36 protein-coding genes are annotated in these 52979 nt (G+C 72.6%); 23 read left to right on the plus strand and 13 right to left on the minus strand.

What is annotated here, in order from left to right:
• Positions 1-465: 465 nt before the first annotated feature.
• The 7 genes from AB0H64_RS40620 (at position 466) to AB0H64_RS40650 (ending at position 10268) form a co-directional block, all read left to right on the plus strand.
• On the plus strand, positions 466-1521 hold the full coding sequence (locus AB0H64_RS40620) for a histidine kinase (protein ID WP_357636037.1): 1056 nt from the start codon (positions 466-468) through the stop codon (positions 1519-1521).
• Positions 1522-1529: 8 nt separating this feature from the next.
• Positions 1530-2216 carry a response regulator transcription factor gene (locus AB0H64_RS40625; protein WP_357636039.1) on the plus strand — a complete coding sequence of 229 codons (687 nt, stop codon included), beginning with the start codon at positions 1530-1532 and terminating at the stop codon, positions 2214-2216.
• Between the two features lie 35 nt (positions 2217-2251).
• A complete protein-coding gene (locus AB0H64_RS40630; protein WP_357636041.1) occupies positions 2252-3715 on the plus strand; it encodes a nitrilase-related carbon-nitrogen hydrolase in 1464 nt (487 codons plus the stop codon).
• Positions 3716-3779: 64 nt separating this feature from the next.
• The gene (locus AB0H64_RS40635) at positions 3780-7133 is read left to right on the plus strand and encodes a beta-N-acetylglucosaminidase domain-containing protein (protein ID WP_357636043.1); all 3354 of its coding nucleotides are present in this window, start codon (positions 3780-3782) and stop codon (positions 7131-7133) included.
• 213 nt (positions 7134-7346) lie between these two features.
• Positions 7347-8225 carry a thiamine pyrophosphate-dependent dehydrogenase E1 component subunit alpha gene (locus tag AB0H64_RS40640; RefSeq protein ID WP_357636046.1) on the plus strand — a complete coding sequence of 293 codons (879 nt, stop codon included), beginning with the start codon at positions 7347-7349 and terminating at the stop codon, positions 8223-8225.
• Positions 8222-9202 carry a transketolase C-terminal domain-containing protein gene (locus AB0H64_RS40645; RefSeq protein WP_357636049.1) on the plus strand — a complete coding sequence of 327 codons (981 nt, stop codon included), beginning with the start codon at positions 8222-8224 and terminating at the stop codon, positions 9200-9202. The genes AB0H64_RS40640 and AB0H64_RS40645 overlap by 4 nt, the downstream gene beginning before the upstream one ends.
• Entirely contained in the window at positions 9195-10268 is a 1074-nt protein-coding gene (locus tag AB0H64_RS40650) for a 2-oxo acid dehydrogenase subunit E2 (RefSeq protein WP_357636052.1), read from the plus strand. The genes AB0H64_RS40645 and AB0H64_RS40650 overlap by 8 nt, the downstream gene beginning before the upstream one ends.
• Here AB0H64_RS40650 and AB0H64_RS40655 read toward each other — a convergent pair.
• Genes AB0H64_RS40655 through AB0H64_RS40670 form a run of 4 tightly spaced genes read right to left on the minus strand, consistent with a single transcriptional unit; the run spans position 10242 to position 24839 of the window.
• Positions 10242-15632, minus strand: coding sequence for an amino acid adenylation domain-containing protein (locus AB0H64_RS40655; RefSeq protein ID WP_357636055.1), 5391 nt, complete (start codon positions 15630-15632; stop codon positions 10242-10244). The two genes, AB0H64_RS40650 and AB0H64_RS40655, sit on opposite strands and share 27 nt — an antisense overlap.
• The gene (locus tag AB0H64_RS40660) at positions 15629-21838 is read right to left on the minus strand and encodes an amino acid adenylation domain-containing protein (protein WP_357636057.1); all 6210 of its coding nucleotides are present in this window, start codon (positions 21836-21838) and stop codon (positions 15629-15631) included. The genes AB0H64_RS40655 and AB0H64_RS40660 overlap by 4 nt, the downstream gene beginning before the upstream one ends.
• Entirely contained in the window at positions 21835-23427 is a 1593-nt protein-coding gene (locus AB0H64_RS40665; protein ID WP_357636060.1) for a condensation domain-containing protein, read from the minus strand. Before AB0H64_RS40665 ends, AB0H64_RS40660 begins: the two co-directional genes overlap by 4 nt.
• A 2-nt stretch (positions 23428-23429) precedes the next feature.
• On the minus strand, positions 23430-24839 hold the full coding sequence (locus tag AB0H64_RS40670; protein WP_357636063.1) for an AMP-binding protein: 1410 nt from the start codon (positions 24837-24839) through the stop codon (positions 23430-23432).
• Positions 24840-24983: 144 nt separating this feature from the next.
• Here AB0H64_RS40670 and AB0H64_RS40675 point away from each other — a divergent pair, with 144 nt between their 5' ends.
• The 3 genes from AB0H64_RS40675 to AB0H64_RS40685 are packed head-to-tail and all read left to right on the plus strand — an operon-like array spanning position 24984 to position 28355.
• Positions 24984-25223 carry an acyl carrier protein gene (locus AB0H64_RS40675; protein WP_357636066.1) on the plus strand — a complete coding sequence of 80 codons (240 nt, stop codon included), beginning with the start codon at positions 24984-24986 and terminating at the stop codon, positions 25221-25223.
• The gene (locus tag AB0H64_RS40680) at positions 25216-26460 is read left to right on the plus strand and encodes a condensation domain-containing protein (RefSeq protein WP_357636069.1); all 1245 of its coding nucleotides are present in this window, start codon (positions 25216-25218) and stop codon (positions 26458-26460) included. The genes AB0H64_RS40675 and AB0H64_RS40680 overlap by 8 nt, the downstream gene beginning before the upstream one ends.
• Complete coding sequence (locus AB0H64_RS40685) at positions 26457-28355, plus strand: N,N-dimethylformamidase beta subunit family domain-containing protein (RefSeq protein WP_357636072.1); 1899 nt, start codon at positions 26457-26459, stop codon at positions 28353-28355. The genes AB0H64_RS40680 and AB0H64_RS40685 overlap by 4 nt, the downstream gene beginning before the upstream one ends.
• On the opposite strand, the gene AB0H64_RS40690 is transcribed toward AB0H64_RS40685, so the two are convergent.
• From AB0H64_RS40690 to AB0H64_RS40710, 5 genes are all read right to left on the minus strand, one after another.
• Positions 28334-29965, minus strand: a complete 1632-nt coding sequence (locus tag AB0H64_RS40690) for a hypothetical protein (protein WP_357636076.1) — start codon at positions 29963-29965, stop codon at positions 28334-28336. The genes AB0H64_RS40685 and AB0H64_RS40690 overlap by 22 nt on opposite strands.
• The gene (locus AB0H64_RS40695) at positions 29962-30903 is read right to left on the minus strand and encodes a methionyl-tRNA formyltransferase (RefSeq protein ID WP_357636079.1); all 942 of its coding nucleotides are present in this window, start codon (positions 30901-30903) and stop codon (positions 29962-29964) included. Before AB0H64_RS40695 ends, AB0H64_RS40690 begins: the two co-directional genes overlap by 4 nt.
• An 11-nt stretch (positions 30904-30914) precedes the next feature.
• Positions 30915-31580 carry a PIG-L family deacetylase gene (locus AB0H64_RS40700; RefSeq protein WP_357636081.1) on the minus strand — a complete coding sequence of 222 codons (666 nt, stop codon included), beginning with the start codon at positions 31578-31580 and terminating at the stop codon, positions 30915-30917.
• A 10-nt stretch (positions 31581-31590) separates the two neighbouring features.
• The gene (locus AB0H64_RS40705; RefSeq protein WP_357636084.1) at positions 31591-32595 is read right to left on the minus strand and encodes an NAD-dependent epimerase/dehydratase family protein; all 1005 of its coding nucleotides are present in this window, start codon (positions 32593-32595) and stop codon (positions 31591-31593) included.
• Positions 32596-32786: 191 nt separating this feature from the next.
• Entirely contained in the window at positions 32787-35831 is a 3045-nt protein-coding gene (locus AB0H64_RS40710; RefSeq protein WP_357636087.1) for a hypothetical protein, read from the minus strand.
• Positions 35832-35966: 135 nt separating this feature from the next.
• On the opposite strand from AB0H64_RS40710, the gene AB0H64_RS40715 reads away from it, so the two are divergent.
• The 3 genes from AB0H64_RS40715 to AB0H64_RS40725 all read left to right on the plus strand — a co-directional run bounded on the left by AB0H64_RS40715 (position 35967) and on the right by AB0H64_RS40725 (position 38734).
• Complete coding sequence (locus tag AB0H64_RS40715; RefSeq protein ID WP_357636088.1) at positions 35967-36353, plus strand: spore-associated protein A; 387 nt, start codon at positions 35967-35969, stop codon at positions 36351-36353.
• A gap of 67 nt (positions 36354-36420) precedes the next feature.
• On the plus strand, positions 36421-37707 hold the full coding sequence (locus tag AB0H64_RS40720; protein ID WP_357636090.1) for a UDP-glucose/GDP-mannose dehydrogenase family protein: 1287 nt from the start codon (positions 36421-36423) through the stop codon (positions 37705-37707).
• A 76-nt stretch (positions 37708-37783) separates the two neighbouring features.
• The gene (locus tag AB0H64_RS40725) at positions 37784-38734 is read left to right on the plus strand and encodes a DUF5829 family protein (protein WP_357636092.1); all 951 of its coding nucleotides are present in this window, start codon (positions 37784-37786) and stop codon (positions 38732-38734) included.
• 72 nt (positions 38735-38806) lie between these two features.
• Here AB0H64_RS40725 and AB0H64_RS40730 read toward each other — a convergent pair whose 3' ends face one another.
• Both AB0H64_RS40730 and AB0H64_RS40735 read right to left on the minus strand, forming a co-directional pair.
• Complete coding sequence (locus AB0H64_RS40730) at positions 38807-39541, minus strand: dienelactone hydrolase family protein (RefSeq protein ID WP_357636094.1); 735 nt, start codon at positions 39539-39541, stop codon at positions 38807-38809.
• Positions 39542-39610: 69 nt separating this feature from the next.
• On the minus strand, positions 39611-43564 hold the full coding sequence (locus AB0H64_RS40735) for a S8 family serine peptidase (RefSeq protein WP_357636097.1): 3954 nt from the start codon (positions 43562-43564) through the stop codon (positions 39611-39613).
• 177 nt (positions 43565-43741) lie between these two features.
• Between AB0H64_RS40735 and AB0H64_RS40740 the strand changes: the two genes are divergently transcribed.
• Genes AB0H64_RS40740 through AB0H64_RS40750 form a run of 3 tightly spaced genes read left to right on the plus strand, consistent with a single transcriptional unit; the run spans position 43742 to position 45429 of the window.
• Positions 43742-44713, plus strand: a complete 972-nt coding sequence (locus AB0H64_RS40740; protein ID WP_357636100.1) for a helix-turn-helix transcriptional regulator — start codon at positions 43742-43744, stop codon at positions 44711-44713.
• Between the two features lie 33 nt (positions 44714-44746).
• The gene (locus AB0H64_RS40745) at positions 44747-44989 is read left to right on the plus strand and encodes a hypothetical protein (protein WP_357636103.1); all 243 of its coding nucleotides are present in this window, start codon (positions 44747-44749) and stop codon (positions 44987-44989) included.
• Positions 44986-45429, plus strand: a complete 444-nt coding sequence (locus AB0H64_RS40750; RefSeq protein WP_357636106.1) for an SRPBCC family protein — start codon at positions 44986-44988, stop codon at positions 45427-45429. The genes AB0H64_RS40745 and AB0H64_RS40750 overlap by 4 nt, the downstream gene beginning before the upstream one ends.
• A 67-nt stretch (positions 45430-45496) precedes the next feature.
• Here AB0H64_RS40750 and AB0H64_RS40755 read toward each other — a convergent pair whose 3' ends face one another.
• Both AB0H64_RS40755 and AB0H64_RS40760 read right to left on the minus strand, forming a co-directional pair.
• Positions 45497-45856, minus strand: coding sequence for a hypothetical protein (locus AB0H64_RS40755; RefSeq protein ID WP_357636109.1), 360 nt, complete (start codon positions 45854-45856; stop codon positions 45497-45499).
• Positions 45856-46290: a hypothetical protein gene (locus AB0H64_RS40760; protein ID WP_357636111.1), complete on the minus strand. Its 435-nt coding sequence runs from the start codon at positions 46288-46290 to the stop codon at positions 45856-45858. Before AB0H64_RS40760 ends, AB0H64_RS40755 begins: the two co-directional genes overlap by 1 nt.
• Positions 46291-46376: 86 nt before the next feature.
• Here AB0H64_RS40760 and AB0H64_RS40765 point away from each other — a divergent pair, with 86 nt between their 5' ends.
• The 7 genes from AB0H64_RS40765 (at position 46377) to AB0H64_RS40795 (ending at position 52896) form a co-directional block, all read left to right on the plus strand.
• A complete protein-coding gene (locus AB0H64_RS40765) occupies positions 46377-47162 on the plus strand; it encodes a helix-turn-helix domain-containing protein (protein WP_357636114.1) in 786 nt (261 codons plus the stop codon).
• Positions 47163-47209: 47 nt separating this feature from the next.
• On the plus strand, positions 47210-48040 hold the full coding sequence (locus AB0H64_RS40770) for an alpha/beta hydrolase (RefSeq protein WP_357636116.1): 831 nt from the start codon (positions 47210-47212) through the stop codon (positions 48038-48040).
• A gap of 268 nt (positions 48041-48308) precedes the next feature.
• A complete protein-coding gene (locus AB0H64_RS40775; protein ID WP_357636118.1) occupies positions 48309-49325 on the plus strand; it encodes an ABC transporter substrate-binding protein in 1017 nt (338 codons plus the stop codon).
• Positions 49322-50155 carry an ABC transporter ATP-binding protein gene (locus AB0H64_RS40780; RefSeq protein ID WP_357636121.1) on the plus strand — a complete coding sequence of 278 codons (834 nt, stop codon included), beginning with the start codon at positions 49322-49324 and terminating at the stop codon, positions 50153-50155. Before AB0H64_RS40775 ends, AB0H64_RS40780 begins: the two co-directional genes overlap by 4 nt.
• Positions 50148-51053: an ABC transporter permease gene (locus AB0H64_RS40785; protein ID WP_357636124.1), complete on the plus strand. Its 906-nt coding sequence runs from the start codon at positions 50148-50150 to the stop codon at positions 51051-51053. Before AB0H64_RS40780 ends, AB0H64_RS40785 begins: the two co-directional genes overlap by 8 nt.
• Entirely contained in the window at positions 51050-52393 is a 1344-nt protein-coding gene (locus AB0H64_RS40790) for an LLM class flavin-dependent oxidoreductase (RefSeq protein WP_357636127.1), read from the plus strand. Before AB0H64_RS40785 ends, AB0H64_RS40790 begins: the two co-directional genes overlap by 4 nt.
• Complete coding sequence (locus tag AB0H64_RS40795) at positions 52390-52896, plus strand: flavin reductase family protein (protein WP_357636130.1); 507 nt, start codon at positions 52390-52392, stop codon at positions 52894-52896. Before AB0H64_RS40790 ends, AB0H64_RS40795 begins: the two co-directional genes overlap by 4 nt.
• Positions 52897-52979 lie beyond the last annotated feature (83 nt).

The raw sequence follows: 52979 nt of genomic DNA on the forward strand, positions 1-52979 counted from the left end.
CGCGGCGAGCAACATCAAGAGGGCCGGGCTGGTCCTCCGCGACGCCCGCGCGGCGTAGCGAGAAGCCACCCCGTTTACGGGGTGGAGGAGTCACTGACCGATCCCCGGGTTCCGGGTGCCGGGTGTCGCCTGTGAGCTCACGCCTGGGCCCGTGCCTTTCACCCGCACGGATTGCGCGGTGAAGGTGATGGACAGTCTGGTGATGCTGACCCGGGACGACACGGGCCTGGCCAGGGTGAGTTCGCACCTGCCGTCGAAGCAGGCGCGCAGATTCGGACCCGTCGCGGCCGCCGCGCCGGCCACGGGCGTGTGGCCGGCCGGCCCCAGGCCACCGGTGATGCTTGAGCAGAGCATGAGTAAGGCAGCGATCGTGTGGGAATCAGCCGGCCCGCCAGGGTGGGCTCATTCGCCCGATCACTCCTGAGAGCGATGCCCGGCGTCCCGGAATTCGGGGATAGTGGGCGGATGCCGCTGCTGTCGTCGCGCGCGACCGAAGTCGTGATCACCGGTGCGGTGACGGTGGCCACCGTGGGCCCCCTCCTGGTGCCCGAGGCGCGCGCCTGGTGGATCGTGGCGCTGGGCCTGCTGGCCTCGGCGCCGGTGTGGTGGCGGCGCCGAGCGCCGATGGCCACGGCGCTGCTGGTGGGCGCGGCGATGACCGTCATGGTCATGTGGGAGAAGCCGTTCCTGCCGTTCGGGCCGCTCGTGGCCGTGTACACCGTCGCCGAGCTGAGCCCGTTCCGGGTGCGGATGGCCGCCATCCCGATCATCGCCGCCACGGTGGGGGTCTCGCTGGCCCTGCCCGCCGAGGACGACGAGACCATCCGGCTGATCGGGACCGCGTTCGTGGCCGCCTACGCGCTGGGCACCAGCGCCCGCGCCCGCCACTCCCGCATGGCCGAGCTGGCCGAACGGGCCCGCAGGCTGGAGCAGGAGCACATCGCGGCAGTGGCCGGCGAGCGCACCCGCATCGCCCGCGACATCCACGACATCGTGACGCACTCCGTCGGGCTCATGGTCGTGCAGGCCGAGGCGGGGCCGCTGGATCCGGGGCGGGCCGAGGCGGCCTTCGACGCGATCGCCGAGACCGGCAGGGGGGCCCTCGTCGAGCTGCGCGGGCTGCTGACCGCGCTGCGCTCAGCGGACGGCGACCTCGTGGAACCCCGCCTCGACGGCCTGCCGGGACTGCTGGAGCGCACCGGTCTTGAGACCACGCTGACCGTCGAGGGCGATCCGCGACGCGTCACCGGTGGGGTCGAGGCGGCCGCCTACCGCATCGTCCAGGAGGCCCTGACCAACGTGCTCAAGCACGCGGGAACTCCCGCCGCCCATGTGCGGGTGCGGTGGAGCGAGCAGCGGCTGGACATCGAGGTCGCCGACGGGGGCGGCGGGCCGAACGGGCACTCCGGCGGATACGGCCTGGCCGGGATGCGGGAACGCGCCGCCGCGTGCGGCGGCACGCTGCACGCGGGGAGAGGCGACGACGGCGGATTCGTGGTCAGGGCGGCCTTTCCTGTTTGATGGTGATCATGCTGCGTGTGCTCGTCGTCGACGACCAGGATCTCTTCCGGGCGGGCTTCGGCCTGATCCTCGGCTCGCAACCGGACATGGAGGTCGTCGGCGAGGCGGCCGACGGCGAGTCCGCGGTGGCCGCCGCCGTGGAACTGCGGCCCGACGTGGTGGTGATGGACGTACGCATGCCGGGCATGAACGGCATCGAGGCCACCCGGCTGATCTGCGCGGCCACCACGGCCAAGGTCCTGGTGCTGACCATGTTCGACCTGGACGAGTACGTCTACGACGCCGTGCGCGCCGGAGCCAGCGGCTTCCTGCTCAAGGACATCCGCAGGGACGAGCTGGCGGCAGCCGTACGCACCATCGCGGCAGGCGACTCGCTGCTGTCGCCCGCCGCCACCAGACGACTGCTGGAGGACCTGGTCAGACGGCCCAGTCACGATGTCGCGCCGCGCCTGGCGGCCAGGCTGGGCGAGCTGACCCACCGCGAACGCGAGACGCTGCGGCTGGTGGCCCGCGGGCTGTCCAACGCCGAGATCGCCGCCGAGCTGGTCGTCACGGAGCACACGGTCAAGACGCATGTGAGCCGCATGCTGACCAAGCTGGCCCTCCGTGACCGCGTGCAGGCGGTCGCCTTCGCCTACGAGTCCGGCCTCGTCGTCGCCGGTGGGAGTGACTCAGGAGATCACGCCCACGAGTGACGCGCCCGCCGGGGCGTTGTCCAGATCATCGAGGCATGAACAAACTGGCTCCTGTCGCCGCCGCTCCGCTGTCAGCGCTCCTCCTGCATCTGGGGACGGGGCTCCATCCGGTGCCCTGGCTGACCTGGGTGGCGTTCCTGCCGGTCCTGCTCGTGGCGAGCAGGGTGGGCGCCGGTACGGCCTTCGCCTCCGCGTCACTGGCCTGGCTGGGCGGTCAGACGCAGATGTGGTCCTACTACTCCGACACCATCGAGACTCCTTTGGTCGTGACGGCATCCGTCATCATCGGCACGTCGATCGCGTTCGGCCTCATCACCGTGCTCTTCCGCGCCCTCCTGGCCAGAGGGCGCCCGGTCCTCGCGACGCTGGCCGTCCCGGCGGCATGGGTGGCGCTGGAGTACGCGATCTCGCTGTCGGCGCCGCACGGCGCCTGGTGGAGTCTCGCCTACACCCAGACGGACCTGCTGCCCGTGCTGCAGACCGCCGCCCTCACCGGGGTCTGGGGCATCACCTTCCTGCTCCTGCTGCTGCCTGCCACCATCGCCGCCATGCTCGCGCCCGGCGCGCCCGGCAGGCTGCGGGTCGCCGTCACGGCGGGCGCGATCCTGGGCCTGGCGCTCGGCCACGGAGCCTGGCGTTCCATGGCCCCTGTCGACGGCTCCGGCCGGCAGGTCGCGCTCGTCTCCACGGACGACCCGCTCGACCCGGTCGAGCTGAGCTCTCCGCAGGGACGGGAGCTCTCGCGCAGGTACACCTCTGCTGTCGAAGCCGCCGCAGCCGGGGGCGCTCGCGTCGTGATCCTCCCGGAGAAGACCTTCCGCACCGACTCTCCGCTGCCACTGGGCGGGTCCGGTGCGGACGTCGTCGTCGGCGCCGTCCTCGACAAGGGCGACGTGCGGGTCAACGCGGCCCTGGCCTACCCGGTGGAGTACGACAAGCAGCACATGATTCCCGGCCTGGAGTCGGAGTTGACTCCTGGTGAGAGCCTGGCCTTCCTCCCCGGCTCCACATGGGGCCTGATCATCTGCAAGGACCTGGACTTCCCCGAGCTGGTCCGCGACTACCGCGGCAGGGGAGCCACCGCCCTGCTCGCCCCCGCGTGGGACTTCGGCGACGACGCCTGGCTGCACAGCCGGATGGCGATCACCCGCGGCGTCGAGAGCGGCCTGTCGGTCGCCCGGGTCGCCCGCGGGGGACTGCTGGTCGTCAGCGACCCGCGAGGACGGGTCCTGGCCGAGGCACGCAGCGCCAAGGAGATGACCACGGTCACCGCCACACTGCCCGACCGCGCGCGGACCACCCTCTACGGGCGGCTGGGCGACTGGGCGGCCTGGGCCTCGGCCGGGCTGCTGCTCCTGGCACTGGCCGGGCTCAGTCGTGGCGCTCGCCCCTTGCCGCCCTCACGCCGGCTCCTCCACCGTGGGGCCCGCCTTCGCGGTGCTGGTCTGGACCAGTCCGCACACGAAGTGGCGACTGGTATTGACCAGCGGATCGGCTAACTGATCCAATATGGGCGTTTCGGCACGCTATTTGGATTTGGCACCGGTTCGTCCAGGAGGACGTGTGGCCCTCAACCGCCTGTTAGCCGGCGCGATCGCGACGACGCTCTCGCTCCCCGTCATCATCCTGACCAGCTCACCAGCACAGGCGACGTCCGCCACGATCAGCCCGCCGGCTCAGCAGATGGAGAGCCGCGACGACGGCTTCTCCTTGCCCCCGGTGGTCGGACTGGTCCGTACCGGTCAGAGCGATCCGTCCGCGGAAGCCGTGGTTCGTCGCACCCTGGCGGAGGCCGGCGTCAAGCGGGTGCGCGCCACCGATGGCGCCGATCCCGGCATCCCCGTCACCGTATGGCTCGGGGACGGCGCCGCCGCCCTCGACCGCCTGGGCGTCGAGGACGCCGCAGGGCTGCCCGCCGAAGGGTACGTGCTGGCCGCCGGCCGCGACGCGAACGGCCGCAAGCATGTCGTGCTCGACGGCGTCGACGCCGACGGCACCTACTACGCGGCGCTGACCCTCCGGCAACTGGTCCGTGGTCATCACCGCAACGGCCGAGTGCCCGGCGTCGAGGTGCGCGACTGGCCCGGCATGCGTTACCGAGGCTCCGTCGAGGGCTTCTACGGCACGCCCTGGAGCCACGAGGAGCGCCTGGCGCATCTCGACTACCTCGCCGCGCACAAGATGAACACCTACGAGTACGCGCCCAAGGACGACCCCTATCACCGTGAGCGGTGGCGCGAGCCGTACCCGCCGGAGAAGCTGGCCCAGCTCGGCGAGCTCATCACGCGCGCACGAGCAGGCCACGTCGACTTCACCTTCGCCGTCTCCCCGGGACTGTCCGTCTGCTACAGCTCCCAGAGCGACCTGGCGGCGCTGCTGGCCAAGTTCGACGCCCTCCACGCGCTCGGCGGGCGTTCGTTCACCATCGCCCTGGACGACATCGACTCCGGGCGGTGGAACTGCGACGGCGACCGCGCGAAGTACGGCGCGCCCGGAGGAGCGGCGGCGGGCAGGGCACAGAGTGAGCTGGTCAACGCCGCGCAGGCGTGGGCCGCGGCCAAGGGCGACGTCGCGCCCGTGCAGATGGTGCCGACGGAGTACTACAACGCCACCGAGACGGCCTACAAGAAGGCCATCAGGGAGGTCATGAGCCAGGACGTCATCGTCCACTGGACCGGCACCGCCGTCGTACCCGAGAAGATCACCAAGGCGCAGGCGGCCCAGGCGCGGAAGGTCTTCGGGCACCAGATCCTGGTCTGGGACAACTACCCGGTCAACGACTACGCCGGCGGGCGGCTGCTGCTGGCTCCCTACGACGGCCGCGAGCCCGGTCTGTCGGAACACCTGGCCGGCGTCATCTCCAACCCGATGAACCAGGCCGCCGTCAGCCGGATCGCGTTGTACTCCTTCGCCGACTTCGGCTGGCACGACACCGCGTTCAACGCCGAAGAGTCCTGGCTGCGCGCACTGACCGAGGCGGCCGACGGCGACGAGAGCCTGGTGCGCGCCCTCCGCGACTTCGCCGATCTGAACACCTTCGACGGCCGCCTGCACCGCAGGCAGTCGCCTCAGCTGGCCGCCGAGGTGGCCGCGTTCTGGCCCGCGTGGCGCGAGGGGCGGCCGACGACGCTGCGCCGTTACGCCGAGCGCCTGGGCGCCGCCGCCGAACTGATCGACAACAGGCTGCCCGACCGCGCCTTCGTCACCGAGGCCGCGTCCTGGTTGCGGGCGGCCGGGTTGTGGTCGAAGGCCATGGTCAAGGCGCTCGACGTGCTGCGGGCCGTACGGGACGACGACGGCAGGGCGGCCGTGCAGGCCGCAGCCCGGGCGCGCGAGCTCGTCGCCGCCGCCGGCGCCATCCGGGACACGCGCGTCCCGCACGACACCTCGGCTCCGCGCGTCGGGGACGGCGTGCTCGACCGGTTCGTCGCCGACGCGCTCGCCGAGCTGGACCGCTGGATGGGCGTCACCGCCACCAGACCGCGTGCCACCACCAGTCTCGGCACCTACCAGGCCAACACCCCTGACCGGATGGTCGACGGCGACCCGGCCACGTTCTTCTGGAGCAGCAGCTCACCGGGCGCCGGCGACCACGTCACCGTCGACCTCGGCGCTCCGCGCACGATCGGGGACATCATGCTGCTCATGGGCAAGCCGGGCAGCCCGAACGACTACATCCGCGCGGGCGCGCTGGAGACCTCCCGCGACGGCGTCACCTGGACGCGGCTGGCCACCGGCACGACCGCCGAGATCAGGGCCACGGCTCCGGCCGGCACCGTCGCCCGCTACGTGCGCTATCGCGCCACCGCCGCCAACAGCACCTGGCTCGTGGTCAGGGAGTTCACGGTCCAGGTGAGCGAGGACTCGCTCACCACGATCACCGTCACCGGCACCCCGGCGGGCACCGGGCTCGACCTGGCGGCCGATGGCGACCTCGGCACCGCGTACACGGCCGCCACGGCGCCTGCCCGGGGCGACGCGCTGGATGCCACCCTGTCCAGGCCGCGGCTCCTCGACCGGCTGCTGGTCGTCGGCACCGGCTCCGCCCACGTGCAGGTACGCGCCGGCGGCCAGTGGCGGGCGATCGGCCGGCTCTCCGGGCCGTACACGGAGCTCGATCCGCAGGACGCGCAGATCGACGCCGTGCGGCTCGCCTGGGCGCCCGGCGGAGAGCCGCCGCGGATCGCCGAGATCGTCCCGGTGTACGCCGACGGCCCTGTGGCCGCCCTGACCGTGGATCCCGCGGCCCTGGACGCCACCAAGGGCGTCGAGGCCACGGTCAGCGCCGTCCTGACCTCCCAGCAGGCCGTCGATGTCGCCGGAACGCTCCGGATCACCGGGCCGGAGGGCTGGCGGCTGCCCGGGGAGCGGCAGGTGACCGTGCCCCGGGGAGGGGTGCTGGCGCTGCCGGTCGCGTTCACGCCGGCCGCGTCGGGCACCCTGCGGATCGAGTTCGCCCCCGGCCGGGGAGAGCCGGTCGCCGCGGAGGTGACGGTCACCGCGCACCGGCCGGTCGGCGACACCAACGTCGCCCTGAAACGTCCGGTGACCGCGTCCACGGTCGAGGGCGGCACTTCCTTCGCGGCCGCCAACGCGGTGGACGGCGACCGGGCCACTCGCTGGTCGTCCGCGCGGACCGACGGCGAGTGGCTGACGGTGGAGGCGGCCCAACCCGTCGACGTCGGCAAGGTGACGCTGCGCTGGGAGGCCGCGTTCGGTTCGGCATACCGGATCGAGGGCTCGGCGGACGGCACCACGTGGCAGCCGCTGGCCACGGTCTCCAGCGGTGACGGCGGCGTCGACGACCTCTGGATCGACGAGCCGAACCAGACACGGTTCCTGCGCATGCAGGGTGTCAAGCGCAGCACGAGTTTCGGCTACTCGTTGTGGGAGCTGGAGGTGTATCCCGCGTCCTGACCCGGCGACCCGGTCGTTCGCCCGATGGAGCCCCGTTCCCTGAACGGGGCTCCATCGGAACGGCCCCCGGACGGCACGTGAAAAGACCGCTCCCGTGACGACACGGTGGTGCCGGAGGCGGATGCATGGCCAGTCGTTCCGATGATCAGCCGTAGACGTGACAAGTCGTGTTGTATAGCCTTTCTGGAGGTTCTCCCGGGACTCGAGGGGCCTATGAACAGGCTGGCTGATGAGGACTTGGCGCTGCTGCTGCTGATCCGGTCCTTCGAACGGAAGCTGCTCGCGCTCTTCGAGCGGGGCGAGCTCAACGGCACCACCCACACCTGCCTCGGGCAGGAGTACGTTCCCGTCTCCCTGCGCCCGCTGCTGAGCGACGGTGACTGGGTGTTCAGCAACCATCGCGGTCATGGCCACTACCTGGCCCGGTTCGATGACCCCGAAGGGCTGCTCGCCGAGATCATGGGCCGCAAGGGCGCCGTGTGCGACGGCGTGGGGGGCAGCCAGCATCTGCGCCGCGACCGCTACCTGTCGACCGGGGTGCAGGGGCAGAGTCTGCCGGTGGCCGCGGGGGTCGCCCTGCACCTGAAGCGGCACGAGCCCGGCGCGCTCGCCTGCGTGTACATCGGTGACGGGACGTGGGGCGAGGGGGCGGTGTACGAGGCGTTGAACATGGCGGGGCTCTGGCGGCTGCCGCTGCTCGTGGTGGTGGAGCACAACGGCATCGCCCAGTCGACGCCGACCGAGCTCCAGATGGCGGGCACCGTCGCGGGGCGGGCCGCCGCCTTCGGGATCGGGCACACGCGGGTGTCGAGCCTGGATGTCACCGACATACGACGGCGGCTGGCGCCCTTGGCGGAGACCGTCAGGGGTGGCTCGCCGCTGGTGGTGGAGTTCGCCACGCACCGCCTCGGCCCGCACAGCAAAGGTGACGACACCCGCCCCCCGGACGCCGATCGCCCCGACTGGTACGCCTCCTACCAGGCCGAGCACCCCGGCCAGTCGGCCCGGATCGAAGCGGCGGCCCGCTCCCGCATGGACGCGATCGCCGAAGAGGTGGCCGCCCGCCCCCCGGCCGCCTGGACCGCCGCGTGAGGGTGGGCGAGAACCTCAACCAGGCCCTGCACGGCCTGCTCGGCGACGACCCCGGCGTGTACGTGCTCGGCGAGGACCTCCTGGACCCCTACGGCGGCGCCTTCAAGATCACCCGCGGCCTGTCCACCCGCTTCCCCGACCGGGTCCTGACGACGCCGCTCAGCGAGGGCGCGATCGTCGGCGCCGCCTCCGGTCTGGCGCTGGCGGGGGAGAAGGCCATCGTCGAGATCATGTTCGGTGACTTCGCCGCGCTCGCCTTCGACCAGATCGTGAACTTCGCCGGCAAGTCCGTCTCCATGTACGGCCGGCGGGTCCCCATGCCGCTGATCATCCGCTGCCCCTCGGGGGGCAATCGCGGCTACGGCCCCACCCACAGCCAGAACCTGCAGAAGCACTTCATCGGCGTGCCCGGCCTCTCCCTCTTCGAGATGTCGCCGTTCCACGACAACCGCGCCGTGCTCGACCGCATGCTCGCGCTGGAGGAGCCCTGCCTGCTCTTCGAGGACAAGGTCCTCTACACCCGGCGGATGTACGAGGTGGACGAGCTGTTCACCTGGGACCTCGTGCAGGACGTCGCCGTGGTGCGGTTCGACGGCGACCTCGACTACGCGGTGATCGCTCCCGGTGGTGTGGCGCACCGGGCCATCGCCGCCATGCGGACGCTGCTGCTCTCCCACGACCTCGCCGGGGCGGTGCTGGTCCCGTCGCGGCTGTACCCGTTCGACCCCGCCGCGCTGCTGCCGCTGCTCGGTCGGGCGGGACTGATCTGCGTGGCGGAGGACGGCAGCGCGGGCGGCACCTGGGGCGCCCACCTCGCCGCCGACCTGCACACCCGGCTGTGGGACTCGCTCCGGCGGCCGATCCGCCTGGTCAGCTCGGCCGACAGCGTGATCCCCACGGCCGTTCACCTGGAGCGCGACGTGGTGCTGCAGGACAGCACGATCTGCCGGGCCGTACTGGAGGCGCTCGATGGGTGAGATCCGGGTCCCGAAGCTGAACAACAACGACTCGGAGTACACGCTGCTGGAGTGGCTGGCCGAGGACGGCGCGCCGGTGCGGCGGGATGACCCGCTGGTGACGCTGGAGACGTCGAAGACGGTGGACGAGCTGGTCAGCGAGCAGGACGGGGTGCTCACCCAGCTGGTGCGGGCGGGTGCGACGTGCGCCCCCGGCCAGCTGATCGCCCGGGTCGGCCCGGCGCCCGCCGCCCGGCCGAAGCCTGACAGCGAGCCGGAGCCGGAGCCCCAGCCCACCGTGAACGGGCCGATCATCACGGCCCCCGCGCGCGCGTTGCTGGACGAGCTCGGCCTCGACCCCGCGCTGGTGGCAGGGCTGGACGTCAAGGTGGTACGGCGAACCGACGTGGAACGGCTCGCCGCCGAGATCTCCAGCGGCGGCGGGCAGACCCGTGCGCTGTCCAACCATCAACGCGCGGTCGGCCGGACCGTGACCCGGTCGCACCAGACCATCCCCGCCGGATACACCGCGATAAAGGTGGACGTAACTCCCGCCCTGGCGACGGCCCGGACCCTGACCAGGCGTCTACGCAGGCTGGTCGGCCTCCCCGACCTGCTCATCGCCGCCGTCGCCCGGCTGCACGCCGACTTCCCGATGTTCTTCGCCGAGCTCGTCGACGACCGGACCGTCCGCATCCCCGATCGACCGGGCGTAGGGGTGACGATCGACATGGGGACCGGTCTCTACGTGCCGGTGATCCGCGATCGCCTGTCCGTGCCGGACATCGCCGAGCGCCTGGCCGAGTTCCGCAGGCTGGCCCAGCACGGCGGCTTCAGCGAGGAGCACCTCACGGGCGGGAACATCGTCGTCACCCTCCATCACGACGCCGACATCGTCATGGCCGTCCCGATCGTCTTCCCCGGCCAGGCCTGCGCCGTCGCCCTCACCTCGCCACAGCCCGAGGGCGAGCGGACGGTGGCGGCGATCGGCCTGGCCTACGACCACAGGATGATCAACGGCAGGGAGGTCGTCCTGTTCCTTCAGGCGCTGAAGGAGACCCTAGAGCGTTCGTCCCAGGGCCTGTAGCCCGACCAGGTCGTCCGGGGTCGCGTCGGCGCTCCTGTCGAGCAGCCCCGGCAGCCTCGACCGCAGCGCCACCACCGCCACCACGGTGATCGCCAGGGCGAACAGCAGGTACATCAACCCCACCCCCCGCCCGGCGCCGGTCCCGATGAGCGCTCCGACGGTCGGGGCGAGCGCGCCGCCGGGGGCGAGCAGCGGGTCGAAGACCGCCGCGCCGTACGGCGCCACGAGTCCGAAGCCGAGCGGCAGTGTGGACCAGGCGATCAGCGTGTTCAGCGCGAACACCCGCCCGTGGAACCGCTGCGGCACCTTGACCTGCACGATCGTGGCATAGATGCCGTTCAGCAGCGTCACCCAGAGCGACATCCCGAACGCCCCGATCCCGATTGTCACCAGATCCGCCCGCAACCCCGTCACCAGGCAGAACACCGCCAGCGCCAGCGTGCACCACAGCACCGCCCGCATCCGCCCCCGACTCGGGCCGCCCCAGGCCGTCATGGTCAGGCCGGCGACGAAGACCCCCAGCCCGGACACGAACGAGATCCGGCCCACGTCCGTCAGCGTGCCGAAGGAGAGCACCAGCGGCGAGATCAGCAGGAACAGGGGCGACAGGAAGATGTTGAGCACGGCGAAGTAGACCAGCATCTGACGGAACCCCGGGTTCCCCCAGGAGTAGCGGAACCCGGCCGCCATCTCGGCCAGCACCGGCTCCTTCCGGCGCCAGGCCATCGCGGCGGGGAAGCGCACCAGCGACGTCACCACGATCGCGAACACGTAGCTGGCCACGTCGAGCACGAGTATGCCCTCCAGCCCGATCGCGGCCATCAGCCCGACGGCCGCGAGGGGGACGAGCAGCTGCGTCATGCCGCCGGCCATCTGGACGATGCCGTTGGCGTGCCCGAGGTAACGCTTGGGGACGAGTTGCGGCACGGCCGAGGTGTAGGCCAGCCGCTGGAAGGTGAGCGCCACGGACAGCACCGCGAGGAGGGGGTAGACGTGCCAGGTCTGCAGGTTGCCCGTCCAGAGGAGTGCCCCGAAGACGAGCTGGGCGCCGACGGCGGCGGCGTCACCGCCGAGCATGACGGCCCGCCGGTTCCCCCGGTCGACGATCGCGCCCGCCAGCGGGGCGACGACCATCCCCGGCAGCAGCCCGATCACGGAGAGCACGGCGAACTGGGCCAGCGAGCCCGTGGTCAGATAGATCCAGATGGGGATGGCGAACCCGGTCAGCGCCGACCCCAGGAGGGACACCAGCTGACCGGTGGCGACGGCCGTGAACCGCTTCATGCTCGGCTGCGGCCCGGCCGGGGCGACCCGCTCCCCGGCCCGCGACACCTCCCGCAGCCGCCAGCTGGCTCCGCCTGGAGGACTGGGGTCCTCCAGGGCGAGATGCGTGCGGGTGACGATCTCGGCGAGCTCAGCCGCCCGATATTTCAGGAAAAAATGGCCCGCCTCGTCCAGCTCCACCACGGCGGCCGTGGGCGTGAGGAAGTGCCACTCGCGGTATCGCTCCTCGAAGTACTCGGTCGCCGGGTCGTGCTCTCCCGCCACGCTGATGATCGGCGCCCGCAACCGCTCCACCGAGCTCTCGAACAGCCCGGTGAAATACTCCTCGGCGGCCTCGCTGTCGCGCCGCATGTTCCTGATGATGTGCCGGGCCTGTCCCGGCTCCAGGTCGCCCATGTCCAGACCCATGGACGTCAGCCAGTTGACGTAGCCGCGGTCGCCGCGCAGGAACTCACGCCTGGCCAGCTTGGCCAGCGCCGCCATGGGCCCGTTCCCCGGGCGGGCGAACGGGAAGATCGCCCCGATGTAGACCGCTTCGAGCTCGCGTCCCGCAGCCTCCAGCCGGCGCGCGATCTCGACGATCAGGGCCGACCCCACGCCGCAGTGCCCGTACAACGCGACGGGCCCGCGGACCTTCTCCTGGATCTCGCTCACGCACCTGCCCGCCACCTCCTCCAGCGGCAGCCGCTCCTCGTCCAGGCCGACATCGTGCCCGGGGATGGCCAGCGACCACAGGGCGTGCGTCTCCGGCAGGGCGTCCGCCAGCGGCTGATAGACCACCGCCGCGCCTCCGCCGTACGGCACGCACACGTACGTGAGCTCGGGAGGAGAGGGACGGCGAGGCGTCAGCTCGTGCAGGAGCCCGCGCGACGCGGTGGCGGTTCCGTCGACCAGCGCGGCCAGCCCGCGGATGGTCGGATGCTTGAACAGGTCCACCACGGCGATGGGCGCCGCGCCGGGCGGCGACACCCTGCGCAACCTGGCCACCACCTTGATCGCCAGCAGGGAGTGTCCGCCGACGTCGAAGAAGTCGTCATCGATCCCGAAGGCCGCGTCGGAGTCCAGCACCTCGGCCCAGACCGACGCGACCAGGTGCTCGGCCTCCGTGCCCGGCGGGACGCGCTCGCCCGCTCCCACGCCCGCCGCCGACGCCGGGGCGGGGAGGCGGCGACGGTCCACCTTGCCGTTGGCCGTCAAGGGTAAGTGGGGGAGGGGGATGAAGCGGGTGGGGATCATGTACGCGGGCAGGGTCTCGGCGAGGTGGCCGCGGAGGCGTACCGGGTCCAGGGACTCGCCCACCACGTACGCCACCAGCTCGGCCCGGGTGCCCGAGCCGTGGGTGGTGACCACGCACTCGGCCACGTCCGGATGGCGGGCGAGATGGGTCTCGATCTCGCCCGGTTCGACGCGGTAGCCGCGGATCTTCACCTGCGCGTCGGCGCGGCCGAGGAACTCGATCGTGCCGTCCGGGGCGTAGCGGCCCAGGTCGCCCGTCCGGTAGAGGCGCTCGCCGGTACGCGGGTGGGGGACGAAGGCGGCGGCGGTCCGGTCCGGGTCGCGCCAGTAGCCGGTGGCCACGCCCGCTCCGCCGATGTAGAGGTCGCCGGGCACGCCCACGGGCACGTCGCACAGGCCGCGGTCCAGGATGTGGAAGGACTGGTTGGCCAGCGGACGGCCGTAGGGGATCGACGACCATCCCGGGTCCACCTCGCCGATCGGGTGGAAGATGGACCAGATCGAGCCTTCGGTGGCGCCGCCCAGGCTGACGATCTCGGCCTTCGGGGCCAGGGCACGGAGGCGGCCGGGGAGGGTCAGCGGGATCCAGTCGCCGGACAGCATCACCAGGCGCAGCGAGCTCAGGTCGGTGCCTTCGTGCTCGGCGTGGTCGACCAGGAGCTCCATGAGGGCGGGAACCGAGTTCCACACGGTGACGCGGTGCTCGCTGACCAGGCGGGCCCAGGCGGCGGGGTCCTTGTCGGCCGACGGCTCGCCCATGACTAGGGTCGCCCCGGCGGCCAGGGCGCCGTGGACGTCGTACACGGAGAGGTCGAAGCTCAGGGCCGACAGGGCGAGGACCCGGTCGGCGGGGCCGACGCGGAACCGGTGGTTGATGTCGCGCACGGTGTTGAGTGCGGCCCGGTGCTCGATCATCACGCCTTTCGGCGCGCCGGTCGAACCCGACGTGAAGATTACGTAGGCGAGGTCGCCGGGGGACGCCGGGCTCTCGGGGGGCGCGCCGCCCACCGCGGCCTGGGAGGCGGTGGGGCGGGTCACCGTCACCCGGGTCACGTCGGCGGGCCAGGTCAGCTCCAGCCGCGGCTGGGTCACCGCGACGCGGCACCCGCCGCGCGCCATCAGCTCGAAGCGCCGCCGGTCCGGCAGGTCCGCGTCGATCGGCAGGTACGCCGCTCCGGCCCGGCCGATGGCCAGCACCGCGACGACCTGCTCCCACCCCCGCTCCATCACGACCGCCACCAGCTCCCCGCGCCGCACGCCCGCCGACGTCAGCTCGGCGGCCAGCAGCGCGGCCCGCCGGTCCAGCTCCGCGTACGTGATCGCGCCGCCCGGGTGGTCCACCGCGACGGCGTCGGGCGCGTCCGGCACCCGCTCCTCGAACGGGCGGTGCAGCAGGCCGGCCGGGCCGAGATCGAGCCCGGTGTCGTTCCACCGCTCCCGTTCCGCCCGTTCCGGAGCCGTGAGCAGCTCGATCGTGGAGACGGGGGCCGACGGGTCGGCCGCGATCCCGTCGAGCATGGCGGCGAGATGCCCGGCCATGCGCGCGATCCGCTCGGCCGAGAACAGCGCGACGTTGTAGACGAACAGGAACGAACCATCGCCACCGGTGTACAGCTCCAGATCGAACCGCGTGGCCCACACTCCCGGCGAGAACCCCTCGACCTCCGGCCCGCCGGCGGACGACGGCTCGCCGCCGTAGTTCTGCATCGCGAACAGGACCTGGAACAGCGGCGACCGCGACACCTCGCGCGGCACGTTCAGCTCCGACACCAGCCGCTCGAACGGCAGCTCCTGATGCGCGTAGGCGTCCATGGACATGTCCCGCACCCGGTGCACCAGCTCCAGGAACGACGGGTCGCCCGACAGGTCCACGCGCATGGCCAGCATGTTGATGAAGCAGCCGACGAGCCCGTCCAGCTCCGGCAGCGACCGCCCGGCCACCGGGGAGCCCACCGCCACGTCCTCCTGCCCGGCGTAGCGGCCGAGCAGCGCCGCGAAGGCCGCCAGCAGCACCATGTACGGCGTGGCGCCGTGCTCCCGCCCGAGCCGCTCCAGCCGCGTCATCAGGGCGGGGTCCACCTGGAAGGGGTGTGCCGCGCCGAGGTAGGTCAGCTCGGGCGGCCGGGGGAAGTCCGTGGGCAGCTCCAGCGGCGGCAGGCCGGCCAGCCGCTCGCGCCAGTAGGCCACGTCGTCCGCGCCGCCGGGCCGCTCGCGCTGCCAGGCGGCGAAGTCCCCGTAGGTGACGGGCAGGTCGGGCAGCGGGTCCCCGCCGTAGCAGGTCAGGAGCTCGCGGAGCAGGACGTTCGCGGACCAGCCGTCGGCTGCGATGTGGTGGACGGCGATGGCCAGCACGTGGTCGTCGGCCGCCAGCCGTACCAGCAGGGCTCTGATCACCGGCCCGGTCACCAGGTCGAACGGCTCGGCGAGGAAGCGGTCGACCAGAGCCCGCGCCTCGTCGGTGGAGCCCCCGGTGGTGGAGACAACGGTGGAGGAGGCGAGGTCGGCGACGGTGAACGGCACCGTGACGGCGGCCGGGACCGTCACCGTGGGCTGCCCGTCGTCACCGACCGGGAAGCGGGTCCTCAGCGGCTGGTGGCGTGCGACGACCCGGTTCAGCGCATCGCCGAGCAGGTCCGCGGAGAGCGGGCCGCGCAGCCGCCGGACGAACGGGATCGTGTGCGCGGGGTTGCCCGGCGCGTACTGTTCCATGAACCACAGCCGCTCCTGCGCGTAGGACAGCGGCGGCGCCTGCCCCTCCGGCAGCGCCGGGATCGTCGCGACGCTTCTGCGCCGCCGCAACCGCTGGGTCACCAGCGCCCGCTGGGCCTCGGTCAGCTCGCTCACGCCGTGTCCTCCGGGTCCAGCATGCTCAGCGCCTGTTCGTCGGACAGCCCGGCCACCTCCGCCAGCAACGCCTCCTCGACGGCGCGCGCCAGGTCGGCGACGGTCCGGCGGGCGAACAGCGTACGGATCGGCAGGTCCACCCCCGCGATCGCCCGGAGCCGGGCGGCCACTCTGATGGCGAGCAGCGAGTGCCCGCCGAGCGCGAAGAAGTCGTCGAACGCGCCGATCTTGTCCGCGCCGAGCACCTCCGCCCAGACGTCGGCGACCAGCTCCTCCGCGTCCGACCGCGGCGGCGTGGCCTCCTCCTGGCCCGCGGCGCGGCCCGGCTCGGGCAGCGCGCCGCGGTCGAGCTTGCCGTTCGCGGTGAGCGGCAGCGCGTCGAGGACGACCCAGCGGGTGGGGACCATGTACGGCGGAAGCCGCCCGGCCACGTGCCGGTCCAGTTCGGCCGCCTCGCCCACCACATAGGCGACGAGCTCGCCGTCCCTGGCGGCCACCGCGACCTGCCGCACGTCCGGATGCGTGAGCAGGCAGTGCTCGACCTCGCCCGGCTCGATGCGGAAGCCCCGCACCTTGACCTGCTCGTCCATGCGTCCGAGGAACTCCAGCAGGCCGTCGGGGCGCAGCCGGACCCGGTCACCGGTGCGGAAGTACCGGCCCCCGTCGGGGAGCCGGACGAAGCGCCGGGCCGTCAGCTCCGGCAGGCCGAGATAGCCGCGGGCGACGCCCGCGCCGCCGATGTACAGCTCGCCGGGGGCGCCGGGCGGGGTGGGCGCGCCGTGGGCGTCGAGGACCCGGATGGTGGTGGCCTCGATCGGGCGGCCGATCGGCGGGTGCGGGCCGTCGCCTTCCTGGCGCCCGCCCGCCAGGTCGGCGGCGGTCGCGACGATCGTGGTCTCGGTGGGGCCGTACGTGTTGACCAGCCGCACCCGGTCGCCGAACCGTCCGCGCCAACGGGCCAGCGCGGTGGCGCTCACCTGCTCGCCGCCGATGACGACCAGGCGCAGGGCGGCCGGCCAGGCGATCTCGTCGATCAGGTCCACGAGCTGGTGGAAGTACGCCGTCGGGAGGTCGAGCACAGTGATGCCCGGGCGTGCGGCGAGCAGGTCGGGGAGGGTGGCGCCGCCGTCGGGGACGAGCACGACCGTGGCGCCGGTGCTCAGAGCGGGGTAGAGCTCCTCGGCGTGGGTGTCGAAGCTCAGGGAGGCCAGCTGGACCACCTGGTCACCGGGCCGCAGGCCGTACTCGCGGCGCATCCACCGGACCCGGGCGGCCAGGCCGGCGTGCTCGACCGCCACCCCCTTGGGGGTGCCGGTGGAGCCGGAGGTGAAGATGACGTACGCGAGGCCGGGCTCCTGGCCGCCGGGGCGACCGTCGGGGACGAGCTGACCGGGGGGACGCCGGTCCGTGCCGGAGGCGGACAGGCCGCCTGAGACGCGCAGGCCGTCGGAGACGGTCAGGCGGGCGCCGCTCGTGGCGATCATGTGCTGGTGGCGTGCGACCGGATCGGCGGGGTCGAGGGGCAGGTAGGCGGCTCCGGCGCGCCAGACGGCCAGCATCGCCACCACGGCGTCGACCGACCGGCCGAGACGGAGGCCGACCACGTCACCGGGCCCCGCGCCGTGCCCCGTCAGCTCGACGGCCAGCCGGGACACCCGCTCGGCCAGCTCGCCGTAGGTCACGCTCTCGGCCCCGCAGACGACGGCCGGCTCGTGGGAGTGGACGGCGAACGCTTCCGCGATCATCTCCCGCACGTCGACGCCCGGCACGTCCACGCCCACCACGGGGCTCCCGTCGCCGCCCGCCGAGGCGATCAGCTCCGAGTCGGCGGCGGTGAGCATCGGCAGGCTCGACAGGCGGGCATGACGGTGGTCCGGGTCGGCGATGCCGCGTAACAGCACCGCGAACCGGTCGGCCAGCCCCGCCACCGTCTCCGGGTCGAACAGCCCCGCGTCGTACCCGAACGCCACCCGCAGCCGCCCCGGCGCCCGCCAGGCCTCCACCACCAGATCGAACTTGGCCTGACGGTAACCGTCGTCGAAGTACGCCATCTCCAGCTCGTCGCCGAGCCGATCCTGCTCACCGTCCGCCGTCTGGCTGTTCAGCGTCAGCATGGTCTGGAACATCGGCTTCCTGGTGATGTCCCGCTCGATGTCCAGGTCCGCCAGCAGCCGCTCGAACGGCACGTCCTGGTGCGCCATCGCGTCCAGCACCGTCCTTCGCGTCCTGGCCAGCAGCTCGTCCAGCGTGGGATCGCCCGACAGGTCACCGCGCAGCACCAGGGTGGTGCTGAGATAGCCGACGATCGGCTCCAGCTCCACCCGGTCCCGCCCGGCGGTGGGCGAGCCCACCAGGACGTCCGTCTGACCGGTGTGCCGCGCCAGCAGCACCTGGTACGCCGCCAGCAGCACCATGAACAGCGTGCTGCGCTGCCGCCGCGCCGTCGCCTCCAGCGCCTTGGCCAGATCGCCGGGGATGTCCAGCAGGTGGAAGTCACCGCGCGCGGGACCCGGCGTGTGCGGACGGTCGGTGTGCAGCGCCAGCGTGGGCGGGTCGGCGAGCCCTTCCCGCCAGTACTCCAGCGCCGCGGTCCCGTCCTGCTCCCGCTGCCACCGCGCGACGTCCCCGTGCTGGACGGTCAGCGGCGCCAGGCCCCCGGTCCCGCCCGACCGGGCTTCGGCGTACAGGACGGCCAGGTCGTTCAGCAGGACGGTGATCGACCAGCCGTCGGCGATGATGTGGTGGAGCACCACGCACAGCACGTGATCGTCGTCGCTCAGCCGGATCAGCGTGATCCGCAGCGGCGGCGCCGTACCGAGGTCCATGGGGGCGTTGGTGCGGGCGGCGACCCACGCGCGGGCCTCCGCCTCGTCACGCGCGTCTAGCCGTTCGACATCCGCGGGCGCGGCGCGCTCGACGACGGCGACCGGCCGCCCGTCCACCTCGGGAAAGCGGGTGCGCAGCGACTCGTGCCTGGCGAGCAGCGCGGTCAGCGCCCGCCGCAGTGCCTCGGGGTCGAGCGGGCCGCGGAGCCTGCGCACGACGTACATGTTGTACGAGGCGTCGCCCGGATCGAGCCGGTGCAGGAACCACAGCCGTTCCTGGGCGGCCGAGAGCGGGGGCAGCGTGCCGGGCGGGCGCGGGGCCGGGGGGCGGCCGGGTTCGGCGGGCAGGCCCTCCAGCGTCGCCGCGAACCCCGCCACGGTCGGATGCCCGAACAACGTCCGCAGCGGCACCGTCGTCCCCGCGGCCTCCAGCCTGGCGATGACCTGGGTGGCCAGCAGCGAGTGCCCGCCGAGGGCGAAGAAGTCGTCGTCCGCGCCGATGTCGCCGATCCTGAGCACGTCGCCGAAGATCTTGGCCACCTGCCGCTCGCGGACGGTGCGCGGCCTGCCTCCCCTGCCCGCGACCGGCCCCTGCGGCTCGGGCAGCGACCGCCGGTCGACCTTGCCGTTGGGCGTCATCGGCAGTGCGTCGAGCACCACCACGGCTCGGGGCACCATGAAGGAGGGCAGCCATCCGGCCGCGTGTTCGAGCAGGCCGGCGGGGTGGCCCGGGGGAGCGGCGGTCCGGGCGGCAGGCGTGGTCACCACGTAGGCGACCAGTTCGTCCTCGCGGACGACGACGGCCGCCTGCCGCACGTCCGGATGCGACTCCAGGGCGGTCTCGACCTCGCCCAGCTCGATCCGGTGTCCGCGCAGCTTCACCTGGCCGTCGTCGCGGCCGAGGAACTCCAGGTCGCCGTCGCCGAGCCACCTGACCCGGTCGCCGGTCCGGTAGAGCCCGTCCGCGAAGCGCTCGGTGGTCAGCTCCGGCCTGCCCAGGTAGCCGAGCGCGAGCCCGGCCCCGCCGATCGCCAGCTCGCCGGGCACGCCGATCGGCGCCGGCGCGCCGGCGCCGTCGAGCACGTGGACGTGGGTGTTGGCGATCGGCCGTCCGATGCTCACCCGGCCGGGCTCGGCGGGGACCTCCCAGGCGGTGGACCAGATCGTGGTCTCCGTCGGGCCGTACATGTTGAACAGCCGGGCCACCCTCCGCCGCAGCCGCCTGGCCAGCGCGAGCGGCAGCGCCTCGCCACCCGCCAGCGCCACCAGCCCGGAGGCGTCGAGTCCGGCGGACAGCAGCATGTTCCAGCCCGACGGGGTGGCCTGCACATGCGTGACGCCCGACGCGGTGATCAGCCCGGCCAGCGCGGCGCCGTCGCGCACGGTCTCGTCACCGGCCAGCACCAGCCGCCCGCCGGTCACCAGCGGCAGATAGAGCTCCAGCCCCGCGATGTCGAAGGAGAGGGAGGTGCTGCCCAGCCACACGTCCGCCGGTCCGGCCCCGAGCAGGTGCTCCATCCCGGCCAGCAGGTTCACCAGCGCCGAGTGGGGCACGGCCACCCCTTTGGGGCGGCCGGTCGAACCGGAGGTGTAGAGCACATAGGCGGCCGACCCGCCGGTGGTGGGTCCAGGGGAAGCGGGCCCGGGGGAGGCGGCCTGGGGTGGGACGTCGTCGTCCAGGACGAGCCGGGCTCCCGAGTCCGCCAGCACATAGTCCACCCGGCTCGCCGGAAGCGCCGGGTCGATCGGCAGGTAGGCGGCTCCCGTCAGCATCACGCCGAGCAGCGTCCCGGGCAGCTCCGCCGACCGCCGTACGCGGACGGCCACCACGGCTCCGGGCCCCGCGCCCCGGGCCCGCAGCTCGTCCGCGACCCGCAGGGCCTGGGCGGCGAGCGTGGCGTAGGAGACGTGGTGGTCGCCGTACGAGACGGCGGTCGCGTCCGGACGCAGCCGGGCCTGCCGCATGACCAGGTCCGCCACGGTCGCGGCCGGCAGCTCGAGGGACGGGCCGTGCGAGGCCCGGTCGAGCAGCGCGCGCTCAGCCGCGGGCAGCAGGTCCAGCTCCGAGAGCCGGGCCTCGGGAGCGGCGGCGATCGAGGCCAGCAAGGTCAGGAAGCGGGCCGCGAGCCGGGTCACCGTCTCCCGGTCGAACAGCTCGGTGCTGTAGAAGAACGCCCCGTGCCAGCCCCCGCCCGACGGCCAGAGATCCATCCGCAGGTCCACCATGGCCGGAGGCGCCCCGTGCGGGAACGGCAGGCTCTCCATCCCGGCGAACGACTCCGCCTCGTCGTAGCCGACCGCGGAGTTGTGCAGCGCCAGCATCGCCTGGAACAGCGGCGTACGCGACAGGTCGCGCTCGATGTCGAGCGCGGACAGCACCCGCTCGATCGGCACCTCGCGGTGCGCCATCGCCTCCAGCACGGTACGGCGGGTACGGCGCAGCAGCTCGGTGAACGACGGATCGCCTGAGAGGTCACCCCGGAGCACCAGCGTGGAGGCGAACAGCCCGACCATCGGCTCCAGCTCCGGCCGATCGCGGCCGGCGGTGGGCGAGCCGACCACGATGTCGTCCTGCCCGGCATGCCGGGCCAGCAGCACCTGGTACGCGGCCAGCAGCACCATGAACAGCGTCGAGCGCTCGGCCCTGGCCAGCCGCGACAGCGCGCCGGCGAGCTCGGGCGGCAGGTCGAAGCCCACGTCGTCGCCCGCGCTGCTCCGCCGGGCGGGCCGCGGCCGGTCCGTGGGCAGCTCCAGCGGCGTCGCCCCGGCGAGCCGGCCCGTCCAGTAGCCGATGTCGGCGCCGGCGTCGTGGAGCCGCTGGGCGTCGGCGTACTCGGCGTAGCGGACGGGCAGGCCGGGGAGGGAGACCGGTGCGCCTTCGGTGCGGGCGAGGTAGAAGGCGGCCAGATCGTTCATCAGCACGTTCAGGGACCAGCCGTCGCCGATGATGTGGTGCAGCACCACGCACAGCACGTGGTCGTCGTCGGCCAGCCGGACCAGCGTGATCCGCAGGGGTGGGGCGGAGGCCAGGTCGAAGGGCGCGTTGACGCGCTCACCGAGCAGCCGCGCGACCTCGTCGAGCACGGGCTGATCAAGCACGGGCTGATCAAGCACGGGCCCTTCCGGGGCCGGCCGCTCGAACGCCATGAGCTCCACCGGGACCGGCCCCGGCGGGTCGACCACCGCGACCGGCAGCCCGTCCTGGTCGGGGAACCTCGTGCGCAACGACTCGTGCCGCTCCACGACATCCGCGAACGCCCCCGTCAGCGCCTCGACGTCGAGCGTCCCCCGCAGCCGCCGCACCACCGCGACCCGGTAGGCCGCGTCGGACGGGTCGAGCCGCTGGAGGAACCAGAGCCGCTCCTGGCCCAGGGAGATCATGGCCGCAGCCCGTCGATGGCCGCGGCCACCCCGGTGATCGTCGGATCGTCGAGGAACACGTCGAACGGCACCTCCACCCCGAGCCGTTTCCTGATCCGCGCGCTGATCTGCGTGATGGTCAGGGAATGCCCGCCGAGGTCGTAGAGGTCCTCGTCCGGCGCGATGTGGTCCATCCGCAGGACCTCCATCCAGATCAGCCGCACCTGCTCGATCAGCTCCCCCTCGACGAGCTCCCCCTCGACGAGCTCCCCCTCGACGAGCTCCCTCTCGCCGAGCTCCCTCTCGCCGAGCTCCCCCTCGACGAGCTGCCCCTCCACGAGCTCGGCGCCGGCTTCGGCGTGCGCGGCCCCGGCGGCGGGCGTGGCCGGGGAGGCCGCCGGCGGGTCGGTCACGGGGGCGCCGGGGAGCGGCAGGTCGGCGAGCCGCACCTCCGGATCGGCGGAGACCGCGCGCAGCACCGCCGACAGGTGGTCCGCGGCCAGCTCGACGTCCCGCCGGGAGATCACGTCCGGGCTGTGGTGCAGCGTCAGGAGCAGGCCGTCGTCGCCGTCGACGGCCTGGAGATGGAGCGCGTTCCTGACCATGTGGTTGGACATCTTCCACTCCACCGACAGGCTCAGCCCGGGGAAGACCTGGTCGGGCGCGCGCCGCCGGTAGCTGATGGACACCGGCGCGAGCGCCGCCCTCGGCTTGATGCCGCCCACCGCCCTGGCCACCGGCACCTCGCGGAAGGCGTTGAGCTCGCGCAGCTCGTCCCTGATGCCCAGGGCCAGCTCCCGGAAGGAGCCTCCGGGCGGGAACGACGAGAACACCGGCAGCTCGGTGGCGAACAGGCCGATGTGGTCCCGGGTCTCGGCGGTCCTGGTCGACATGGACACGGCCACGGACGTGTCGGCGTTGCCGTACCGGTGGAGAAGGGCGTGCACGGCGGCGAGGAACACCTGGAACCTGGTCAACCCGGGCAGGTCGGGAAGGTCGTGAGTCAGGTCGCGCAGCACGGTCTCGCCGCGCCCGGCCAGTCGCGGCGTCCTGGTCACCCCGTTGATCACGACGTGCGGCACCTCGCGCCACCGCGCCCGCCAGTACGCCTGCGCCTCCGGCGAGGGCTTCTCCGCCGTCCCGTACGGCATGGGCAGCGGCGGGAAGGGGGCTCCGGAGTAGGCGGCGGCGAGATCCCGTACGAGCAGGTCCTTCGACATGCCGTCGAAGACGAGATGATGACCCACGAACAGCAGCAGGTGCCGGGACGGCGACATCTCCACCAGCGTGAACCGGGCCAGCGGCCCGGCGGACAGCTCGAACGGCAGCGCGATCTCCCGCTCGATCAGGGGATGGGGGTCCGGCTCCACGACGAACGCGATCGGCGGGGCGCCGGCGGCGGGCACCAGGTGCAGCGAGCCGTCACGCTCCTCGAAGGCGCAGCTCAGCACCGGGTGCCGCGCGACCACCGCCCGGCACGCCGCCAGCATCGCCTCCCGGTCCAGCGGGCCGTCGAACCACAGGGCGAAGGGCATGTGGTACGCCGTGCCGGTGCCGTGCATCACCTCCGTGATCCACATGCCGTGCTGCGCCTGCGACGCCAGGACCATGTTCACTCCTCTGCCATGCCGCGCAGTTCTCGCTTGACCACTTTTCCGGCGGTGTTCCTGGGCAGCGCGTCCACGCACAGCAGCCGCGTAGGCAGCTCGTGCTGGGCGAGCCGCTCGGACAGGAAGGCGCGCAGGCCGGCCAGCGTCACCGGCTCGCGTGACACGACGGCCGCCGCCACCGCCATGCCCATGACCGGGTGCGTCACGCCGAACACCGACGCCTCGGACACGGCCGGGTGCTCGTGCAGCGCGGCCTCGACCTGGAGCGTCGAGACCTTGAAGGCGCCCGACTTGATCACGTCGCTCTCCCGGTCGACGAGGTACAGGTAGCCCTCGTCGTCGAGGTAGCCGAGGTCGCCCATGCGTACCCAGCCGTCGCGGAAGGTGTCGCTCCGCTGCTCGCCGTAGTAGGCGCGGGAGTGCGCCGGGCTGCGCAGCCACACCTCGCCGGTCTCGCCCGGCCCGGCCGCGTTCCCGTCGGCGTCGGCGATCCGCAGGCCGCCGGCCGCGTGCCCGAGAGCGCCCGGCCGGTCGGGGTCGTAGATCATGATGGTCTGGGCCGGGGCCGCCTCGGTCGAGGTGTAGTAGTTCGCGACCGTCGCGTTCGGGAACGCCTCGGTCAGCCCGGCCGCGACCTTCGGCGGCAGCGCGGCGGCGGCCGAGCCGAGCAGCAGCACGCTCGACAGGTCGTGGCGGTCCTGGACGCGCGCGCCGAGCAGTTCGACGGCCATCGCGGGCACGACGAACACGGTCCCCGCCGCGTACGCCTCGATGAGCGCCGCGAAGCGGGCCGGCGTGAACAGCGGCAGGGTGACCACGGTGGGCGCGGCGGTCAGCGCGTGGAGCAGCATGACCTGGCCGGCGTTCGTGCCGATGGGGAAGGCGTGCACGAGATGCCGGGAGTGGGCGAACGGGCGGCGCTTGGGGTGGACCGGCGGGGAGGTGAGGTTCGCGTGGCTCGCGGCTACGCCCTTGGGCTGTCCGGTGGTGCCGGAGGTGTAGAGGATCTGGGCGAGGTCGAGCGGGTCGGCCTCGAACGGGAGCCGGCCGGAGGCGCCCGTGAGCTCGTCGCCGCGCCGGACGGTCGTCGTCGCGCCGCAGTGCTCGATCAGGCGGGCCAGCTCCGGCTCGGCCAGGCGGTCCGACAGCGGGACCGCGACGGCGCCCGCCTTCAGCACCGCCATCCAGCTCACCGCGTAGTCGAGCCAGTCACCGCCGCCGAACACCAGCGCGACGCGGTCACCCCGGCGTACGCCCCGGTCCAGCAGATGGTGGGCGGCGGCGTCGGAGCGCTCGTCCCACTCGCCGAGGGTCAGGCCGCCCGTTCCGGCGACGACGAGGGCTTCGTGGTCGGGGGCGGTGGCGGCTCGCGAGCTCAGCAGAGCGGGGACAGGAAGGGCCGACTGAACCACCTCCCAAAATAATTATCGGGCTGCCGCAAGACGCTAGAAAAAATGCACATTTGCGTCAAGCCCTTACCGGCAGCCGCTTGCCGCCATCAGGCCCCGCGTGACACACTCGCCCCGGATTTCCCTGAAACGGGAGGGCTTTTCCAGGTGCGGACGGATGAGGAGCTACGCGGACGGCTCGCCGACATGGTCGCCAGGGCCACCGACGGCGCGGTCGAGGCGGCCGAGGTGCTGGCGGGCGAGGCCAGGCTGGCCGATCTCGGCGTCACGTCGCTCGGCTATCTCAGGCTGATCGACGCGGTGGAGGCGGAGTTCGGCGTCGAGCTCGACCCGGCGTCGGCCGGTAGCCTGGACGAGCTGGTGGACTACGTACGGCTCCATGCTTGAGTCGCCGCTCACCTGGGGTCAGCACGACATCTGGCGGGCCGTCGTGGCGGCGCGGCCGGAGGAGCACTATCTCAACATCGGCCGGGTCTTCGCCGCGCCGAAGCGGCCCGTGACGGTCGAGCGCGCCGTCAAGGCCCTGGACGGGCTCGTCGCCCGGCATGAGGCGCTGCGCACCCGGCTCATCGGGCCCCCGGACCGCCCCCGGCAGCGGATCTCGGCCGTCGCCCGGCCGTACGTCGAGGTGACGGACGAACCCGCGCAGGCGGTCTGCGACCGGTTGTCGGCCAAGCCGTTCGACTACTGGGAGGAGTGGCCGCTGCGGGTGGCGTTCGTCGTGGCGGGCGACCATGTCCGGCATGTCGTGCTGGTCCTCTGCCACCTGGCCGCCGACGGGCACGCGGCCGAACTGCTGGTGAAGGACTTCCGGCTGCTCCTGCTGCGCGATGCGCTGCCACCGGTGCGGAGCGCCACGCCGCGTGAGATCGCCGAGTGGCAGCGCTCGGCCGAGGGCCGGCGCACGTCGGACGAGGCCCTGTCCTTCTGGCTGTCCGAATACCGGCGCATGGACCCCGTGATCCTTTCGGACGTCCCCCGGAGCCCGCGGTTCCGGGAGGCCACGATGACGTCCACGGCGATCGCCGCGGCGGCGCAGGCGGTGGCGGCCCGCGAGCGGGTGAGCTCCTCGACGGTGCTGCTCACGGCCGCGGTCCGGCTCGCCGGGCGGCTCACGGGCCAGCGGTTCTGCGGCATGCGGGTGATCGTCAACAACCGGTTCGCGGCAGATCGCCGCGACGTGGTCTCCACGATCTCCCAGGAGGGGCTCGTGCTCCTCGACCTGCGTACCTCCGACTTCGGGGAGCTGGTGCGGCAGGGCTGGCGAGTGGCCCTGCGGGCGTACCGGCAGGCCCAGTTCGATCCGTACGCGATGGAGGAGGCGGTGTCGGGCGTGGGACCGGCGATCAGGTCGTTCGGCTGCTTCAACGACCAGCGGCTGGTGCAGCACGACGGGGCGACAGGGCTGGACGAGCGGGCTGTCCGCGCCTCGATGGAGCGGACCGAGCTGGCCTGGACGGACGCCATGGACCGCAACGTCTGCGACTTCCGGCTGCATCTCGGCGGCGAGCCGGGGCGGATGGAGGTGTCTCTGTACGCCGACACCGCGCTGCTCGCGCCGCCGGGGATCGAAGGGTTCCTGCTCGACCTGGAGTCGACGCTGGTCGAAGCGGCGCTCGCATGACCCTGTACGCGGCGGCCACGTCGTGCGCGCAGGGCGAGACCCTCCGGTTCCACCTGCTCGAAGACGGGGGCGCGATCACCGTCGAGGACGTGCCGTCGGGGCGGGTCGTGCTCCGGGACACGGCCGCCGGCGACACCTGGACGCTCACGGTGGGCCAGGACTGGCCCAGCTCGCTCTATCGCGCCGTCCTGGGCGACGGGTCCGCGTACTTCGTCGTACGGGGTCGGGTGCCGGCCTCCCCGGTGGTGGTGGCGATCCCCTTCCCCACCTGGGAGGCGTACAACCGGCCCGGCGTCCCCGGTGAGGGGCTCTACCAGTCCGAGCAGCCCGACCGCGCGGTCAAGGTCAGCTTCGACCGGCCGGGGGCGGGGCCGCAGGTCGAGGAGTGGGAGCTCGGGCTGCTGCGCTGGCTCGGACCGTCGGGGTACGCGGTCGACTACTGCTCGGGGCTGGACCTGCACGGCGGTCTCGACCTGCTCAGCCGCTACCGGCTGCTGGTGATCAACGGGCACGACGAGTACTGGTCGTGGGAGATGCGGGACGCGGTGGAGGCGTTCGCGCGGGGCGGTGGAAATATCGCCATATTCTCCGGCAACACCTGCTGGTGGCAGGTCCGCTTCGAGGACGACCTCCGGACGATGGTCTGCTACCGCGACGCCGTCGCCGACCCCCTCTCGCGCACCGACCCCGGCCGCACCACCGTCGAGTGGCCCAGCGACCCCGTCAACCGCCCCGAGAACACCCTCACCGGGCTGACCTTCCGCAACGGCGCCGGCTGCTGGGTGGACTCGCGGGTGATGTCCCAGGAGTCCTACACGGCCCGCTTCACCGACCACTGGGTCTACGCGGGCACCGGCCTGCGGGACGGCGACACGTTCGGCAGGGGCGCGCTCGGTTACGAGACGGACGCCGCCGACCTGGAGTGGCTGGACGGCGTGCCCCGGGCCACGGGCCGCGACGGCACCCCGCCCTCGTTCGTCGTCCTCGCCACGGCGGACCTGTCCCACTGGCGCAGCCACGGCAAGGGCGGTGCGGCGACCATGGGCGTGCACCGGCTGGGAGCCGGGACCGTCTTCAACGCGGGCACCATCAACTGGGGCAACACCCTGGCCACCGACCCGGTCCTGGCCCGCATCACCCGCAACGTCCTGGACCGCCTCTCCCGCCCTCCCGGCCCGCCGCAGTGGGAGGACATCGGCCCGGCCGGCCCACCGGTCCTGGCCCCGGGAGCCCGGCGGCCCCCGGCGCCGGAGGCCGCGCCGGACCCGGCCGCGGAAGCCCGGCCGGTCGCGCTCGTCGTGTGCGAGAGCCGGCTCTTCGCCGCCGGGGCCGGCGGAGCGCTGAGCACCCGTCACCTGTCCGGCCAGAACCTGCCCTGGCGCCCGATCGACGTCACCGACGCCCTGGCGCTCGCCGCCCCCCGCGAGGCCCACGGCGGCCCACCGGCGGGCCTGTACGGCCTGGCCCCCGGCGGCGCCATCCGCTACCGGGACCCCGTCCTCTCCCCGGCCCCCTGGACGGACGTGAGCCGGGCGCCGGAGCGCGCCACGGGCCTGGCCGCCGCCGACGAGGCCCTGTTCGCCCTCACCTCGGACGACGAGCTGTGGCACCTCCCCATCCGCCGGCTCGCGGACGCCGCCTGGGTCCGGATCGGCGGCGGGGGCGGGGCCACGGGACTGACGGCGATGAACGGGCGCCTGTTCGCCGTTGCGGGCGACCGCGTCCTGACGAGAACGGTCGACCGTCAGGACAGGGAGTGGACCGACCTGGGCCCGGCCTGGACCACGACCCCCGGACCGGCCCCTTCGGCGAGCCCTGTCGCGCTGGCCGCCGCCTCGGGACGGCTCGTCGTCGCGGCTCCCGACGGGCGCCTCTACTGGCGGTCGCTCTCGTAGGCCAGCCACTGCGCGCACGTGTGCAGGCCGTAGTCGAGGTCCACCTCCGGCCGCCACCCGAGTTCGCTGAAGGCCCGCTCGACGTCCACCGGCGCCTCCGCCGTCCCGGCCGCCTCCGCGTCGGGAACGGCCTCGATCGGCACGGGACGGACCGCCCGGGCCACCGCCTCGGCCAGTTCCAGCCCGCTCACCGGCCGCGGACCCGCGATGTCGTACACCCCCGCTCCGCGGGTCAGGGCGGCTACGACGGCCGCGGCGACGTCCCGCACGTGCACGAGGCGCCCCGCCCCGCCACCGGCCCGCAGCGGCCGGTTCAGCGACGACCGCAGCACCTGCTCCGCCACCGTCCCGCCCTGCGGCATCCCCGGCCCGTACGGCTCGCCGAGGCGCAGCACCACCGCGTCCCCGGCCGCGATCCCTCGCGAGCCGAGCAGGATCTTCCGACCGCCGAAGCCCGAGAAGGCCTCTCGCGCCAGTCGCAGCTCCTCGGCCGGATCGGCGTCCGGCTCCGGCGCGCAGACGTGCACGACCGCGTCGGGGTGATCGGATGCCAGGTAGCCCCGGTCGGCGAGCGCCCACGTGACCTGGTCGCGCAGCCAGGAGTCAGGGCCGGTCACGGCGACCGTCCGCCGTTCCACGGCCCGGGGGGCGGCCGAGAGCCCCGCCGCGAGCCCGTTCCGTGCGACGTCGTGGAGTTCGTCCGCCAGCCGGGCCAGCTCGCGAGCGCCGAGCTCGTGACAGAGCCCGCCGGGCCCCATGGTCCCCAGCGCCCGATCCAGCACCCGGGGGTCCCCCGAGCCCTGCTGGACCACGCCCATGGTGAAGGCCGTGAGCCAGAGCGGCCACCAGCGGCCCGCGAACCGCGCCCGCAGGCCGCCGACGTCGAAGCCGCGCCCGTCCAGGTAGTCCTCACAGCGGATGTCCCGCCACCCCGAGCCGCCGGTCACGGCGCACTGCGCCACCCCGCGCTTGAAGAACGGGATCGCGGTCAGGGATTCGAGCACCCCGGCCTCGCCGGACAACGGCTCGTCGGCGAAGAAGCAGGGCGAGCGCCGCAACCCCTGGAAGTCGTTCTCCACCAGACTGGCCAGGTCCTCGTGCTCGGCCAGACTGGGCACCGCGACGTACACCGGCACACCGGCCTGGCGCAGATACCGGCCCATCAGCACGTCGTCCGGCCAGGTGTCGCCCCGCCCGCGCGCCCATGCCACGTACCCCTCGGCCACCCGCCGGGGCAGCAGCAGCGCCGCGACGGGCGTGTACTCCCCGGCCCCGCGCACCCAGCGCGCCCCCGCGAGCGCGCCCAGGCGCACGGCGGCGCCGTTGCGCGAGTTCCAGAACGCGAACAGCGCCAGCGCCGCGTCCGGCATGGCCCGGGCGGCCGCCGCCGCCCGCTCGAAGAACGTCTCCGACAGCACCATGTCGTCATGGAGCAGCACGTGGTGGGTGGCTCCCTCGGGGATGCTCGACCAGGCCAGCAGCGACGTCCGGAACGCCGACGGCCGCCCTCCCGGATCGGGGTCGGTGACCACGTCCAGGACGCCGCCCGCCAGGCTGACGGCCGCCTCCATGCGCCGGGGATGCGCCATCACCGCCCCGGTGAGCCTCACGTCCCCAGGCATGTGCCTACCGACAGCTCGCCCGACTCCAACAGGGCCAGCGCGTCGTGTCGGCCGGCGCCCTCCCACTGGGCCTCGCGGACGACGAGCAGCCCGGAGCCGCACGCCACCAGGGCCCCGGCGCAGCCGGTCGACCAGACCGGCGCCAGCACGGTGCCCGGCGGCTCCCGGTGCTCACCCCACTCGATGAGGTCGGCGCTGTGCACGAACAGTTTGCGCCCGCCGACGAAGGTGAAGGCCCCGGGGTACGGCGCGGCCAGCGCGCGTACCCAGTCGTAGAGCTCGCTCGCGGGTCTGGACCAGTCGATCACGCCGTCCTCCGGCCGCCGCCGCTCCCACACCGATCCGCCCGGCGGCTGCGGCCGCGCCACCACCTGGCCCGCGAGCAGCAGCGGGACGTACTGGGCGAGCAGCTCGATGTTGATCTCGGTCACCTTGCGGTACACCTCGGTGACGTCGTCGCGGCGGCTCACTGTGAACTCGCGCTGGGCGATGAGCTCGCCCTCGTCGGCGCCCTCGTTCAGGAAGAACAGGCTGACCGCGCTGGACCGGATGCCCTTGATGATCGTCCAGGGCAGCGGGGCCCGCCCACGCCCCTCGGGCAGCCGGGTGGGGTGCAACCCGACCGAGCCGAGCGGGCACGCCGACAGCAGCGGCTCGCGGACGAGCTGTGACCAGCCGGCGATCACGAACAGGTCGATGCCCAGGTCGGTGACCAGCTTGTGCGCCCGGCCGTCGTTGATGTCGGCGGTCTCCAGCAGCGGGATGTCGTGCCTGGCCGCCGCCTCCTGCAGCGGCGCGTAGCCCGAGCGGTGCTGCAACTGGGGCGGGTAGCCGATGAGCAGCGACGGGGGAGTGCCCTGAGCGGCGAGTACGTCCACGGCCGGCGCCGCGAACTCCATACCGGTGCAGAACGCGAACGTCTTCACTGAATCACCCTTTACAGGACCTCCCTCAGCACGCCGAACGCCTCGGCGTGTGTGACTCCGATCTCCGAGCCCCGCAGCGTGGCCAGCGCCGTCACCGACTCCTCGCTCCTGATGTGCGGTGAGGGCCGGTGCTGGCTCCGGTAGCCGCGCAGCGCCTCCAGCTTGCGCTCCAGGTGGGCGCTGATGTCGCAGTAGGCCGTCGAGCGTGGCATCGGCTCGGCCGCCCACTGCAGCTTCGACATCTCGTACAGCAGCACGGTCGGCACGAGCCACTTGCCGAACTGCTGGGCGATGGGCCTGGCCGCCGCGAACCCGGCGCCGAACACCGCGAGGTGGTCCTGGTCGTAGTCGGCGAAGCTCGGCAGCAGCAGCAGGTCGGGCCGCCGCTCGTTCAGCGCCTGCTCGAACAGGTCGACCAGGTCCTTGCGCGGCAGCGTGTCCAGCCGCTCGGTCAGGTCCATGTCGCCGTACGCGATCTCGTAGGAGAAGCCCAGGGTGGCCCGGACGGCCTCGATCTCGTCCAGCCGCTGGCGGTAGGTGGTGGCGCCGTCGAGGCCGTAGTGCCGCATGCCGTCCACCGCCAGATACAGGACGTGGACCTGCGCGCCCGCCTCGACCTGTGCGGCGATCAGACCGCCGCAGCCGAGGACCTCGTCGTCGGCGTGGGGAGAGATCACCAGCACACGGTCAAAGCGGCGCATTCGCTGCCCTCCGGTCCTCGCGGGCGCGATAGTACGCGGCGGTGCTCAGGATCAGCTCGTCGAGCGCGACCCTGGGCTGCCAGCCGAGGCCCGTCGCCGCCCGCAGCGCCGGGATCTTGTGGAACGACTCCGCCTCCGCGTAGTACGGCCCGTGCACGCTCCGGCCGTCGACGCTGACGATCGGCGACGCGCTGCCGAGGAGGTCCTTCACCCGATGGGCCAGCTCCGTGATGGTGACGGCGTTCGCCGGGTTGCCGACGTTGATGACGATGTCGTCGCCGTCGAGGGCCGCGTCCATGTAGTCGATCAGGAACCCGGTCAGGTCGCTCGCCGCGATGAAGGCCCTGACCTGGTCGCCGCCCGCGAACACGGTGATCGGCTTCTCGGCCAGCGCCTGCTGGACGAACGTGGGCATGACGAACCCGCCCGCCCGTGACTGCCGCGCCCCCGCCACGTTGAACGGCCGGATGACGACGCCGCGCAGGCCGTGCCGGCGGCTGTTGGAGACCATCGCCTCGGCCAGCGTCTTGGCGATCGCGTACTCGATGCGGGTGTTGTACTGCGTCGGCACGACGATGTCGTCCTTCTCGTCGAGCACGCCGCTGCGCCCGTACACCTCGGCCGAGCTGAACAGGCACAGCGGCGCGCCGGCGCTGATGCAGGCCTCGATGACCGGCGCGGTGCTGCCGATGATGTCGTGGCCGAGCCGGCCCGCCCTGGACAGGATGCTGGCGGGGCCGACGTACGAGGCCGCGTGGATGACGCGGTCGGCGCCGGCGAAGTCGCCTCCGGCCGCCAGGTAGTCCTCCACCCGCTGCCGGACGACCGTGCAGCGGGGGTCGGCGTCGTAGTCCTCGCCGTCGATGACCGCGCCGGCGTTGGAGTCGATGATCGTTACTCGGTGGCCCGCTTCGAGATACGCGTCCACCAGATGTGAGCCGATGAAACCGAGACCGCCCGTGACGATGACCTCGCCACTTGGAGCTCCCACGAGCCTGCCTTTCCCACGAAGTCGCGATTTCGAGGAAAAACGGCCACACGGGGCTTGTGCCGCCCCTATGGCACCTAGCGTGGGATTAAAACAGTTTTCGCCATGCTTGTCACGCATGGCATAAGTTTTCACCGGATAGTCACGATCTTGGACTGATGTCCGGGGCCGCCCGGCGCCTGCCGGGTGCCCGGTCACCACACGTCGACGTCCACGCCGATCGCGATGGTCCGCAGGGCGCTGAGCGCGACCCAGGTGCGCGCGCCGCTGCCCAGCCCGCCGTACTTGTCGGGGTCCCCCGTCCAGGGGAGCAGGTCGAGGACGGCGCTGACGTGGCCGCAGTCCGCCGCGTCGCGGGCCAACTGTACGGACTCGCGGCGCTTCGCCGCCTTGGGGAGTTTCGCGAGGCGGGCGTGCTGGGCGGCGAGGTCGATCAGCTGGTCGGCGGTCGGGCCGGTGGGCCGGCCCTCGGCCGCGATCCGTTCGGCCTCCGGCAGGTCGTCCGCCACCCAGGCCCTGTTGATCTCGCCCCACAGCCGGAGCAGCTCCGGCTGCCCGTGGACGGTGAGCGCGCGGGCGGCCCTCCAGTCGTCGAACCAGCGCACGCCGTAGGCGTGCGGCCTGTCCGGGTCGTTCCGCTCGCTGCGCTCCCCGATCAGCTCACGCACCAGCTCGGTCTCGCCCCGCCTGAGCAGGCAGACCAGCCACGGCACGCCGTGGTACCGGCCCACCGGCGTGCCCACGCCCTCGTCCAGCACGACGCGGGCTTCCTGCTCGCGGCTGCACTCGGTGAGCGCCCAGACCAGCGGCAGGCGGACGTCCCAGTTCGCACGGTCGGCGTCGGCGGCCGCGCGGGCGGAGGCGAACCACTGCTCGGAGCGGTCATGCCGCCCCAGAACCGCGCAGGCCCCGGCGACCGCCGCCAGGTCCGCCGCGTCGCCCACGTCCGCGACGTCGTCGCCGGCGCAGGGGAAGACGGCGGCGGCTTCGGCTTCGAATCCCGCGGCGCCGAGCGCCAGCGCGATCCGCGCGAGGTGTCCGAGGCGTCGCCGGTGTCCCGGCATCGCGAGGGCCAGGTCGCGGGCTTCGGCGGCCTCGCCCCGCCGGACGCGGACCATCGCGAGCTGCTGGAGTGTGTCGACCGCCCAGTTGCCGTGGACGACCGAGTCCTGAGCGTTCAGGTCGGCGAGCGTTCCCCGGGCCACCGTGATCAGATCGGGGACGGTGGCGGTGGCGGGCGGCGGCCACGTCCCCGTCGCCTCCGCCGTGCTGCCACGTCCCCGGAACGGCGCCAACAGCCGCTCGGTCTCCGGTGAGGCCGCCCCCAGGCCCGCCTGAGCCGGGTCGGGGAAGACCTTCTGCTCGCCCCAGCGGAACGGCCAGGCGAAGCGGCGGGCGACGGACCAGCAGAGCCGCTCGTCGAGCTCCGCGAGACCGCCGTCCCGGCCGGGCGGTGCGATGACCGTGCCGTCCTCGAACGCCACCGCCCAGGTGTCCTCATCGAGCGCGAACGTCGGGTCGGGCCGGAGCCGGTCGCCGAGGTCACGGCCGGTGAGGAAGAGCGGGCGGCGGGCGGCCGGGGCGTGGTGGAAGGGGTGGTCGGCCACGATCTCGCCGGTCCCGGGGCGCAGGAAGCGCAGCGCGTGCGAGCCGATCGCGACCAGCATGTCGCCGGCGGGCCATTCCAGGCCGAAGCCGTGATCGACCTGGCCGATGGTGCGCCGGACGCCCTCCATGACGCGCAGCCGTTCGGGGTGTTCACCGAGCGACCAGATCTCGATCCGTCCGTCGGCGGTGACGCAGGCGGCCCGCTCGCCGTCCGGCGACCAGGCCCACGACCGGGCGTCCCAGCCGCGCGGGTCGCAGGCGGCTGCCAGGACGCGCAGGTCGTGGCGGTGCTCTCCGGTCGTCCCGTCGATGATGCCGACGGTGCCGCCCGCCGGGTCCACCACCGCCAATCGGCCGCCCGGCCCCCAGCACAGGAGGTCGGCGCCCGGGTAGCCCGCAAGCTCGGCCGTCGTCGCGCCCGTCAGCGCGTCGGCGATGACGAGCTTTCCGGCGCGCTGGTAGGCCAGGAGGCGTTCGTCCAGGCTCCACGCGGGCGGAGCCGCGTCGGGGTCCTCCTCCAGGCCCACCATCCAGGAGACCCGCCGTCGCTCCACGTCGAGCGACATCGCCGCGTACTCGTCCGCCGCCTCTCCGTAGACGCGGGAGCCGTCGCGCGACCAGAACGGCCGGCGGAGGGTGAGCTCGGGCTCGTCGCCCCAGGTCTCGCGCCACTGGTCCGGCAGCGGTCCGCTGAACGCGATCGGCGCCGTTCCCTCCTGGTGGGAGTCCGGTGGCCCGGCGACCGTGCCCTCGTGCATCGCCACGATGACGTGGGGCAGGAACTCCGACTCGCCTCCGAAGACGAACGCGCGCCTGCCCTCGGGGGCGAAGGCCATGCCCGGCGGCCTGCCGGCGGCGAGGAAGAACGCGTCGGCGACCGGCTCGTGGGCGCTGCCGAACGGGTCCCACACGCCGGTCGCGTTGGTGTTGTACTCCAGCGCGATCCGCGTGCCGTCCGCCGACCACTGGAGGCTCCGCGCGTGGCCGGGGAAGCCGATGCCGCCCATGATGCCGTCGATCGCGTGCACGCAGTGGCCGGTGGCGACCTCAAAGATCTGCAGGACGCCGCCCCGGTCGTAGTCGGCGCCGGTCCAGCCACCGACCGCGAGGTGGCGGCCGTCCGGGCTGAGCGCGTGGCCGTTCACCTCGCCGTGGTGCACGTCGGAGTGGCGCAGCAGCGCGCCGGCGTCGCGCAGCCGGGCGGTCGCGATGCGATGCGCGCCGGTGACGCCGTGGGCGCGCTCCAGAGCGTGCAGGGCGTCCCGCAGCGGCACGGTGTCGCGCCGCGGGGAGAACTCGGACCAGTCGGCGTTCTTGAGGAGGTCGAGGGCCTCGCCGGGGCTCATCCGCTCGTCCGGGACGCCGGTGAACGGCGGGGACGGCGGCGGGGTGCCGGGCTCCCGGCCGTCGAGCACGGCCGCCAGCGCGTCCTCGTCGTGGATCGGAACGCCGCGCACCGCCGCCGGACCCGCCTTGGCCCCCGACTTCGCCCCGGCGAAGACCAGGTCCGTCCTCGCCGAGACCGACGCGGTCACCTGCGCGCCCATCGCCTCCAGGCCCCGCTTGGCCTCGTCCTTCGAGAGCCGGGTGAACCGTCCGGCCAGCACGATCTGCCTGCCACTGATGATCATGCCAGGCGACCGTAGCGGTGATGGCCGACACTTCGCATGCGGTCCGGCCGTTCATCGGACACGGACCCCTTACTCTTGTTCGCCACAGTGCAAATCATGAGGAGGCATCACCACATGGGCTCTATCCGGCGAAGCGTGACCCTGGCGCTCGGCTTGGCGGCCACGCTGGCGGCGTCCGTCACCTTGAGCGGTCCGGCCATGGCGGCGTCCTCCCCCATCGAGGCCTGCGGCGGCGGCAGCTACCACGTCATCGACAGCCACGCCTACGGCTCCAGCGCCGTCACGTACCTGCTCTACAACGGCAGCACCAACTGCGTGGTCACCTGGAAGACCGGAGCCGCGGGCAACACCGCCTGGGTGCGTGCGGTGGTCCAGGTGTACGGCTCGCCGGGGAAGGTGGACGCGGACAACTACAAGTACTACGCCGGCCCGGTCAAGGTCAGCGCGCCGGGCAAGTGCATCATGTGGGGCGGCTCCTACGGCAGCTCCTGGTACGAGAGCCCCTTCGAGCACTGCGACTGACCCGGGGACGACCGAGGGCGCGGATGGTGGCGGGTTCATGGCGAAGGGAAGGTCAGGAGTGGTCGGCGTGCCTGAGCGGCGGGTCACGGTGTTCGGAGCCGGGTACATCGGTCTGGTGACCGGTGCCTGCCTGGCCGAACTCGGTCACCGGGTGGTGGTCCGGGACATCGACCCGGCCAAGGTCGATCTGCTGCGCTCCGGCGACATACCGATCTACGAGCCCGGACTGGGTGACCTGATCGCCCGGAACAAGGAGCGGCTGACGTTCACGCTGGACCTCCGGGAGGCCCTGGACGGCGCCGAGGTCGCGTACGTGTGCGTGGACACGCCGCCGTCCGCCTCCGGCGACGCGGACCTGTCCCGGGTCTGGTCGGTGATCACGTCGCTGGAGGGCGCGACGCACCTGCGGGCGGTGGTGGTGAAGTCCACCGTCCCCGTGGGCACCGGCGCCCGGGTGCGGGCCGCGCTGGACGCCGCCGGTCTCGGTCACGTCGGGTACGCCTCCAACCCCGAGTTCACCGCCGAAGGCACCGCGGTCCGCGACTTCATGCGGCCGGACCGGATCGTCGTCGGAGCCTCCGACGAGGCGACCGCCCGCCTGGTCGCGGACCTGCACGAGGGCGTGGACGGGCCGGTCGTCGTGATGGACGTGCGCTCGGCCGAGATGGTGAAACTCGCCTCGAACGCGCTGCTCGCCACGAAGATCAGCTTCATCAACGAGATCGCGACCCTGTGCGAGAACACCGGCGCCGACGTCGAGGAGGTCGCCCGCGCGGTCGGCCTGGACCACCGGCTCGGCCACCACTTCCTGCGGCCCGGCATCGGCTGGGGCGGCTCCTGCTTCCCCAAGGACTCCGAGGCGCTGCGGCAACTGGCCAGCAACACCGGCTACCACCTGCAACTGCTGACGGCGGTGATCGAGGTCAACAACCTCCAGAAGCGGCGGGCGATCCAGAAGCTGAAGGAGGAGCTCGGCACGCTGGCCGGCGCTCGGGTGGCGCTGCTCGGGCTGACGTTCAAGCCGGGGACCGACGACATGCGGGAGGCGCCCAGCACGGTGCTGGCCGCGCGGCTGCTGGCCGAGGGGGCCGAGGTGCGCTGCTGGGACCCCATGGCACGCCCGGCCGGGACGGAGCCGTGGACGTCGACGAGCCGCCACGCGACGCCGGAGCTGGCGGTCGAGGGCGCGGACGCGGCGATCGTGGTGACGGAGTGGCCCCAGCTCAAGGAGGTCGACTGGGTGGGGGCGGCCTCGCTGATGCGGCGTCCGGTGCTCTTCGACGGCCGTAACCTGCTGGACCCGGCCACGATGCGCTCCGCCGGGTGGACGTACATGAGCGTCGGGCGGCCGTAGCCGCCGCCTGTCCTGCCGAGAGCAGTTTCCTCAAATCAACCGTGAAGGTGATCTTCTTCGCCCTAAGATCCCTTACATGCTGTTTTACCGAACATTACGGATGATGACGGTCGTCACGGCGGCCTTCGCCGTCGCACTCACCGGGGCGGTCGCGGGTGGCGTGCAGATGGCGCGGGCCGACCAGACCAAGCCCGCCACCGACCGCCAGCTGTTGTTCTACAACCACGCCTACAGCGTGGTCGACAAGGAGACCGCCGACGCCATCGAGCACTCCGACTACCTGAAGGAGTTCGCCAACTTCGAGGTCCGCACCACCACCGGTGGCGGGATGACCTGGAAGGGCCGCTATCTCTACGGCCGCGAGACCTACATCGAGCTGTTCGGGGAGAACGACCTGCCGGGCCAGGACGGCCTGTTCGGCTCCGCCGGGCTGGGAGTCTCCACCGAGCGCGCCGGCGACCTGGCGACGGTCACCGACCGGCTGAAGGCCCTCGGGATCACCGACCCGGCCAAGTACCGCCAGACGCGTGACTTCGGCGACGGCGTCAAGGTGCCGTGGTTCGACACCATCCGCACCTTCTCCGACCAGTACGACGCCTTCGACCCCTGGGCGATGGAGTACCTGCCGGAGTACTTCGCCGACCCGCGCAGCAAGACCGAGCCGGAGAACTACCCCGGTGACGTCGGCCGGGAGCGCTACCTGTCCGACGCCTACAGCGCCCACCTGATGCGCGACGTGACCTCCATCCAGATCGGGGTCACCCAGCGCGACCTCGCCACCGCGGTGCCGCTGCTCAAGGCCGGCGGATTCACCGTCAGCACCCTGTCGGGCGGCGGCGTCTACGCGGTGGGCGGCGGCCCCACGATCCGCCTCGACGCCGTCGATCGCGCCCAGGCCGGCCTGAAGAAGGTCACCTTCTCGCTCAACAAGACCATCACGTATCAGGACGAGGTGGAGATCGGCCGCTCGAAGCTCCTCGTCGGCCCCGGCGCCCGCGCCGTGTGGACCTTCGACGCCCCCCAGTAGACCTTTCCTGGTGAGCGGTCCGCCGGACGACGAGGGCATCGTCGTCCGGCGTTCTTCGCTCAGGGTCCTGTGCTACTCGGGGTGGGCGACGTACCTGTCGAAGAAGGCGAAGGTGCGCCGCCACGCGTCGTCCGCGGCCGGGCGGACGTTGCCGTGACTCAGCGGGAACAGCGCCAGCTTCGCGACCGGATGATGGCCGTCGGTCATGAACGAGTGGCCGGCGTCCGGGTAGATCTCGACGTCGTGCTCGATGCCGAGCGCCCGCATGTGCTCCTTCAGCCGCGCGCCGTGCGACCGGAAGCCCCGGTCGCGGCCGCCGTAGGAGCCCACCACCGGGCACACCGGCCGCAGCTCCTCCTGGTCGCGCGGGACCATCCCGTAGTTCACCGACGCGGCCCGCACGCCGGGCGGCGCGCTCGCCGCGTACGCCAGGGCGAACCCGCCTCCCATGCAGAACCCGATCACCCCGAGCCGGTCGCCGTCGACGTCGTCGCGGCCGGCCAGCCACCGCCGGGTCGCGTCGATGTCGGCGGCCGGCTGCCCCGGCCTGCCGGTGGCGAGCTGCCGCATGGCCCGCGCCAGGCAGCCGGCCTTGCCGCCGTGGCTGTACAGGTCGGGCAGGACCGCCGCGTACCCCCGGGCGGCGAACAGGTCCAGCACCTCCAGCATGTCCGGCTCGACGCCGTAGATCTCGTGCACCACGACGACCCCCGGCCACCCGCCCGCGGGTGGGGCGCCTTCGGGTGATACCACCGTCGCCGCCAGCGCGGTGCCGTCCGTCAGCGGGATGCGCACGTCTCGTCTCATCAGCACGTAACGTAACAGGCCCGGACTGCCGCGGGAGCGGGGGCAGGGTGTCCTGCCCCCGCTCCGGGGTCACTTCACGAGGTAGGCCTCGGAGAGGATCTGCTGGACGGTGTTGCCGTCCCTGTCCCCGGCCTCCACCTTGATCGAGATGCTGCCCGGGCCCTTGGGGTTGAGCGCGAGCACCTTGTCGCCGGGCAGTACCGCGGCCCGCGTCCAGTGGGCGCCCTTGTCGGCGGAGACCCACACCCCGCGCAGCGACGGCGACCTGCCGCCCTCGGGCTTCACGGTGAAGGTGAACGGCCTGCCGCCCTGGACGGTGTCGTCGGCCGGCAGCCCGAGCTCGTACCGCAGCCGGATCAGCGGCACCTGGGCGCAGGGCTGCTTGTCGTCCCACAGCGTCGCGTCCAGGCAGGCGTACGGTGCGCCGCCGGTCGCCGGGCGGGCGGAGCGGAACGTCCAGGTGGTCTCGACCCCGGTGCCGGGGTGCTTGCCGGCGAACGCGTCCTTCCACGAGTCCGTCAGCCGGTAGGTTCCGGCCCCGGCGGGGACGGTGTAGTAGGGCAGGCCCAGGTCGTCGTACTGCGGCTTGACCTCGGCGTCACCGCTGAACAGGCGGACCTCCTCGGTCCCGGGCGCGCCCTGGTAGGTGTGGCTCGGGTCGGAGGCGTCGGAGTAGTAGCCGAAGCCGAGCGGGGTGAGCGCGCGCAGCCGCAGCCGGTCGCCCTGGCGGCAGCCGTCGCAGAACAGGGCCGGGCCGAACCAGTCCGGCAGGTCCGGGCCGGTCGTGAGCTGCGCGGGCACGAGGGCCTCGTTCCAGTTCTCCCGCTCCCGGGTGGGGCGGGTGAAGCCGCGGGAGGAGGAGGCGTACCGCTCGGCGCCCGAGGCCGGGTCGAAGAACGAGTAGTAACGCTCCCACAGCACGTCCTTGCCGGGCGCGTTGTAGTACTCGGTCCTGGCCGCGGGGGCGGTGAAGCGGTGCGAGCCGCGGACGCTGAGGCGCTGCTCGGGCGAGAAGGTGTGGTTGACCTCCGTGAAGTCCGCGTACGGCCCCCACGTGCCCGCCTTCGGGGCGAACTGCGCGTGGTAGGTGGTGTCGATCTCGGTGAGGTCGCGGGCCTTCGGCGCGAAGGTGAGACGGCCCGCCGTGCTGCCCTTCACGTAGTAGGCCAGCTTGTACTCGAACGGGGTGGTCGGCGTGGAGCGCAGGGCGGCGCCCGGGTACGGCTTGCGGGCCAGGGCCTTGCCGAGCCGGTCGGCCTCGCCGCTGTCGATCCACAGCACCGGGATCTTGTTCTGGGCCGTGTACGCCGAGGCGGTGAGCACCCAGGCGAACCGGTCGCTGGTGACCACGCCCGCGGCCCCCGCCTTGACGGCCAGCTCCAGGTCGGTCAGGAAGAGCCGGAGGTCGTCCCTGGCCGGGAGGTAGACGAGCTTGTCACGCGCGTCCGCGCCGCCGCGCATGTCGTCGCCCGTGGTCAGGCTCAGGCGCCGGTCCGCGGTGAACTTCGGCGCCAGCGCGTCGTGCTCGGTGATGTAGTGGGGGTTGAGCTGGAGCCCCGGCACGGTCAGTTCGACCTCGGGGGCGCGGCGGATCTGGTCGAACAGCACCGTGGAGGTGCCCACCGTGGGCGCCTTCCGCACCGGCGTGACCCAGTACCCGCCCCTGTTGACCGGCTCGTAACTCAGCAGCGAAGCGCCCGCGTACATCGTGCCCGAGGCGGTCGTGCGGACGACCATCACGTTCATGAACACCGGCTCCGACGCGCGCGGCGTGCTCACCTGGACCCGCTCGGCAGCGGTGGCGTCCAGAGTCACCGTGGTGTCGCCGTCGAGCCTGATCTCGGGGGCGAGCAGCGAGGCGTACTGGATCTGCCGGTCCGGCGTGGTGTACCACCAGGGCATGTCGCCGATGGAGTAGACGCCGCCGTGGGCCAGCTTGAGTTCGGTCTCCAGCGTGCCGGGCGTGTCGGTGGCGTGCCAGGTATCGGTGCTCACGACCATCGGCTCGCCTTCGAGGAGCGGGTCGGTGTCGCTGACCCGGAGGGCGGACAGGACGCCCGGGTTGCTCCACGTCCAATCCGCTCTGCCGACGAGCCTGACGCGCATGGTGTCCATCTCGGCCCCCTTGTGGAGGGCGATGGGCGCCGTCAACCGGGCCGTGCCCGCGCCGGCCGTCAGGCGGCCCTCGTACCAGCCGGGGTCGCCGAGCTTGGGCTCGACGGTGAGGTCCGCGCTCGCGGTCCCGCCCGCGGGGACGGTCAGCGACGACGGGGTGAGCGTGGCCATCCCGGCGGGCGCCGGGGCGTCGCCGCGCTTCAGCGCCAGCGACAGGTCCAGCGTGACGGGCTCCTTGCCGATGTTGCGGTAGGTCACCTTGCGGGTCAGCGTCTGGCCGGTGTACGGGTCGGTGAACCCGGCGTGGACCGTCGCCAGGTCGCCGAAGACCTGCTGGGTGACGGCCTGGCCGATGTCCAGCCGCCCGGAGCCCTGGTCGTAGGCCGTGGCGTCGCCCGGCTTCGCGGTGCCCGTCAGCGCGGTCTTGAGCTGGTCGGGCGTCCAGTCGGGGTGCTGGGCGGCCAGGATGCCCGCGGCGGCCGCCACGTGCGGGGTGGCCATCGAGGTGCCGGACGCCGCGGTGTAGTGCTCGTCGACGGGGCCGCCGCCGGGGATGCTGCTGCCCTCCCCGAGGGAGGTGCCGGCCGCGCGCGCCGCGACGATGTTCACGCCGGGCGCGGTGATCTCCGGCTTGATCGCGAAGTCGTCGCTCAGGCGGGGGCCGCGGCTGGAGAACTCGGCGATCCGGTCGGCGGAGTCCACCGCGCCCACGGTCAGCGCCGAGGTGGCCGCGCCGGGAGAGGCGATCGTGTACCGGCCGGGGCCCGAGTTGCCGGCCGCGACCACGAACAGCGTGCCGTACGCGGCGGTCAGCTCGTTGGCCGCCTGGCTCAGCGGATCGGTGCCGTCGGTCGGGTTGCTGCTGCCCAGGCTCATGTTGACCACCCGGGCGTGCGCGGTGGCCGCCTGCCACTGCATCGCCGCGATGATCTCGGAGTTGTTGCCGCTGCCCGTGTCGTCCAGCGCCTTGGCGATGGTCAGCCGGGTGCCGGGGGCGACGCCCTTGTACCTGCCGTTGGAGGCGGCGCCGCTGCCCGCGATGATGGACGCCACGTGGGTGCCGTGACCGACGCGGTCGGTGACCTCCTCCGGGTTGCCGCCGCCCGGGCTGCCCGCGGGGACGAAGTTGCGGGCCGAGGCGACCCTGCCCTGCAGGTCGGGGTGGGCGGCGTCGATGCCGGTGTCGATGACGCCGACCGTGGCGCCCGTGCCGTCGAACCCGGCCGCCCAGGCCGCCGGGGCGCCGATCTGCGGGTTGCTGACGTCGTCGAGCGCCTTGACCTTGCCGTCGAGCCACACCTTGCGCAGGTCGCCCGTCAGGGCCTTGGCGGTGTTCTGGCTTCCCCCCAGGGACTGCCAGAACGTGGTGGCGTCCTTCTTGTCCACCTTGATCGCGGCGCCGTCGATGCTGTCCAGCACCACCGGCTCCCCGCCGCCCTTCAGCGACCTGGCCTTGCCCGCCAGGTCGCCGGCCTTGGTCTGCGGCCGGTACTGGAGGATGAGCGGGATCCGCGCGGCCTTGGCGTCGCCGTACCCGTTGGCCGCCAGGTAGTCGACGTTGAACAGCTCCTTGTCCAGCAGGCCCCTGCTGATGTAAGGACCGGCGTCAGCGGGGATCACGTAGTAGCCGTGATCGTTCTGCTCGGCCTGGTACGTCCGCGCCTCGTGGCCCTCGGCGGGCTCCAGGGTGGCGGACGCGCGGCCCGCGCCGTCCCTGGCGTAGGTGACGGTGTCCCCGGTGATCAGTGTGATCCTGACGGGTGGAGTGCCGATCGCGGGCGCGTTCGCCCTGGTGGCCGAGGGGGCGGCGGTCGCCGTGGTGGCCGTCGCCGGGACCGCGGCGAGCGGCACCGCCAGGACGGCCGCGAGTAAGGCCACGGCTCCGCGGCGCCGGGGGGTGGACAGCATGCGCACAACCTTCTCCAGACGTGAGAAACACCGGCCATCGTCGCCCGCGCGCGATGGAGATCGTTTCCTCGCTGACCTAATCTGGGAATCAGTCAGGGCACAAGTCCGCCGAACGGGCCAAAACCCGCCAGGTGGCGGTATCCCGCCACCCCTCCACCGGGAGAAGGGGCGTCGCCGATGCTCGAAGCGATCGGCCTGTCACCGGCCGAGAGCCGTCTGTACACGACGCTCGTCGAGAACCCGCGGTCGTCGGCCGCCGAGCTCGCCACGCACTGCGGCGTCTCGACGCTCCTGGCGGCCCGCACGCTGGCGGCCTTCGCGCGGCGCGGCCTGGCCAGCAGGCTGCCCGGCCGCCGTGCCCGTTACGTCGCCGTCGCGCCCGACATCGCGATCAGGCCGCTGCTCACCCGCCAGGAGGAGGAGCTGCACCAGGTGCGCACGGCCATCCACGAGCTCACCACGTCGTTCCACCTGGCCTCCCGCTACGCGACGCATCCGGCCGAGCAGGTCGAGGTCGTCACGGGGACCGGCAACATCATCAGCCGGGCGTACGCGCTGCAGGACAGCGCCCAGACCATGTTCCGCAACATCGACAAGCCCCCGTACGTCATGCGCGGCCACGCCGACAACGTCGAGCGCGAGCGGCGGATGCTCAGGTCGGGCATCGACTACCGCAGTGTGTACGACCTGGAGTCCCTGGCGGTCCCCGGCAAGCTGCGGCTCATCCAGGACTCCATGGCCCACGGCGAGAAGGCCCGCGTGGTGGCCGGGGCGGCGGCCAAGATGTGGATCGCCGACGACGCGCTCGCGCTGATCCCCATCCGCAACGGCTCGTACTCCATCGACGCGGCGTTCATCCTGCACCAGTCGGCCCTGCTGGACGCGCTGATCGCGCTGTTCGAACGGGAGTGGGGACGGGGGTTCCCGTTGCGGGGGACACCCCGGCCCGCCGCCCCCGGCGGGCCCGACGAGGCGACCAGGGAGCTGCTCTCGCTGCTCGCGGGCGGGCTGACCGACGAGGCCATCGCGCGGACGCTGGGGCTCGGCCTGCGTACCGTGCAGCGCCGCATCCACGCGGTCATGCGCGACCTGAACGCCATCACCCGCTTCCAGGCCGGGCTCGCGGCCCGGGAGCGCGGCTGGATCTAGCGCGGCGGCGGCCGGGTCTGGTACATTGTTACCATGGTAACAGTGGAGCGGGTGCAGACCGGCCTGCGGCTGGAGAAGAACGTGCTCAAGGTGCTCAAAGGGCTGGCCGAATATCTCGACATGTCGCTCGGCGACCTCGTCGAAGGCATCGCGCTGCATGCCTTCGACGGCAAGGCGCCCTTCACCCCGGAGACTCTGGCGAAGATCGACCAGCTCAAGGTCGTGTACGACCTGACGCTGACGTCGGCGGACGCGCACCGGCTGGTGGACAGGTGAGCGGCGCCCAGTACAGGCTCACCGGGCGGCTGCCGGTCGCGCTGCCGCCCGAGCAGGCGTTCCCGCTGTTCACGCCGCGTGGCGAGGAGCAGTGGGTGGCCGGGTGGCGGCCGCACTTCCCGGTGGCCGCCGACGACGACTCCGCTCCGGGCACGGTGTTCGAGACCGAAGCGCACGGCGAGGTGACCACCTGGGTGGTGGTCGGGCGCGAGCAGGGGCGGCGGGTCTCGTACGCCAGGATGACGCCCGGCTCGCGGGCCGGGATCGTCACCGTCGGGGTGGAGGAGGACGGGCGGGGCGGCAGCGTCGTGGACGTGACGTACGAGCTCACCGCGCTCTCTCCGGAGGGGGAGCGGACCCTGCGGGAGTTCGCCGCCGGATACACGGCCTTCCTTGCCTCATGGGAGCAGGCCATCGCGCATCACCGGGCAAGGCGGTGAGCCATTTCTCGCTGTTCGCATGAATCATGACCACGCCGTACACGCGCCCGCCGGGTCGCCCCGTCCGTCAGAGCGGGATGAAAAGCGCCTCGAACGGCGGGTCGCCGACGCCCGTCGTGACGTGCCCCAGGCCGGTGGTGTCGGCGGCGAGCACCAGGTCGCCGGGGCCGAAGCGGCGCCGGCGGCCGTCGGTCACCGTCACCTCGATCGTCCCGCGCAGCATCACCACCCACTGCTCGCGCGGCGCCGGGTGGGCGCTGCTGTCGAACGCGGCGCTGCGCAGGAACTGCACGCCGTCCCTCGACGGCAGCCCGCCCACCGCCATGGCCGGCACCCCGTCGGCGACCTGTCGCCGTTCGAGCGCGATCTCGCCGTCCTCGAACGCCGAACCGCCGTCCTCCGTGCGGATGATCCTGGTGAAGCGCATCAGCTCACCCCGATGAACTGGTGGTCGGTACGGACCCGGCCCTCGTCGTCCAGGGCCAGGATGTCCAGGCCGCCCCCGGCGACCTCCCCGTCACGGACGGACACCATCGACCACCGGACGCCGATCACGTTCGGCAGGAGGACGAACGGCTCCCCGGCGACCCGGAAGATGTGCTCGCCCGGCGCCACGAACATCTCGTAGGCACGGGTCACCCTGGCCTCCAGGGCCTCGTGGCCGTGGACCTCCAGCGGCGGCACGGGAAACGCGAGCGCCGCGGCGGCGTCGCGGATCGCCTCGGGCGGATCGACCAGCACCTGGGTCCCGCCGGGTGCCCACAGCTCACGGATGAGGGCGCCGCGCGTCGCCGGATCGGGCTCGTTCCACTGGGCGACATAGCGGTCGGCGCACTGCTGCGCATCGAATGCGTTGCTCATGGCCGGAAGTGTGCGGCCCCGGGCGGCGACCGCGCGATTCCCTGCAGGGAATCGCGCCGCCGCGGATGTCCACTATGAATGGTGACATGACAGTCCTGGCGGAACCCGAGCAGTTCGCCCGCGAGCTACGGCGCTGGCGCACGCGCCGCCGCTTCAGCCAGCTCGACCTGGCGATCCGGGCCGACACGACCCAGCGCCATCTGAGCTTCCTCGAACAGGGACGTTCGCGGCCGGGCCGCGTCATGGTGGTGCGGCTCGCCGAGTCACTGGGGCTGTCGCTGCGGGAGCGGAACGAGCTCCTGCTCGCGGCCGGATACGCGCCGATGTACGCCGAGTCGAGCCTCGACGCCCCCGAGCTCGGCCCGGTGCGCGACGCGCTGGAGCGCATCCTCGACGGCCACCTGCCGTATCCCGCGGTCGTCGTCCGGCGGCACGGCGAGTTGGTCGCCGCCAACGCGGCGTTCGGCGTGCTGCACGAGGGCGCCGCGCCCGCGCTGCTGGAGCCGCCGCTCAACGTGCTGCGGCTCGCCCTGCATCCCGAGGGCATGGCCCGTCGCGTGGAGAACCTGCCCGAGTGGGGCCGCCACATCACCGGCAGCCTGCGCGACCAGGTGCGGCAGAGCCCCGATCCGGACCTGGAGGAGCTCATCGCCGAGCTGGACGGCTACCTTCCCGACGTGGACCCGCCGGTGGGGCATCTCGGGTTCGCCGTGCCGCTGCGGCTGCGGGTGCCGGAGGGCGAACTGCGCCTCATCACCACGCTGACGTCGTTCGCGACGGCCGTGGACGTCACGCTGTCCGAGCTGCGGCTCGAAGCGTTCCTGCCGGCCGACGAGGCGACGGCGGTCATCCTCCGGCGACGGGCGATGTGACCGAAATTACATCTAAATAGATGCATCAAGAATGATATGTTCTTCCCATGAACGGATTCCTCAGCGTCCCCGGTGCCCGCCTCTACTACGAGGTCCGCGGTACGGGCCCGGTCCTGCTCATCTCCCAGAGCGGCGAGGGCGACGCCGGTCGCACCGTCGACCTGGTGGACCGGCTCGTCACCGACTACACCGTCATCACCTACGACCGGCGCGGCCTGTCCCGCAGCACGCTGGACGACCCGGCCGGCGGCGCGACGGTGGCCGAGCACGCCGACGACGTGCACCGGCTGCTCGCCGAGCTCACCGACGAGCCCGCCCGCATGCTCGGCTGCAGCTTCGGCGCGGTGCTCGGCCTGCACCTGGCCGTCCGGCACCCCGCCCAGCTCCACACGCTCGTCGCCCACGAGCCCGTAGCCCCCGCCCTGCTGCCCGCCGCCGAACGCCGCCACCACGAGGAGGAGCTCCAGGAGCTCCAGCGGCTCTACCGGGACCAGGGGCTCGCCGGAACGTTCGGCAAGATCGCCGAAGTCCTCGGCATCCAGCTCGGCCGGCAGGAGACCGAGCCCGGGCTCACCCAGCACCCCATGGACGACCGGCGCAGGGCCAACTTCGACTTCTTCATCCGCAACGACTTCGGCGCCATCGTCCACGACACCCTCGACACCCTCGACACCCTCGACACCGCCGCGATCGCCGGCGGCCCGGTGCGCGTCATCCCGGCGGCGGGCCGCACCACGCCCCGGCACGTGTTCGATCACCGCTGCGCGCACGAGCTGGCGACCCTCGTCGGGCGCGAGGTCGAGGAGTTCCCCGGCGGCCACAACGGCAACCTCACCCACCCGCGCGCGTACGCCTCCCGGCTGCGCGACCTGCTCTGACGACCGGGGCCCTCAGATATTCATGTAAATCCAGTAGGAAATGTTGACTATGCGCCGCCGGCGACGTAGCGTTCCCGGTATGAGCCAGGGCCTTTACTTGACCCGGCGCCCGCACGTGGACTTCGGTCACGTCGCCAGCGCGCAATGTCGTTGATCACGGACAGCTGACCGCGCACCTTCCCCCATCCCGGCATGGCCGACGGTGCTCATGCCGCCCTCTTTCTGCGCGCCCCGCGCACTGGCGCGCCTCTTCCATGAGGAACCTTCCGTGATCAAGATCAGGCATTTCCTTCTCGTCTCAGCGGCGGCCGGACTGGCCGCCTGCGGCTCCGCCGAGGGCTCGGCGCGTCCCGGCGGAGCGGAGGTGAAGGTGCTGCGTTACCAGGGCAACGTCGGCGCCGTCACCTACCCCGAACTGGCCGAGGACCTCGGCTACCTCGGCGACGTCAAGCTCAGGTGGGTCGGCAACACCACCAGCGGCCCCCAGGACATCCAGTCGGCCGCCACCGGCCAGACCGACTTCGGCGGCGCCTTCAACGGCGCGATCATCAAGCTCAAGGCGGCCAGAGCGCCGATCAAGGCGGTGATCGGCTACTACGGCTCCGACGACAAGACCTTCAGCGGCTACTACGTGACCGACGACAGTCCCATCCGGACCGCCCGCGACCTCATCGGCAAGAAGATCGGCGTCAACACTCTCGGCGCGCACCACGAGGCCGTCATCAAGGAGTACCTGAAGCGAGCGGGCCTGACCCCGGAGGAGATCAAGCAGGTCCAGCTCGTCGTGATCCCCCCGGTCAACACCGAGCAGGCGCTGCGCCAGGGACAGCTCGACGTGGGCACGCTCGGCGGCATCATCAAGGACAAGGCGCTGGAACGCGGCGGCCTGCGCCCGTTGTTCACCGACGTCGGCCTGTTCGGGCCGTTCACCGCCGGCGCCGTCGTGCTGCGCGAGGACTTCATCGCCCGCAACCCCCACACCACGAGGACGTTCGTGGAGGCGTTCGCCAAGGCCGTCCAGTGGGCCCAGAGCCACCCGCGCGAGGAGGTCGTCGCCAGGTTCAAGCAGATCATCGCCAAGCGCGGCCGCAACGAGGACGCGACCGCGGTGACGTTCTGGAAGAGCACCGGCATCGCCGGCAAGGGCGGCGTCATCGCCGACAAGGAGTTCCGGACGTGGATCGACTGGCTCACCCGCGAGGGCGAGATCAGGCCCGGCCAGGTGAAGCCGTCCGACCTCTACACCAACGAGTTCAACCCCTACGCCCACGGGAGCGGGTCATGACCGCCACGATCGGCCGGACCGCGGTGAAGACCAAGATCGGCATCCGGGACGTCGGCAAGGTGTTCCAGGTCCGGGACGCCCGCGAGCCGTTCGTCGCGCTGTCCGGCATCGACCTCGACGTGCGCGAGGGGGAGTTCCTCACCCTCGTCGGGCCGAGCGGCTGCGGCAAGTCCACGCTCCTCGACCTGGTCGCCGGGCTGACGCGGCCGAGCAGCGGCGAGATCCTCATCGACGGCACGCCGGTCACCGGCCCGGGGCTGGACCGGGGGATCGTCTTCCAGCAGTACGCGCTGTTCCCCTGGCGCACCGCGCAGGCCAACGTCGAGTTCGGCCTGGAGGCGAAGGCCGTGCCGAAGAAGGAGCGGCGGGAGCGGTCCCGGCACTACCTCGACCTCGTCGGGCTGACCGGCTTCGAGGAGCGCTACCCGCACGAGCTGTCCGGCGGCATGCGGCAGCGGGTGGCGATCGCCCGCAGCCTCGCCTTCGACCCCGACGTGCTGCTGATGGACGAGCCGTTCGCCGCGCTGGACGCCCAGACGCGCGAGTCGCTGCAGGAGGAGCTGCTGCGGATCTGGGAGAAGACCGGCAAGACCGTGGTCTTCATCACGCACGGCATCGACGAGGCCGTCTACCTCGGCCGGCGGGTCGCCGTCATGACCTCCCGGCCCGGCCGGATCAAGGAGATCGTCGAGGTGTCCTTCGACTCCCGGGAGGGTGACCTGCGGGCGGACCCGGCGTTCGGCGAGTACCGCCACCACGTGTGGGCCCTGCTGCGCGACGAGGTCGCCGCGGCGCAGGTCCTGGAGCGGAAGGCGACGTCCCATGGCTGACCGGCCGGGCGACCTCGCCGCCGCCACCGCCCTGGACGAGCGCGCACCCGAGCGGCTCTCCGGCGGCGTCCACGCCTACGACCCGCCCCGCCGGCCGGACACGCCTGCGGGCCCCGGCCCGTCCGCCCCCGCGCGAAGGTACCGGCGCGCGGCCTCGCGGGCGCTCACGAAGTCCTCGGCGATCCTGCTGCTGCTGGCCGCCTGGGAGGTGCTGCCGCGGCTCGGCGTGTTCGACCGGGTCTTCGTGCCGCCGCTGTCGGAGGACCTCGTCGTCTGGTACGAGATGGTGCTCGGCGGGCAGCTCCCCGAGCACCTGGAGGCGTCGCTGGTCCGCTCGCTGTCCGGGTTCGGCCTGGCCATCGCGCTGGCCGTCCCGCTCGGCCTGCTGATCGGCTGGTACCGGCCGGTGGCCGACATCCTCGTCCCGCTGCTGGAGCTCTTCCGCAACACCTCGGCGGTGGCGCTGCTGCCGGTGTTCACCCTCATCCTGGGCATCGGCGAGACCACGAAGATCACCTTCGTGCTGTACTCCTGCTCCTGGCCGATCCTGCTCAACACCGTCAGCGGCGTGAAGACCGTCGAGCCCCTGCTGATCAAGTCGGCCCGGTCCATGGGCCTCGGCCCGGTCCGGCTCTTCCAGAAGGTCATCCTGCCCGCCGCCGTGCCCACCATCTTCACCGGCGTGCGGCTGGCCGGCGCCTACTCCATCCTCGTCCTGCTGTTCGCCGAGATGGTCGGCGCCAAGGCCGGGCTCGGCTACCTCATCCTGGACGCCCAGTCCAGCTTCCGCATCCCCGAGATGTACGCCGGGATCATCACGATCTCCGCGCTCGGCCTGCTGTTCAACCTGCTCCTGATCAGAGTCGAGCGCCGCTTCTCCACCTGGAGGACCACATGACGAGAAAGCTCCACCTCAACGCCTTCCTCATGGGCGTCGGCCACCACGAGGCGGCCTGGCGGCACCCGCGCACCGACCCGGCCAGGATCGCCGACGTCCGGCACTACCAGAACCTGGCCCGGATCGCCGAGCGCGGCAAGCTCGACTCGGTCTTCCTGGCCGACGGCCTGGCCCTGTGGGGCAACGTCCGGCACAACGCGCTCGGCGGTCTGGAGCCGCTGACGCTGCTGGCCGCCCTCGCCGCCGTCACCGACCACGTCGGCCTGATCGCCACCCTGTCGACCACCTACAACGAGCCGTTCCACGTGGCACGCAAGTTCGCCTCCCTCGACCACATCAGCGGCGGCCGGGCAGGCTGGAACATCGTCACCTCCGCCGGCGAGGCCGAGGCGCACAACTTCGGCATCGAACGGCCGGCGCACGCCGACCGCTACGCCCGGGCCACCGAGTTCCTGGACGTCGTCACCAAGCTGTGGGACAGCTGGGAGGACGACGCGATCCTGTCCGACCGGACGAGCGGGCTCTACGCCGACACCGGCAAGATCCACGCGATCGAGCACGCGGGGGAGCACTTCACCGTCCGCGGCCCGCTGAACACCTCCCGGCCGCCCCAGGGACACCCGCTGCTGGTGCAGGCCGGCTCCTCGGAGGACGGCAAGGAGTTCGCCGCCCGTCACGCGGAGGCCGTCTTCACCGCCCAGCAGACCCTGAAGGAGGGGCGGGAGTTCTACGCCGACCTCAAGCGCCGCCTGGCCCGGTACGGCAGGCAGCCGGAGGACCTGCTCGTGCTGCCGGGCATCTCGCCGATCATCGGCTCCACCGAGCGGGAGGCGCTGCGGCTGGAGAAAGAGCTGGAGGAGCTCATCATCCCCGCATACGGCCTGGCCCAGCTCTCCCACATGACCGGCATCGAGCTGAGCGAGGACGCGCTCGACCGGCCGCTGCCGGACATCCCCGTCGAGACCGAGGGCGCGCAGAGCCGCCGCAAGCTCGTCGTCGACCTGGCCCGGCGGGACGGCCTCACGGTCAGGCAGCTCATCGGCCGCCTGGCCGGCGGCCGGGGACACCGCGTGGTGGCCGGCACCCCGGAGCAGATCGCCGACGAGATCCAGGAGTGGTTCGAGGGGGGAGCGGCCGACGGCTTCAACATCATGCCTCCCCTCCTGCCCGTCGGCCTGGCCGACTTCGTCGACCACGTCGTACCGGAACTGCGGGCCAGGGGCCTGTTCCGGCACGAGTACGACAGCCGTACCCTGCGCGGCAACTACGGACTGGCCAGGCCCGGCTCCCGGTACGCCGCCCCTGACGGCGCGGAGCTGGAAGTGGCGGTGGCCGGATGACGGAGACCCTGCCCGACCGCACGGTGGACGCCGACGGTTACCGTCGCGCCCTCGCCGTGCACGCCGCGGGCGTCGTGGTGATCACCGCGCACAGCGACGGCATCCCCGTCGGCCTGACCGCGACCTCCTTCTCCTCGGTCAGCCTGGACCCGCCGCTGGTCTCCTTCTACGTCGACCGGCGCTCCACCACCTGGCCATTGCTGCGTTCGGCGGACCACTTCGCCGTGAACGTCCTGGCCAGTGACCAGGCGGAGGTGGCGGCCAGGTTCGCGAGCAAGGGGATCGACAGGTTCGCCGAGCCCACCCGGTGGCGTCCGGGGCCGCTGGGGGCGCCGCTGCTGCAGGACGTCTCGGCGCACCTGATCTGCCTGCCGCACGAGACGTCGGGCGTCGGTGACCACGTGCTCGTGGTGGGCCTGGTCGCCGAGGCGTACGTGCACGGCACGGGCCGTCCGCTGCTCTACCACCAGGGCAGGTTCGGGCGCTTCGTCGCCCACCCGTGACAGTGCCCCGTGACCGTGCCCCGCGACCGTGGCCGAGTGCGGCTACGTCGATCAGGCCCACCTGGCGCGGGACTTCCGCGCCC

This window comes from Nonomuraea sp. NPDC050733 (assembly GCF_040654215.1).
In the GTDB taxonomy this organism is placed as follows: domain Bacteria; phylum Actinomycetota; class Actinomycetes; order Streptosporangiales; family Streptosporangiaceae; genus Nonomuraea.

What these genes read in the sequence shown, in the direction of transcription:
- AB0H64_RS40620 (WP_357636037.1), top strand. Translation starts at nt 466, where the DNA reads ATGCCGCTGCTGTCGTCGCGCGCGACCGAAGTCGTGATCACCGGTGCG.
- AB0H64_RS40625 (WP_357636039.1), top strand. Translation starts at nt 1,530, where the DNA reads ATGCTGCGTGTGCTCGTCGTCGACGACCAGGATCTCTTCCGGGCGGGC.
- AB0H64_RS40630 (WP_357636041.1), top strand. Translation starts at nt 2,252, where the DNA reads ATGAACAAACTGGCTCCTGTCGCCGCCGCTCCGCTGTCAGCGCTCCTC.
- AB0H64_RS40640 (WP_357636046.1), top strand. Translation starts at nt 7,347, where the DNA reads ATGAACAGGCTGGCTGATGAGGACTTGGCGCTGCTGCTGCTGATCCGG.
- AB0H64_RS40650 (WP_357636052.1), top strand. Translation starts at nt 9,195, where the DNA reads ATGGGTGAGATCCGGGTCCCGAAGCTGAACAACAACGACTCGGAGTAC.
- AB0H64_RS40660 (WP_357636057.1), bottom strand. Translation starts at nt 21,838, where the DNA reads ATGATCTCCCTGGGCCAGGAGCGGCTCTGGTTCCTCCAGCGGCTCGAC.
- AB0H64_RS40665 (WP_357636060.1), bottom strand. Translation starts at nt 23,427, where the DNA reads ATGGTCCTGGCGTCGCAGGCGCAGCACGGCATGTGGATCACGGAGGTG.
- AB0H64_RS40680 (WP_357636069.1), top strand. Translation starts at nt 25,216, where the DNA reads ATGCTTGAGTCGCCGCTCACCTGGGGTCAGCACGACATCTGGCGGGCC.
- AB0H64_RS40685 (WP_357636072.1), top strand. Translation starts at nt 26,457, where the DNA reads ATGACCCTGTACGCGGCGGCCACGTCGTGCGCGCAGGGCGAGACCCTC.
- AB0H64_RS40710 (WP_357636087.1), bottom strand. Translation starts at nt 35,831, where the DNA reads ATGATCATCAGTGGCAGGCAGATCGTGCTGGCCGGACGGTTCACCCGG.
- AB0H64_RS40725 (WP_357636092.1), top strand. Translation starts at nt 37,784, where the DNA reads ATGCTGTTTTACCGAACATTACGGATGATGACGGTCGTCACGGCGGCC.
- AB0H64_RS40730 (WP_357636094.1), bottom strand. Translation starts at nt 39,541, where the DNA reads ATGAGACGAGACGTGCGCATCCCGCTGACGGACGGCACCGCGCTGGCG.
- AB0H64_RS40735 (WP_357636097.1), bottom strand. Translation starts at nt 43,564, where the DNA reads ATGCTGTCCACCCCCCGGCGCCGCGGAGCCGTGGCCTTACTCGCGGCC.
- AB0H64_RS40740 (WP_357636100.1), top strand. Translation starts at nt 43,742, where the DNA reads ATGCTCGAAGCGATCGGCCTGTCACCGGCCGAGAGCCGTCTGTACACG.
- AB0H64_RS40745 (WP_357636103.1), top strand. Translation starts at nt 44,747, where the DNA reads ATGGTAACAGTGGAGCGGGTGCAGACCGGCCTGCGGCTGGAGAAGAAC.
- AB0H64_RS40755 (WP_357636109.1), bottom strand. Translation starts at nt 45,856, where the DNA reads ATGCGCTTCACCAGGATCATCCGCACGGAGGACGGCGGTTCGGCGTTC.
- AB0H64_RS40760 (WP_357636111.1), bottom strand. Translation starts at nt 46,290, where the DNA reads ATGAGCAACGCATTCGATGCGCAGCAGTGCGCCGACCGCTATGTCGCC.
- AB0H64_RS40765 (WP_357636114.1), top strand. Translation starts at nt 46,377, where the DNA reads ATGACAGTCCTGGCGGAACCCGAGCAGTTCGCCCGCGAGCTACGGCGC.
- AB0H64_RS40770 (WP_357636116.1), top strand. Translation starts at nt 47,210, where the DNA reads ATGAACGGATTCCTCAGCGTCCCCGGTGCCCGCCTCTACTACGAGGTC.
- AB0H64_RS40780 (WP_357636121.1), top strand. Translation starts at nt 49,322, where the DNA reads ATGACCGCCACGATCGGCCGGACCGCGGTGAAGACCAAGATCGGCATC.
- AB0H64_RS40785 (WP_357636124.1), top strand. Translation starts at nt 50,148, where the DNA reads ATGGCTGACCGGCCGGGCGACCTCGCCGCCGCCACCGCCCTGGACGAG.
- AB0H64_RS40790 (WP_357636127.1), top strand. Translation starts at nt 51,050, where the DNA reads ATGACGAGAAAGCTCCACCTCAACGCCTTCCTCATGGGCGTCGGCCAC.
- AB0H64_RS40795 (WP_357636130.1), top strand. Translation starts at nt 52,390, where the DNA reads ATGACGGAGACCCTGCCCGACCGCACGGTGGACGCCGACGGTTACCGT.